This window comes from Prosthecobacter sp. (assembly GCF_049294395.1).
GTDB lineage: Bacteria > Verrucomicrobiota > Verrucomicrobiia > Verrucomicrobiales > Verrucomicrobiaceae > Prosthecobacter.
In genome coordinates, this window is the sequence record NZ_JBAQCR010000395.1 from 1 (window position 1) to 57,671 (window position 57,671).

Here is a 57,671-nt window from a genome sequence, read left to right on the forward strand (position 1 = left end):
CAATACGCCCTGGAAAACACCCAGGTGCTCCATGAGCCGGACCGCCGCATCGACACCTTTGGCAGCACCCATTTCGAGTTTCAGATCGTCACCGAACTCATGGATACCGTCGGTGCCGTGCGCGTGCGTGAAGGCCGCATCGAGGCAGAGAAGCCTCTCATCCTGCGCCCGGAACTGCCCGGCCAGTTTGACTTTGAAGGCTTTGGCCCCGAAGTGGCCGGGTTTGGCGAATTCCTGCGGGACAACCTGCACAAGCTGGCGATCCTCAAATACGGCTTCAAATTTCGCAAAGGCGACATCAGCGAGCAGATCATCCATGAATCCATGGAAGAAGTCACGGGCAAGCTGCTCGCGAACATTCGCTCATCGGGCAATCCGATGCGTGCGGTCATTCAAGGCGTGGACGACACCTGGGAAATCTGCCTGCTGAAGTTCACTGTCGAGATGATCGAGAAGTCCCAGAACATCAACCTCTTCGATTTCAAACGCCGCGGCCTGCTGGGCTGAGTGGTAGTTTGCAGGTTCACGCAATGGCCAAGACCCAGATCAAACTGCTGATTTTCCTCATCACCGTGGGCTTGGTGGCAGGCACTCTGGCGATGGGGTACTGGGTTTACATGAACATCCTGCTCAAAGAGAGCCAGGTGGAGCATGACATCGCCTCCATGAAGGCGAAGGACCGCCCGCGTGTGGACCCCGGCATCCGCCGCTTCGAAGCCGCGGTGGAGCTCATTCACCAGGGCAAAATCGACGACGGCCGGGATGCGCTCTACAAGCTCTGCCAGCAGTTTCCCGATTCCAAGACCTGCGCCGAGGCCATGCGCATCATTGGTGAAATCAACATGGACCAGCTCTACTCGGCAAACTCCACCGCCGGGAAGAAAGACTACATCGTGCAGCCGGGCAATTCGCTGAACTCCATCGCCACCAAGTTCGACACCACCGTGGACTCCATCATCCGCTCCAGCGGTTTGATGAGCTTCAATCTGCACCCCGGCGACCACCTCACCATCATCCCGATGGACTTCCATCTCGGTGTCAGCATCTCCAAAAAGCAGGTCATGCTGCTGCGCAAAGTGGGTGAAAAAGAATACCTCTTTAAAGTTTACAATGCGAAAGACATCCGCCTGCCCCCCGGCATGCGCCTGCCGGTGGAAATGACGATCGCGGGAAAAAACTCCATCTTTGACGGCAAGCCCGTGGTCTCCACCGACCCCAACTACGTCGATGCAGAGAAATGGTTTGCCGGCACAAAATCCGGCATCAGCCTCCGCACTCCCCCGGTGGCCCGAGCCCTAACTGTTGAGGAACCGAAAGTTCCGGCACCTGCTCCAAAAAAATCTGGCGCTCCTGCCGCCATGCCCGCTCCAGCACCCGCCCCAACGGCGGAAACCGGCATCTTCCTCGCCCGTGAAGACATCGAAGAACTCTTTGCGCTCGTTCGCAAAGGGTCAAAGTTGAGCCTCGTGAGATAATCCCTCCCACCCCTTTCCCAACCAGACCGCCATGAAACAAGTTTTGGAATTCGAAAAGCCCATCGTCAAAATCCGCGAAGAAATCGAGGAGGCCAAAAAGAAGCTGGCCGCCAAGCCCAGCGACAAGCTGGCCCAGCAGATCGCCGATCTCGAAACGAAGGCCGAAAACTTGCAGCGTGACATTCACGCCAATCTCTCCCCCTGGCAGCGCGTGCAGATCTCCCGCCACATTGGCCGGCCCTTCATGCTCGACTATGTGAAGCACATCACGGATGAATTCGTGGAGCTGCATGGTGACCGCCACATCGGCGATGACAACGCGATGCCCGCCGGATTTGCCACCATCGGTGGTCAGCGTGTGGCGATCCTCGGCCACCAGAAAGGCCGCGACACCAAGGAAAACCTGCTGCGCAACTTCGGCAGCGCCCATCCCGAAGGCTACCGCAAAGCCCTCCGCCTCATGCGCATGGCTGAAAAATTCAGCCTGCCAATCATCACTCTCATCGACACCCCTGGAGCCTTCCCTGGCATCGGCGCGGAAGAGCGCAACATCGCCGAAGCCATCGCTTTCAACCTGCGTGAGATGATGACCCTGCGCACGCCGGTCATCGCCATCGTCATCGGTGAAGGTGGCAGCGGTGGTGCTCTCGGGATTGGCATCGCGGACCGCGTGCTCATGATGGAGAACGCTTATTACTCCGTCATCAGCCCTGAAGGCTGCGCCGCCATCCTGTGGAAACACCGCGAGCACGCCCCTGAGGCCGCCTCCGCGCTGAAACTCAGCGCCCAGGATCTCTCCAAGCTCGGCATCATCGACGGCATCATCCCCGAGCCTCTCGGTGGTGCGCACAACGACCACTTCGCTGCCGCGAACTCACTCAAAGACGCAGTGCTGGCCACACTCAAGGAGCTCAACACCCTTCCGACCGCCCAGTTGCTGGAGCAGCGCTATCAGAAATTCCGCGCCCTGGGTCAGTTCACGGAAGGCTGATCTCCGGCCGCACCCCGCCACTGCGGAAGAAGCCCGTTTTGATGCTTTACAGCGCCTGCTCCCCCGGGAAAGCTCGCGGCTTATGAAGTGGCTTATCCGCATTGTCGTTGTTCTCGTTTTAATCATTGGCGCCGGTCTTTGGTTTGGCTGGTCACAGCTTGGCAATCTGGTCAAGTTTGGCATTGAGCAGGGCACGCCGCCGGTGGTGCAGACCAGCGTGTCTGTGCGGCATGTGAATGTCTCTCCCTTCTCCGGCACCGGTCTTATCGAAGACTTCCAGATCGGCAATCCCAAGGGCTTCACGGGTCCTTATGCCGTGCGCATTGGCCGTGCGGAGGTGGGTTTGGACCTCAACAGCGTCAGCGCGGACAAGGTGGTCATTCAGCACATCCGCATCACGGATCCAGAGATCAATCTCGAAGCGGGTCTTGGTGGCACTAATCTCAAGCACATCGCCGACAACGCGATGAACTTTGTCTCCCAGCAAACCGCGCGTGCTGGCAGCGCCACCCCGAGTGCAGCCGCGCTTCCCGCTGACGGCAAGCCGAAGAAGTCCGTCAAACTTCAGGTGAATGAACTGCTCATCACTGGGGCCAAACTCAGCGCCAGCGCAGCGGGTGTTGTTCCAGGTGCAGACGCCCGAATGACACTGCCTGAGATCCGTCTCACCAATCTCGGCACTGGTGCCGCCGGCATCAGTCCTGCGGAGCTGACGGCACTGATTCTCCGCCAGCTCAATACCGAGGCCGTCAAAGCCAGCGCCAGTGGTGCTCTCAAAAACATGCTCCAAGGTGGCACCGACAAACTCAAGACCGATGGCATCAAGGGCCTGTTTGGGAAATAGGAGCCATTGAGTCATGGGCGGCGGGTGAAACTTGCTCAGCCTCCAGCGTGGACTTCCTTTCGGACGAGTGTGCACCTTCGTGCCTTCCGATTCCGGGCGCTTGGGCGCTTTTGCCAAGTGTTGCGATGTCGAATGGGACAATATTTGCCCATTCATCAAGCGTCCCGATGTCGAATGGAGCAACATTTGTTCATTCATCGATTCATCGGCAGCCAGTGAGTGACAAAGAATGAGCCGATGTTTGGTTGGTCTTCCGCCTATACCAACCTATGCGCCGATTCTCCCTCCCACTTCTGCTCGTCTTCTCCACTGCCAGCTTCGCCGCCGAGGTAGCGGAAGATAAAAAGAAAAAGCCCACCAAGACCGCTGACCTGCCCGAGGTGGTGATCACGGCCACGCGCAGCGCGACTCCGCTATCCCAGGTGCCTGCTGCTGTGAAGACACTGGATAAAAAGCAGATGGAGGAGCGCCTGACACGCACCTTCCCCGAGGCACTGCGGGAAACTCCCGGCGTTTCGATTCAGAAGACCTCCAACGGACAAGGTTCCCCTTTCATCCGCGGCTTCACCGGTTTCCGCAACCTGATGATGGTCGACGGCATTCGCTTCAACAACTCCACCTTCCGTGACGGACCGAACCAGTACTGGAACACGATTGATCAGTATGGCATTGACCGCGTGGAAGTGCTGCCTTCGCAAGGGTCTGTGCTGTATGGCAGCGATGCCATCGGCGGTACTGTGAACGCCTTCACCAAGGGATCGGGCTTTCTCAGCGAAGCCGAAGGCAGCTTCTTCTCCCACGGCCGGGCGGATTATCGTTACTCCACGGCGGAGCACAGCAATGTGGAGCACCTCGAAACCAGCATCGGTGAAGGGCAGAAGTGGGGGCTGCATGCCGGTGTCACTTTAAGCCAGTTTGGTGATGTCACCGACGGCAGCGGACGGCGGCAGCGGCACACCGGTTACGATCAGTGGGCCTTCGATGTGAGGCTGGACATAGCGCTGGACGATCAGTGGACCTTCACCGCCGCGCATCAGCAGGTGCGCCAGAACGATGTGTGGCGCACGCACTCCACCAACTCAGGCGTTTCCTTTGAAGGCACCGCCGTTGGCACAGACCGCGTGCGACTCTTCGATCAGGAGCGCAGCCTGACGTATGCCCGCCTCGCCGGGAAGGATCTGAACAGCTTCATCGACAACGCCAGCCTCACCGTCTCCGTGCAAACCGCAGGCGAAAACCAGTTCCGTGTCACCGGAGGCGGCACGAGATCCTATAACATTGTGGATGTGGACACCCTCGGCGCAGATCTCCAGTTCACCAGCGAGTCACCCATCGGCACCTTGGTCTATGGCGTCGATTTTTATGAGGACTTTGTGCAATCACACGCCTCGGACAATCCTTTTCAGGGAGCCGTCGCGGACAACTCGACCTACAGCCTGCTGGGGGTTCACATTCAGGACGCCATCGACTTCGGCGAACGCGTGCATCTCTTCCTCGGAGAGCGTTACACGCATGCCACGGCCAGGCTCGGCAGCTTCCAGAACCCCACCACCCTCGCTCAGCAGTCTTTTACCAACAGCTGGGACAACTTCTCCGGCAGCGTGCGCTTTGTGATCGATCTCGATGAGAGGGACCGCTATTCTCTGTATGGCGGCGTGTCGCAGGCCTTCCGTGCGCCCAACCTCTCCGACCTTTCCCGTTTTGATGTGGCTCTGTCCGGTCGCAAAGAAACACCGGCCACCGACCTGTCCCCGGAAAAATACCTGACCTATGAGATCGGTCTCAAAGCAAACACCGAAAGCCTCACCGCCAGCCTGGCCTACTTCTACACCAAGCTGGACAATCTGATCATCCGGCGCTCCACCTCCGTGCCACTGCAGGACACCAAGGCGAATGGCGGCGACGGTTACATGCAGGGCTTCGAGTTCGCCGCACGCTGGCGGATCGACAAGCACTGGAGCCTCTTCGGCCATCTGGCATGGGTGGAAGGTGAGGCGGATCAGTTCATCGGCACCACCACGCAGAAACGCCGCGAGCCGCTGGGCAAAATCTCCCCTCTCGTGGGCTACGGTGGCGTGCGCTGGCAGACCACGGATCAACGGTTTTGGACAGAGTTCGTCTGTCTCACCTATGGCGAGGCCGGGCGCTTGAACACCTCTGACCAACTCGACACCCAGCGAGTCCCGCCCAACGGCACGCCTTCTTTCTGGCTGCTCACGCTGCGCGGTGGCTACTCCGTCACCGAGAACCTCATCCTAACCGCCTCTCTCGACAATCTGCTGAACAAAACCTACCGCTACCACGGCTCCGGCTCCAACGAGCCCGGTTTCGGTGCGAACCTTGGTGTGACGGTGAAGTTTTAGCAGTGACGCGTTGATTTGCAAAGACGCCGGAATTCACGCATCCACCACCCGCAGCGCGGACTCGCTTGAGGCATCGCTCATGATGCGGCTCGTGATTCCGGCGATGCTGAACTTTCCGGCGTAGGGCACATGCAGATGCGAATCACGCGCCGCCATGTCCCATTCCAGCCGCAGGTATTCGGCGATGACATTGGTGAGGCTGAGCTGGAAAAAATGCCCGACCGCCGCCCACACGATGGCGATGTGGCTGTCGCATCTCCCCTGCTCCACCGCCTCACGCAGCCGACCCAGCACACCTTGATAACGCGCATGTTTCGTGGATTTGAGCAGCACCGCGCCCGCCTGAAGGCTGCGCTGGCAGGCAGCGGGTGAAAGCTGGGAAGAGAGTCTGGAAGAAGCCGCGATGAGACCAGCCAGATCATTCGCATGCGCGCTCTGCCATGCGGACTTGAGCGCCGGGCCAATGGCTTCACGCAGCACACTTTCAGCCGCGGCATTCCAGTCGCCCACATCTTCCACCAGCAGGACCTCCACGCGGGCGCGCACGCTGCCCAGCAGCCACTTCACCCAGTCCAGTCCACGGGACCAGTCCTCGATGACCCGCTGATCATCCGCCGTGTCTTGCGGCGCGGGCAGCAGAGTGATGGTGGGAAGCAGATGCAGTTTCATCGCGACAGCCACTGACGCCGCAGCCATGGGCGGCGATTTTCAAACCTTCGTTGCATAGACCCGTTCATCGCACGAACTATGCCTCCAGCGCAGCAATGCGCGAACAGAATACTTTTCATGAGCGAAGCCTCCCCACTTGACACCTCCACGCCGTGGTATGCCTGCCAGCGCTGCGGCAACTGCTGCCGCTGGCCCGGAGATGTGCGCGTCACGGACGATGAGATCACGCGCATCGCCGCGTATCTGGACATGCCGCGCATCGAGTTCGTGGAGCAATGCACGCGGCTGAATGCCAACCGCACCGGCCTGAGCATCATCGACAAGGCCAATGGCGAGTGCCTCTTCCTTGAAGGCGTGAATGTGTGCCGCATCCAGCCGGTGAAGCCGGTGCAGTGCGAAGGCTTTCCCAACACCTGGAATTTTCCCGGCTGGCGCGAGAAGTGCGAGGCGGTGGAGGCACCGCGCCCTGCATCCCACTAGGCTGCTTCCGGCACCGATTTGTCCCAAAGCACGGACTTCGTGTAGGCGTAGGGTTTGCACAGCACGACCTTGCTCACATCCGTGCGGATGACGGCAAATTTGTGATAGTCCTCCGTCTCGCAGTACTTGCGGTAGTAGGCCTTGGATTTGCCGGGCATCTGATCCCAGTAGCGCTTTGCTGCATCTCCCTCGATCAGCCGCGTGTGTCCGGAAAGATACACGATGGTCTCCATCGAGGGTGAGGCAAACATCCACTCCGCCTGCGGATTGGCACGTAGGATGTCGGCCTTCAGCGAGTTCGGCGCGGTGATGGAAATGATCTCCTCCATGTCCGTGGTGACCTGCGTGGTCATCCAGGCCGAATGCGGATGCCCCTCGGCGTCTGACGTGGCCAGTACGGCATTGCGGCAGTTCGTCACCAGCTGGGCGGCGTTTCGAGTGGCTTCGTTTTCGATTTTCATGTTCAAACAAACGCCAAATTTACCGCAGCGTCTCCGCGTGGCTTGCCCGCATGTGCGCCTTTTTTGAAGATCGCTGCTTTACTGGAGGAGCGGCCCGTGCATGACATCTCCCCACATGAAGCAGCAGACCATCGTCACCCTGGACCTCGAAGGCGTTCTCGTCCCCGAAATCTGGATCGCCTTTGCCGAGAAGACCGGCATCCCCGAACTGCGCCGCACCACGCGGGATGAACCTGACTACGATGTGCTCATGAAGGGCCGCCTCAAAATCCTCGATGAGCACGGCCTGAAGCTGCCGGACATCCAGCAGGTCATCGGCACGCTTTCCCCCATGGAAGGTGCCAAGGCTTTCCTCGATGAACTGCGCTCCATCACCCAGGTGATCATCCTGAGCGACACCTTCGCCGAATTTGCCCAGCCGCTGATGCGCCAGCTCGCATGGCCGACGATTTTCTGCCACCAGCTCGATGTCGCCCCAGACGGTCGCATCGTGGACTACAAGCTGCGCCAGCCGAACCAGAAGCAGAAGTCCGTGGCTGCGTTCAAGGCGCTGAACTACCGCGTCATCGCCGCAGGTGATTCGTTCAACGACACCACGATGCTCGGCGAGGCCGACGTCGGTTTCTTCTTCCACGCCCCGGCCAGCATTCAGGCGCAGTTTCCGCAGTTCAAGCCCTTCGACGACTACGGCGAGCTCCTGGCCGCCATGCGCGCGGTGCTTTGAAGCATCATTGCCACAACGCGATTCCGCGTCCAGAATGCGCGCTCGTTTCACGACCCGCATGCCACAGCTCCATCTTCAGCCCGACTTCGCCACCTTTCAGACGCTCGCGCAGCAGGGCAATCTCGTACCAGTGATGGCGGAACTCGCCGCCGACTACGAAACCCCGCTCTCTGCATTCCAAAAGATCCACGATGGCCGCTGCGCCTTCCTGCTGGAATCTGCAGAGCTCACCCAGCACTCCGGGCGCTATTCCCTGCTCGGCAGTTCACCGCGCATCATCTTCACCGCACGCGGTCGTGAGATCGAAATCGAGGAGCGAGGCAAAAAGCGCAGCTACACCACCACCGGCGATCCATTGACGGAGTTGCAGGAGCTGATGAAGCCCTTCACCCCACTTGAAACGCAGCCGCTGCCGGTTTTCCACGGCGGTGCGGTCGGTTACCTGGCCTATGACATGGTGCGCTTCTTTGAGCCGACACTCTCACCACCGCCGAAGGATGAACTGGGCCTGCCGGACATGGTGTTCATGGTCACCGACACCGTGCTGGTGTTTGATCACCGCACCCGCCGCCTGTCCATCGTGGCCAATGTGCACACTAATGAGCATGCCACGCTGGAGGCTGCCTACGACTGGGCGCGCGAGCAGATCGCGGATGTCATTGCCAAACTGGAGAAGCCGCTGGCTGCCAGACCGCTGCAAACCTTTGCCCCCGTGGGTCAGCTACCACCTCCGGTGAGCAACACCACGCAGGAAGAATACGAGGCGATGGTGCTCAAGATGAAGGAGTACATCGGCGCCGGTGACATCTTCCAGGGCGTGCCCTCCCAGCGTTTTGAAACGGACTACCAAGGCACCACGCTGGACCTCTTTCGTGCACTGCGGCACGTGAATCCGAGCCCGTATATGTTCTGCATCGACTTCCCGCAGGGCTTCGCACTGGTCGGCAGTTCGCCGGAGGTTCATGTGAAGTGCATGAACGGCCGCATCGACATCCGCCCCATTGCCGGCACACGTTGGAGGGGCAAGACCCCCGCTGAAGACGATGCCCTGGCTCAGGAACTGCTGGAGGATCCCAAGGAACGCGCCGAGCACATCATGCTCGTCGATCTCGCACGCAATGATGTCGGACGTGTGGCCGACTATGGTACCGTCCGCGTCAGTGATCTGATGATCATCGAGCGCTACTCGCACGTCATGCACATCGTTTCGAACGTGGACGGCCATCTGCGTGACGACAAGACCGCCTATGACGTCATGCGCGCCACCTTCCCTGCAGGCACCGTCAGCGGCTCGCCCAAGGTGCGCGCCATGGAGATCATCAACGAGTGCGAGAAGAGCAAGCGCTGCGCGTATGCCGGCGCCGTGGGTTACTTCGGCTTTGATGGCAACCTTGATTCATGCATCGCGCTGCGCACCTGCGTGGTGAAGGATGGCAAAGCCTATGTGCAGGCTGGCGCTGGTGTTGTGGCTGACTCTGTTCCTGCCGCCGAGTATCAAGAAACGATCAACAAGGCCACCGGCATGCTGCGTGCGATTCAATGGGCGCGTCAGTTGAGTGCACCGTGAGCTGATTGAGTTGCTCACACACTAATCACAGCGAGCTAACAAGCTAATCACACAGTTGCTCACAATGCGCGAATGCATCACCCAGAAACAGAGAACCCCCCGGCATGCGAAGCCGGGGGGTTCCATTGGCGATCCAGCAACCAACAACGATAGAGGACCGATTGGCACGAAATGCTTTAGCTGAGGAAGCTTGCAAACGTGGCCCGCGAGTTGCCCCACGGACGACGACATGTTAAAAAGTTTTGCCCCTCCCGTCAACCTGCCCACCCTTCTTTTGCAAAAAGAAACCGCTGAGTCGCAATCCTGAGAGCCTAAAACGCCCAATTGTTATCAAAATTTTAGCAAAACGAGTCTTGACACCTGATCTGTCACTTTCGACCAACCACTACTCAACCGAACACACGCCCTCATGCCCACCTCCCAAGACCTCGGCCAGCTCCTCCTCATGGGTGTCCCCGGTGCCGAACTCACTCCCGAAACGGCCGCACGACTCAAAAAACTTCAGCCAGGTGGCTTCATTTTATTCGGGCGCAACATTCAGACCCCGGAACAGGTCCGCAAACTCATCGATGACCTGCGCGATATTTCCAACATCGAGCCATTCATCACGATTGATCAGGAGGGCGGTCGCGTCTCGCGTCTCCGCCTGATTGGTGAAGAACCACCGAATGCCCAAGCGCTGCGTGACAAGGGTGATCCCGCGCTGATCAAACGTCATGGCAAGCTCACCGGGCAGATTTTGCGCCTCTTCGGTTTCAATCTCGATCTCTGCCCAGTGCTGGACATCTCGTATGATGATGCGGCGGACAATTCTCTCAAAGGCCGCACCTATGGCAAAGATCCACAGCAGGTGATCGACAACGCGGGTGTGTTCAATCGTGCCATGCGCGCCGAAGGCATCCTGAGCTGCGGCAAACACTTCCCTGGCTATGGGCCAGCGGAATGTGATCCGCATGAGTTCCTGCCTGTCATCACCAAAAGCCGTGAAGAAATGGAACGCAGCGAACTGCTGCCCTACTCTGCGCTGCTGCCGGAACTCGACAGCGTGATGACCTGCCACAGCAACTACACCGCTTACGATCCGGACCGTGGCCGCTGGCCTGCCAGCCTGAGCCATAACATCGTGACGAAGCTGCTGCGCCATCAATATGCCTTCGATGGCCTGGCCATGACCGATGACCTCGACATGGGAGCGATCCTGAATGAAGTCACCTTTGAGCAGGCCATTCAGGAAGCCGTGCGCGCCGGCAATGACCTTGTCATGATCTGCCACCGCGTGGAAATGGTGGAGCTGGCCCGTCAGCACCTTGAGGGTGTCGAAGCCCCGGCCCTGCATGATGCCTTGATGCGGATCGAGAAAACCAAGAAACGCCTGGTGAAGCCGGACTCGTTCAATCTCGACCGCTTCGCCGCCATCAATCGCGATATCTGGCAGCTCCGCGTCGATACGCTCGGCGAAGAGGCGGCCAAAAATCTCAGCGTCGAAGACGGCAAACGTTCCCCTGTGGAGCTGTACTGAAACCCAAACTTCGCATCAAGCCCAGGGTTCGCAGAACCCTGGGTGCTCAAAGGCGAACGAAATTATGGTTCCGTCCATCGCAGCCAACCCTGCCGGCCGCCATCTACAAGCTCTTGTCGATCAGCAGCGAGGCTGAGCGCCGGGGATTCGGGTGGTAGCCGTTCATGGCGGCGCGGATGCGCTTGGCGCGATCCACACAGGCCTCGGCCTTTTGGAAATCTCCTGACGCCTTGTACACCGCCCCCAGATTGATGAAAGTCTGGGAGAGGTCGGCAGGGTCCATCTGCCCTTCATTGAGATTCTGCCGGATGGCGAGCGCCCGTTCATGCATGGCCTGCGCACGATCCACATCCATGCTGCTGTAGTAGAGCACCCCGAGATTGTTGTACACGGAAGCCACGCGTGAGCTCTGCTCGCCATCGATGCGCTGAAAAGTTTCCAGCGCTTCGCAGTAATAGCCCTCGGCTTTTTCAAACTGCCGCAGCTGTTTGAAAATCATGGCCAGGTTGTTTTTGATCGTGGCCACCTTGTCGCTGTCCTCCAGCCCGTTGTTAGCGCTGATGGTCAACGCCTGCTCATAGAACTCAGCCGCCTTGTCCATGCGCCCCCAGCGATCATACAGATGTGCCAGGAGCGAGTAGATGCCAGTCAGCAGGTCTGGGTCCTGCTTGCGCAGCTCCTGGGCACGAAAGAGCGCCTCACGATAAAGCGACTCGGCCTTGCGGAAATCCCCCTCCTTCTGCCGCAGATCCGCAAGAACACTGATCTGCTCAACCAGCGCACCAACACGGACCGGATCATGGTACGCAAGCCTCCGCGCCTCCTCGACGCTGCGGGAGGCGGAGGCTATTTGGCGCTCCAATGCGGTATCCACGTTGGGTTGAAGAATGTTTCACGAAACCGGCTGAACTCCGGCTAGCTGGCGTCGCGATAGGACTGGGCGAGATTGACGATGGTGTTGCGTGCATGGGCCATCATTTCGCGGGAGACGCCGTTGTTCTCATACCAGTGCGTGTAGGCATGGTTGTCGAACATGATGTCAAAGTTGGTGATGAGGCGCTCAAACACGGCGGCGATGCCGGTGTGATTGACCAATGCGAGGCCGCTGGAGGCAAAGCCTTCGGGGGCGGTTTCAGCCACACCCATTTTGATGCCAGTCGGTACGTAGCTGGCGAAGTTCAGGCTCTTGCGGATGGCCGCCATGTTTTCCTCCACTTCCTTGGCTTTCACATCCCCACGGAACAGGGCGCAGGCGGAAAGGTACACGCCGTTGGTCCAGTCGATGGCCGCGGTGAAATTGTCCTGGGAGAACGTCTCACGTGCAACGTCGGGGAAGTTGATTCGGACCTGTCCTTCCTGACCGGGACCACGCATGGGAGCAAACGAGGCCGTGAGGAAATGATTGCCGGGGAACGGCACCAGATTGGTGACGTATTCGCTGAGATCGGTGTTGAGTTTTCCAGGAAAGCGCAGGGATGCGGTCACCGAACTCATGATGAGAGCGATGATGTGGTTGAGGTCCATGTAGTTCGGGCTGCGGTGCAGCTTCGATTTCGCAATGCGGAAGAGCGCCTCGTTGTCCAGCAGCACGGCGGCATCCGCGTTGTCGAGGATGCGCTGCAGCGTGAGGATGGCGTTGTAGGGCTCGACGGCAGAGTCGGAGATCAGCGGGGAAGGAACCACGGAGAACGTGAAGATGCGCTTCTTGGGATAGGCCTGGCGCAGACGCTCCAGAATGAGCGAACCCAAGCCCGAGCCGGAACCACCACCGATGGAGTGGGTCATCATGAAGCCCTGCAGAGACTTGGTCTTTTCGACGGCGGCGTCGATCACATTCATGATCTGGTCGATAATGCGCTCACCTTCGACGTTGTAACCACGCGCCCAGTTGTTGGCGGCACCGGGGATTTTTCGAATAATGCAGCTCTCGTCAAACAGCTGCGCCATGTCACCGCCTTCGATTCGGGCGATCACCCCGGGCTCAAGGTCCACCAGAATGGCGCGCGGGATGTATTTTCCGTCACGGACCTTGTGAAAGAACACCTCCATGTTCGTGTTGGCGGCGGCAGTCGTGTTGCCATCCTTCAACGTACCCGCCTCGGTCAGGCCATGTTCACGCAGCAGGAGCCGCCAGTAACGGTCGGCGATTTGATTGCCACATTGTCCGACATGAATGCTCAGAATCTCTCTCACGGTTATTCCTCCAAACGGTTGTTTTATCGATTGCCTGATTTGCTGTTCTTAACGACGACGGTCCACGAGGTCACGCAGACTCATGCCACCGCCGCGGCTGTCATCCACGCTGGCGCTGCTGCGCGGGAAGTCAGATGCGCTGTCCTGCACCTTGGCTTTAGCACCGCTTTCCTCGGCCACCTGATAGCTCTGAATGAGTTCCTGAGCGGAAGCACGGAGCGCATTGATCTGCTCTTCGGACATGCCTTCATTGAGGTACCAGTTGGCGAAGGCCTTGCGCTGCCAGAGCTTGTCAAAGTTGTGGCAGATCCGGTCCAGCACACGGGCGATTTCGGTGTTGTTGGCCAGCAGCACCATGCTCTTGCGATGGGAGATGCCGGGCTGCTCGACGTAGCCGATCTTGAACGCGGTGGGAATCCAGTAGGTCAGCGGCAGCTGCTCACGCATCGCGGCGAGGGCGGCGTCTGCCAGCGGCTTGTCGTCCATGATGCCACGGTAGAGCACCGCAGTGCTCAGGAAGCGGCCTTCCATGGGGGAGCAGGCGGCAAAAACGGAGGCGTTGTCAAACAGGCTGCGAATCATTTCCTCGACGCCCATTTCTTCAAACTTGCTGCGGTCAGGCGGTGTCAGCGGAGCAAAAGCGCACATGAGGAAGTGCAGCGAAGGCTGCGGCACCAGATTCGTGAGCAGCTCACGCAGGCTGATTTCCACGGTCAGGAAGCCGCTGAAACGCATGGAAGCAGTCAGACCGGCAAGCGCCTCGGTGATGAGCAGGTTGAGGTCATCCACCGTCGGGCTCTCGATGTTCCATTTGCGATGGGCGAGTTCGAACAGCGCTTCATTGTCGAAGATGAGGCAGGCGTCGGCAGAACGGCGCAGCGTGTTGAGCGTAAACACCGTGTTGTAGGGCTCGGTCACCACCGAGGAAACCTGCGGGGATGGCAGCACCGCGCAGCTCAGCACGGGGAATTCGGGATACTTTTCTTTGACGGATTCAATGAGCAGAGCACCAAAGCCGGAACCGGAACCACCGCCCGTGGCGTGCAGAACAAGAATGCCGCCGACGTTGTCGCACTTGTCGATTTCGGCATCGAGCCGACCCATGACTTCTGGCAGAACTTCACGCCCTGCACCGAGATAACCCACGGCAAAATTACCACCGGCACCTTCCGTGCGGCTGATGAGGTTGCCAGGGTTGAAGAGCGAACCGGAGGTGGCCTTGATGTTGTCGATCACGCTTGGCTCCAGATCGACCATCACCGCACGAGGCACATAGCTGCCGGAAGAGGATTCGCCGAGCTTGCTGAAAAACGCGCTCCAGTTTCCGCGAGGAGTCTGGCCCTGGGCGGTCTGACCTGTCATCGGATCAATGCCGTGCTCCTGACAGATGGTTTTCCAGAAAGACGCGGCAATCTGATTGCCTGCCTGACCGATTGAAATAACGATAGTGTTGTTGACCTTCATCAGTCTCTCCTAATTTTCGCGGTTTCTAATGTGATGTGTACTGCCTGCAATGGGGGGGAAAGGCCACCAGCCTCAGCGTGCCGGTGATTCTCATCCGGCGTGCTCCGGACTTCGCAATCAAAGCGGCATTGTTTGCGGCGCTCATCTCCACTAAGGATAGTTTTACCTGTGAGTGCGCCGTGAGTCCAAGCAAATTCGGTGCTTTCGTGAGGAATCCCACGCCAAAATGGCTGCAATATTGAAATGCGGGCAATGGCTGGGATCACGGTGTTTCTTTGCGTTTCAGCGGCAAAGGTGCGGCGGTGGATATGGCCGGCATCTGCCCTGTACTGCTTTCCACCTGTCCCTGTTTCATGCGATCGATCTCCTCTTTGGAAGGAAGGATGGCACGACGAATGGTGATGGGCGCTTTCTCTGGCTGCTTCGCAACAGCTGCAGAAGGGACAGCGGCATTTGCGGTTTGTGGCGGGTTGCTCGCAGCGGGCGTCACCACAGCGGGCGTCACTGCATCTGCCGTCATGGGCTTCACTTCATTCACCGGGGCCTGCACGATGGGCGACGGAGCGGGAACCTCTGTCACTGAGGCCACCACTGCCGGCACCGGTTTGACGGATGGATTCGGCACAGCCTCCTTCATCACCGCCACAGGCTTGACGGCGGCGGCGGCAACGACCGGAGTGACAACAACGGGAGCAGGTTGCGGTTTGACAGGTGCAGCTTGAGCCGGAACCGGCTTGCTCTGGACAGCCTTCACGACCAGAGGTGGCGCGTCCTTTTGACTGACCGCAGGTCCTTCAGCTTCCGCCGAGGAAACCACAGGCTGCGCTGCAGCATACGGTTCCTTTTTACCGCCCATGAAAATCCATGCGCCAATGCCCAGTATCACTGCAGCAGCAGCCGCGATGGCCCCCACTGGCAGGCTGCGCTTTGGCTGGACCAACGAATTGAAGTCATGCGTCTTGATCCCGCGCTTGATGGGGGAAATGGGCTCGTCCTCAAAACTTCCAGCGGATGCCTCATTCGCATTCCAGTCATCGTCAAAATCAGACACGGAACCGACGCTTTCCATCTCCTCCAGCGCCACTGTGCTGCTGCCACGCAGGCGTGTGGCGAGATCAACCGTTGGAGCTGTCAGGAGCGCCTCAAACTTGTCGATGAAATCACCCGGACTTGGGGTCTTGCCTGCACGGCGGATCAGTTCAAGACACTCACGCACATAAGCGGCGGCGGCCTCAGGGATGGATTCAGGAAACTGCGGCACGCCTCCGGTCTGGCGCTCACCCGTGAGCAAATAACCTGCAAGCGCCACAAAGGAGCGGTGCCGGAAATCACGATTCTGCAAATGCTCCTCCTGCTGCTGTCCTTCGGTGAGGTCCATGTCCACCAGCAGAGGCTCGTACAGGCTGCGCATGGTCATGTGCGGGCGCAGCTTCACGACAAACGAAGGCCAGGCATCCAGACGCTTCTGCATCAGCCGTTCCAGCTCACGTGAAAGCAGCGGACCATTTTTACCCACACGCAGCAGGATGTTGGAAGGGTGCAAATCCACGCGCTGCACGCCACACTCCACAGCCTGATCAAGCCCGGCCCGGATCTGGCGCATCAGAACGGTCACTTCAGCAGGATTCAGCGTGATGCGCTCCGCCATGAGACGGCTGAGCGCAAAGCCAGGCTCCCGCTCTTCCGTCAGGAAGGTCCAGTCAGGACTTTCCCAGAGACTCAAGGAGCGCAGGATGTTTGGGTGCCGCTCAGGATTGAAACGCCACATCTGCAGGGGCACCGCCTCGTAGCGGGATTTGTCCACGATACGCGAAGGCGGCAGCAGGTGCACCGTGACAGCCTGACTGAGCTTCGTGTTGATCGCCGGAATGGAGAAGGGATAGCGGCGTGCGTGATCCGCATCCTCCACACGAAACCGTGTTCCAAGAATGGTTTCGACCGGCACATCCTCCAGCAGGAGTTCCTGAAGCTGTGACTGTGGCAGCAGCGAAGAATTCACCACCAAGTGTTTGCGGAAATTGCGCGCTTTGATGTTGCTCGAAAGCGCGCTGAACGCCTCGCGCACATCGTCACGCAGTTTTTCGATCGATGCCGGAGCATTGTCGGGGTCGGTGAGCGCAGCTCTGACCGCTGTGCGCAATCCCATCGGCAGCTGTGTCAATGCAGGGAACCGGTCCGGATTTTCGCCAGCATAGGGCTGACCGGTCAGAAGAAGGAAAATAAGCCGGCAGGCCTCCACCACCAGCCGTGCACCGCTTTGCCCCTCGGTCCCTGCATCCAGCTGCGACAGACCGTAATCAAACACGCGGAGCTGCAGGAAGGTGTCTTCCAAGGTGGTGACCAGCACGCGGTCCAGATGCATGCGCGAGACAAGACGCTGAAATCCTTGCAACTGGAGCAGGTCATCCAGCAATTGATAAACGAGCGCCAGAGCCGTCGCGGGCGCCACTGCGCCGCGCCTTTGGGTGTAATGCTCGACAAACTCACCATCGTTGAGATTGCTGGTGTAATAGACCAGCCCCTGATCCTCACCCACTTCCAAAATGCGCATGAAGGCATGCCCGCGGATTTCTGAAGCCTGGCGGGCGCGATCAAACGCGGATCTCTTCATCGCCGCATCCAGGGTGCTGCCCCCGCGCAGCACATGCAGCTCCACCAGGCGGTGAATGCGGTTGTCGAAGGCTAGAAAAACCACCTCGTCTTTAGAACGCACCAGCTCGACCGGTGCACCACCGGTTCGATGAGCCACGGAAAGGCTGCCAAATTGCTGAAGCTCTTCAATCATAACAAGTTAATGACCATACAGTGAAACAATACCGACTTGAGAGTTTGGGGCAATGCTTCACCTATGCACTCTAATTTATAAGGGTTGTGGCTCAAAATTGCAAAGTTTATTCTAAAAAATCTGGTAATTTTACATTGTTAATAAACCACCCTTTAGAGCTTAAACCATAAAAGGCATAGTCCGTCGTGGCTATTCTAATAAAGCTCAAAGGATACCAACTGAGCTCACAAAAATGCAAGATTTGCATCCCTGAAACTCAGATTTGAGCCAGAGCACGTCCTTCGTTTTATTTCTTATCCCCACCTGCCGGCGTGGATCTGCTGGCAGGAACGCTGCCAGCAATAGCGCCTAGGCGCTGTTTCTCGGCATCGCTCCATTGATAGGCTGCGTCAGAGAGCACGTTGCGTGCCGCAGTTTTAATCTCTGCCGCATTCGGGGACCCCGGATAGTTCAACATCTCCCAAAGTGTGATGGCATTCCCCTTCACTCGATCCAGCAGCAGTTTGCACACACGCAGGCGGACGTCTTGATCTTTGGGCGGGTCTAGATGAAGCCAGACCAGCAGATTCAGGTACTGCGGACTCTCGAAGGGCAGTTCCTGGCTTTTTCCTGAGAGCACCTTTTCGTTCTCCTGCCAGCCGCCTGTTTTTGCCAAAGCATGCTGCGATTCAAAAGGCTTCATCTCAGCGGCCTTCTTTTGCAGTTCGTTTTTCCGCCATGCCTCCATCTCGGCAGGGGTCGAGATCGTCGCAGCGGGCTTTAAAGCATCCAAAATACCCAAGACAAATTCCCGTGGCAGCACCAGCACAGGCACCATCACGGTGAGCAGCATCGCCAGGCAACCGCAGAACCAGGGCAGAAAAAACCGCGCCAATGGCCCCGCCTGAGGATGCGGTGGAATTTCTCGGGTAACTCTCCCGGCTGCCGGAACCAAGTCAGGCATGGCCTTGGGTCCTCCCCCATTTTCTGTTTTCGCGGTCGCCAGCTTTTGGGTCACATCCACCAGCTTTTCCTGCTGCTGCGCAAATTTCACCGCCAACTCCCACCAGCATTCGGGCAGCACCGCCTTGAACAAGTCAGCGCCTTCCATGTCAGTCGTCAAACAATCCGACAAATGGTCCAGGGCATCGCGCTCCGCCTTGCTCTTCCATGTCCAGGCCGTCTTGGGTTTGCGCAGCCGCACGTCCCAGAAATCACGTTCGTCCTGCACTGCGCTGCACACGACGCGTCCGGCCGCCAGCCAGCGCTTGGCATCTGCCAGCGCCTCCTTGTGCTCCTCCCCTGCCAGTGGCAGAGCGGCATTGTACAACTGCTCTGCGCGTGAAAAGCGCGTCACCGCAAGTGTGGCGGCCAGCGCCAGCATCACATCAACGGCACAGGCGTTTCTGGAGGCATGGGACGCCACGATCGCATCGGCGAGTCTGGAAAGGCGGTGCGTCTCCCCGCGTGCAGCCCAGCGGGACGCGACCATGCACGTCACATTCACCTCTCCGCTGCCCATTTCGATGACAAGATCCGGGATGCGCGCGAGTTCTGCGAGCTGATCCTCGTCCTGCTCAAACATCTCGGCAATCAGCAGACTGCCCGCCGCCGCCCACTCCGGCTTTGAAAACGCCTGGCAGCAGAACGCATCAAAGTGCCCGGGAACGGCGACTTTGGCGGCCACCGCACGCAGCAGGCCTTTGGCACTGGCGCGCAGTTCCTCCGGCAGCCCATTGTCGATCATCACCTCGATGCGAAGCATCGTTTCGGGATCGATCGCACTGCTGGAAGAAGCATCCAGCACCTGGCTGGAGGACATCTTCAAGGCGGATGCTGAGGCGCTGTTTCCCATTTTCAGCGCCATTGATAAGGCGAATCACGCCAGATGCAACGCGTGCGTCACACAGGAGGCCAATTCGCTCAGGCGATGATCTCCTTCGCCACCGTACCGTAAACATCCGTAAGACGGAAATCACGGCCTGCATAGCGGAAGGTAAGCCGTTCGTGATCAAGGCCCAGCAGGGCCAGCACCGTGGCGTGCCAGTCATGGATGTGCATCTTGTTCAGTACGGCCTCGTAGCCGTAGTCGTCGGTCAGGCCATAATTCATGCCACCCTTCACCCCGCCACCGGCCATCCACATGGAGAAGCCTTTGTTGTTGTGATCACGCCCATCATCCCCCTGGCTGTGGGGTGTACGGCCAAATTCCCCGCCCCAGATGACCAGTGTGTCCTTGAGCAGTCCGCGCTGCTTCAGATCGGTGAGCAGACCGGCGATGGGCTTGTCGATCGCCCCGGTGTTGCGCTCTAGTGAGGCTTTCAGATTGAAGTGCTGATCCCAGTTGCCGTTGGTAAGTTCGATGAATCGGACGCCTGCTTCAATGAACTTGCGCGCCATCAGGCACTGCTTGCCAAAGGCATCTGTCTCCTGCTCATCAATGCCATACAGCGCCTTCGTGGCCGCTGTTTCCTTGCTCAGGTCCATCACCTTCGGCACCTCGGCCTGCATGCGAAACGCCAGTTCATACGATTCGATCACTCCTTCCACCTCGGCGCTGACACCGCCGTCCTGCTGCATGCGCGCTTTGTTGAGCGCCTGCACCAGATCCAGCTGCGTGCGCTGCTCCTCGGTGGTGTAGCGGTTGTTTTTGATGTTCGCCACCGTGGCCTGTTCTGTGCCGCCGAACCGCCGGCCTGCGGCACCACCGCCGGGAAGAGCGTTGCCGCCGATCTTGGTGCCCTGATAAATGGCAGGCAGGAATGCGCTGCCGTAGGTGCGTGTCGCATTGCCGGGCGGATTGACCGTGATGAAACCGGGCAGGTTTTCATTCATGGTGCCAAGACCATACAGAGCCCAGGATCCCAGCGACGGCCGCACAAACTGAGTCGTGCCGGTATGGAGCTGGGAAAACGCCTGCGGATGTGCCGGCAGATCCGTGGCCATCGAATTCAAGATGCACATCTCATCCGCATGCTTGCCCAGATTAGGAAACAGCTCTGAGATGTACAGGCCGCTCTTGCCCTGCCGGTTGAACTTCCAGGGCGAGGCCATGAGCTTCGCGGTGCCATAGCGTCCGGCGGCTGAGGGCGCGCCCTTCCCATTGTCGGCGATCAGTTTGGGCTTGTAGTCAAACGTGTCCACATGCGAGGGCGCGCCTTGCATGCAGAGAAAGATCACATGCTTTGCACGAGGCGCGAAATGCGGTGTTTTCGGTGCCAGCGGTCCCGTGGCGGCCTGCGGATTGGCGCGCAACGCCTGCTGCTGTGCCAGCGCGGCAAAGGCCAGGTAGCCGAAGCCGTTGGAACTGGTCTTCAAAAACCCGCGCCGGGAGAAGGGTGTCGTGTTCATGATGTGGGAGGTGCTTTAATTGAGGTAACGAAACTCGGCGCTCGCGATCAGGCTCTGGCAGAAGGCGGACAACGCGGCAAAATCCGCCTGTGCCTTCGCCTCTTTGCCGGTGCCTTTGTCCTTCGCGATCTGCTGGGGGAAGCGCATCCAGAAATTGCTTATCGCAGCTTTCTCCTGCGGGGTCGGTTCACGGCCAAACGCCAGTTCATAGGCGTAGCTCAGGCGTTCGGCGGAGCTTCCCGGGTATTTGGCAATTCGTACTGCAAACGCATCCGCCGCGCTCTGCGCCTGCGGATTGTTCATCAGGTACAAGCTCTGCGAAGGCACGTTCGTGGTATCGCGATCCCCATTCACCAGACTCGCATCCGGATAATCAAAGACCGAGAGCATTTCAGGAATCTGATCCCGAATGATCGGAATGTAGATCGAGCGATAGGTGTAGGCCTTGCCCGACAGCTCTCCACGAAAGATCGAGAGCAATCCCTGACGGCCTTCACCCGCACGAGCCACCGGAGAACCATCCACCGGGTACAAATTCAGCGATCCGCTCACCGCGAGCATCGCATCGCGGATCGCTTCCGCCTCCAGCCTGCGCTGGTTCATGCGCCAGTGCCACTTGTTGTCAGGATCGACGGCATAGTTGGCCACATCGTAGCCTGATCCCATCTGGTAGGCGCGGCTCATCATGATCTCCCGGATCAGCTTCTTCACCGACCAGCCGTTCTCCATGAACGACACCGCCAGATAGTCCAGCAATTCGGGGTGGGAAGGCTTCTGGCCCATCGTGCCAAAGTTGTCCGGCGTCGGCACGATGCCGCTGCCCATGAGCTTTAACCACACGCGGTTCGCCATCACACGTGCCGTGAGTGGGTTGTCCTTCGAGGCGATCCAGTAGGCCAGATCGAGCCTGCCGCTGCCGCTTTGCGGGCTGATGTTCAGCGGCTCACCTTTCGCGCACAGCACCTCCACGAGTCCACGTGGCACCACATCGCCGGGCTGCTTGATGTCGCCACGGATGAGGATCGGGCTGTTGAACGGCACCGAGCGATCCATCACCCCCATGGCCAGCGTGCGCGGCGTGCCATCCTCATAAAAGAGATCCACGTCCGCCTTCACCTCTTCCGCACGATCACGCGCACCACGGATGCGCAGGAAGCTAGCAGCACCCGCCTTCTCGCGATCCTGCTGACGCATGGCGAAAACCTCCTTTTGCACCTCGGCGGCGGCGGTTTTCGCCCGCTCATAGTTGGCTTTAAGCTCTGCCACTTCAGACGGTGAAATCTTCGCCAGGGAGGCCGTCTGCCCGGCGGTACGATCCAGTTCGATCAATCCTGCGGTGTTGTTGTTCTGCAGCTGCTCATACGTGCCAAACAGCGTCTCGCTGCTGAGGAAGATGCCCGCCAGCGCGTAGTAGTCACGCTGCGTCACCGGATCAAACTTGTGATCATGGCAGCGTGCGCAGGCCAGTGTCAGACCCAGCATCGACTGCGACACGGCATCGATCTGCTCATCGACCACATCCATCGCAAACTGGCGGCGGTCGCGGTTGTTGTGCCCCTTGGAACCGATCGCCAGAAAGCCCGTGGCCACGATCTTGTTCGCCTGATCGCGCTTGCTGTCAAATTTCAGCAAGTCGCCTGCGATCTGCTCCTTGAGGAACTGGTCATAGGGCTTGTCCTTCTTGAACGACTCAATGACGTAGTCGCGGTAGCGCCACGCATGCGGGTAGAGCACATTCACCTCCTTGCCGCTGCTTTCTGCATAGCGCGCCACGTCCAGCCAGTGCCGCGCCCAGCGTTCGCCATAGCGTTCGGAGTCGAGATACATGTCGATAACACGCTTCACGGCTTCCGGCGACTGATCAGCGACAAACGCCTTCACTTCATCCGGCGTCGGCGGCAGTCCTGTCAGATCAAACGCAATGCGGCGGATCAGGGTGGGCCGGTCCGCGTCTCGCATGGGGCGCAGCCCGTTGGCTTCGATGCCTGCCAGCACAAAGGAGTCGATCTCCGTCTTCGCCCAGCCTTCTGTTTTCACCGCAGGAGGCGCAGGCTTCACCGGCTTTTGAAAGGCCCAGTGCTTGCGCCCTTCATCCATGTCGATCACGCGCTTGCCACCGCCCGCATTCACCACCTTGTTTTCACGCGGGTCAGGCGCGCCCATCTCGATCCACTTCTTGAAGTTCGCGATCACATCGTCCGGCAGCTTCTGCTTCGGCGGCATCTGCATGTCCTCGTTCTTCCAAGTCATCGCCTCGTACACGCTGCTCTGCGCGATGTTACCCGGAGTCACCCCCGGGTGCCCCGACTCCCCGCCCAGCAGAGTCGCCTGCTTGGTGTCCAGCGTGAGTCCGCCTTTGACCTTGGAGGATTCGGCGGAGTGGCACTTGTAGCAGGACTGCACCAGCACCGGCCGGATGTTCTTCTCAAAGAACTGCAGCTGATCCGCTGGAATGCCAGCATGCGCCGCCTCGGTGGCGTCAGCGGCACGCAGAGCCAAGGGAGCAAGCAGAAGGATGGAGCAGGTCAGAGTCTTCATGGGAGGTTGAAGCGGAAGACAGCGTGTAACACCCTGGTACTAAAAAGGTTTCTCCAAAGCTGCACCTGCCTGCCATCAACGCTGAAACTCCCCGCCGACGGGAGCCGTTTGCTCCATCCCCCGTTTCTTCCCGCCCTTCACACCTCATGCGCCATCTCATCACCTCCCTGCTGCTTGCTTCCACCCTTCACGCTGCGGAACTCGTCGTTCCAGATAACGTCACATTCACCCGCGACATCGAATTCGCCAACCCCGACAACCAGCATCTGCAGGTGAATCTGGCGCAGCCGAAAGACGGCAAGGGTCCCTTCCCCGCCGTGGTCTGCATCCATGGTGGCGGCTTCCGCGCTGGCAAGCGGGAGGGGTATGACAAGCTGCTGCTCACACTCGCCCAGCATGGCTACGTGGCCATCACCGTCACCTACCGGCTGGCCCCGGCCTACAAGTTCCCCGCCGCCGTGCATGACTGCAAAGCCGCCGTGCGCTGGCTGCGGGCGAATGCTGCCAAGTATCACGTGGACCCCACACGCATCGGTGCCATGGGCGGCTCTGCGGGCGGTCATTTGGCGCAGTTCCTCGGCGTGACCGCAGGCATCCCTCAGTTTGAAGGCGAAGGCAATCCGGAACAAAGCAGCGCAGTGAACTGCGTGGTCAATTTTTATGGGCCCAGCGATTTCACCAAGAGCTACGACAAGAGCGTGGATGCCAAGGACGTGCTGCCGCTCTTTTTCGGCGGCGACCTCAGCACCAAGCGCAAGGAGCACATCATCGGCAGTCCTCTCTATTGGGTGACTCCCAATGCCGCTCCCACCCTCTGCCTGCATGGCACGGCGGATGAATACGTCGCCTATGAGCAGGCCACCTGGCTCGTGGACAAACTCAAGGCCGCCACGGTGGAAGCCGAGCTCGTTGGTTTTGAAGGCGCGGGCCACGGTCTGAAAGGTGTGCCTCCTGAAAAGACCGAGCAGCTCATGCTGGCCTTTTTTGACCGTCATCTCAAGACTGCCAAGGCCCCATAACTGCTTGTTGATTGAGTTTGCTATGATTTATCAACCATGAAAACTCGTGCTTTTCTAAGCAAAAAGCCAAGTTAAGATCGACCTTAACGGGTTTATTTTTTAATTATCCCCTACCCATGACGCAACAGGCAAGAATGAACGGCAACCACAACTCACTCTGCATTTTAAACTGCATCACTGGAGAACGCTCCCGATTTGACGGCGGAACCTTTGTGATTGGCGCCGGGCCGCATTCCGACCTGAAAATGAACTCGCCGCAGTGCCCCCAGATGCTTTGCAAGGTGACAAAAACCGGCGACGCCATGGAATTTCAGTTCAGCTGCCCGGTGCTGGTGAATGGCTCTGAAACAACTTTTTTCAGAGCCCTGCCCGGAGAGGAGCACACCATGACTGGCGCCGGGCAATTGCTGGCCTTCAAATACAGCCCCCAGCCGGGCAACTGGATGGCCCTTGGGAACGACAACTCATGGTTCGTTTACAACAGTGAACAGCATGACTGGAATGGCCCCTTTGGCCCGGAGTTTTTGAAAACCTGGCTGGGCCAGTTTTCAACCAACGCCCGCAAGCGGCTGGTGTTGATTCCCAACGGAATGGAGCAAATGGGGTTTCATGTTCACGACTCCGTGGAGATCCTCAAAATACCGCCGCCCATGACCCCGCCGGCCGAAAAAACCGCTTGGTATGACCGGTACAGCTCCATGTCGGATGAAACCGCCGAACCGGCTCCTACTCGCAATCGTTCCCATGAACCTGCGATGGAGGCCGCGGAGGTGAACAGCGAATACGGCGAATTCACCTGCCCGATCTGCTGGTTCAAATTCGACCGGGGCGATGCGATGAACATCGCCGTGCACAACAGCCTGCGGGGTGATCCCATGCTTGGCGATGAAGCCATGCAGCGCTTCCATGCCACGCGTTTCAATGATCGTGGCCAGGCGCTGGATGCCATGGGCCTGGCCACCTCCGACCTCGCCTGCCCGCACTGCCGCCGCAAGCTGCCGCCGGGATTTCTCGACCTGCCCCATCACATCTTCTCCATCGTCGGCGCGCCTTCTTCAGGCAAATCGTACTACCTCAGCGTGCTGGTCAAAATTCTGCAGAGCGCCCTGTTCCAAAACTTTGGCATCACCTTCCGAGATGCTGATCCCTCCGAGAACGTCATCCTCACGCAGATGAAGACGCAGTTGTTTTCCTCTTCGTCACCGGAGGATGCCTTCCTCGCCAAGACCGATCTGGAAGGAGCGCTATATGAGACCCTGCCCCGCCAGGGACGCAAGGTGCGCCTGCCCAAGCCTTTCATCTTCAAGCTGTCCCATCCCGACACCCCGGACAACGGCTTCTCCGTCGTCTTTTATGACAATGCGGGCGAGCATTTCGAGCCGACCCGCAACAGTGCGGACTCGCCCGGTGCCCAGCATATCGCGGTGGCCTCCGGCATTTTCTTTCTCTTCGATCCTCTGCACAACACCGAGTTCCGCGCCATGATGAAGGGCGTCACGGATCCGCAGATCAAGACCCACCGCATCGATCAGCAGGATGTCATCCTCGCTGAAACGGAAGTCCGCATCAAAAGCCTGCTCGGGCTGGACTCCCGCCAGCGCGTCTCCACACCGTTCGCGGTGATGGTGGGCAAGTATGACACGTGGGCCTCTCTGCTGGGGGATGAGCCCCTGCTGCCGGTCATTGAGGATGGCGTGGTCAGACTCGACCACATCAAGGCAAACTCCAAGCGGGTGCGCAATCTCATGGTGCGCATCTGCCCCTCCATCGTGGCCAATGCAGAGGCCATCTCCTCCAATGTGTGCTACTTCGCCGTCAGTCCGCTGGGCTCATCCCCGGTGGAGTTTCTCGACCGGGAAGGCACGCCTCGCATCGGCCCGGATCCGAAGCAGCTCAATCCCCGGCATGTGGAGGCGCCCACGCTCTGGGTGCTGTCACAGGCGACGCCTGAAATGATCCCCTCCACCTCCGCAAACTGACCTCATGGCCTGGCAGCTCATCTACACCAGCGCCCCACGCCTGATCGAAGCAGGCCGCACCGGATTCGGCACCGTGGCCAGACATCGTGCCGTCAGTGGCATGCTCGCGTCCGCTGTGGAACGCTTCAGCCAGTTTGCCCGTCTGCCGGGTCACGATCCCCGGCGCGTCGTACACGCCCACCGCATCCTGACCGTGGGTTCGGGCACCTATCATGTGCTGAGTTGTCTGCAGGACGCCGGTTCGGACTACACGGGCCGCACCAATCACATCGCCCATCACCTCATCGCCGAACCTCGGGAGATTCGCGCCCTCTCCGCCGCAGGGCTGACACCGGCGGATGTGCTGCTCTCCATGGCATGGCGCACGTCATGGAACGAAGGCCCGCGCTACCTGGATCCATCCGAGGAGGTGAACCTGTCGTCCTTCACCCCTGCGGCGTCCCACGCCTGGGCCTCCGTCACCGGCAATCCCGCCACCGCCGGCATCCTCTGGTCCCGTGAGGCACAGAGGGGATGCTATCTCATCACACCTTCTGGCATCAATGTGCTGGAGCTTTTCCGCGAGTCGCTGCAGGTGGAGTCCGCACATGCCTGGCAGACCCGCTTCACCACCTGCCTGGAGCCCAATGACGATGTGACGGACTTCCGCTGGATCGCGCTCTCATCTTCCTCCCCCATGCGCGGACAGGTGGAGACCACCAACCGCCTCGTTCTTGATCTCACCCGCCCTGACACCCTGCCGGCACCGCCGCCACCTGAGGTTGCCCAGCCTTCATCTGAACCCGCGATCACGGCAGCCCCTGAGCCTGCGCACTCCGCGCAGGCGCCGGTCCATGAGACCATGCGTTCGTCAGGTGCCGCGTCAGCCCCCGTCAGCCCCATGGGCGCCTGGTCGCCTGAGCCACGCCGCAAAGCTGCCAAATCAAACAGGAGCTTCATCGGCATCTCGCTCATCATTGCCGCCGTGATGACCGTTGTCGTGGTGGGGGCCTTGCTGCGGCAGAACAACCTGAAGGAGCAGGCCCGTGCGGACTATGAGCAAAAAATCGCCGCCACCTGGAAAAACCATCAGCTCGTCCTCAACGACACGCGCAAGCTGCTCGAAGAACAGCCCGACATTGAAGAAGGAACGGCTCTGCTGAAGTCACACGAAGACTTTTTCCGCAGCATGAAGCAGCTGCTGAAACAGCCGGGCACTTCCATCGAACTTCCCCTTCCCTCACATACTGCGGACGATCTCGAAGATCTCAAAAAGCTGCTGGAGGAATGGGCGGAACTGCATGTGAAACCCTGGGCGAAGCTGCAATCAGGCCAGACCACGGTGACGGCGTCGGACATTCTTGAGGCCTACCGCAAATGGCAGGACTCACGCAATGCCACGTGGAAACAGCTCTCCCATTCTCTCAGCCTGAAAGAGATTCCGCCACCCGGCGAAGAAGTGGTTCAATCACTGAAGGACGCAGCCAGGGAAGTACTGCGTCAATCGGAGCCTGCACGCGACAGCCGCGCTCAGTGGGAGGAAGTGTTTAAACTCCCCGGAGATCCGAAGAACAGCACCGTTCTCGAAGTGCAGCAATGGCTGAAGCTATGGTCGGCACTGAACGATGCAGGCCCCCAGTCCCACGCCACAGCGCAAACTGCCGCCTCCAACCATTCCCTGCCAGAATGGCTGCGTGAAAAGGCTGCAGGAATGAAGCAGCAGCCTGACAAGAAAAACGAACCCAAGATGGCGGTCAAGACTGACGAGCCACGCACTCAAGTGGCGCCACAACCGGTGGTCATCATCGATGATGCAGATGCGATCTCCGCCACCAATCCAATCTTTCTTTGCCTGCTTCAGCCCAACGAAGATCCGGCAGGCAAAATCGCCGGACTGAAGGTCTCTGACGACATGCAGTTGTTTGTCGGCAGCGCCTGGGCATCGCATTCGCCTCCTGATGGAAAAACCGAGCCCAAAGAGGGCGAATTGAAGAAGTGGTTGGGAGCCAGTTCAGATGGCAGAGAGAAGCTCAAGTTCGGTCCCTCAATCGTGCAAAAACTGACTGACCTGATCGTATTCTCCAAGGACGGTGTGCTGACCGCCATCCCTGAAGAACTTCGCAACTCACCCGACGGCATCAGGATCGTAGCACGCAGCGAGGACGGATTACAGGTGCTGTTTGATCTGCGACTGATCCCAATCAGCAGCGCCTCTTCCCGCCCGATGCTGACACAGGCTTTTGAAGCCACGGTGATCAATGCCGCCACCGTAACACTAACCCTGCCCGTAGGTTTCCTCAGCCGGTTGCACATCGTGGGGCAGCAGGAAGTGGGCTATGTCTTGAGGCATGACGGCCCCGCGAACCAGAAGAAGTTTTTCACACTGAAATCCATGGGAAATTCTGCATTCCAAGTCATCCCCCCCAACATTCAAACCGGCTCCATGCTGAATGTGAGAGAAATCGAGAAAGAGATCAAAGAACTCGAAGCTGGAATTGCAAAGGACGTTGCCGACCTGGCGGAGAATGAGAAGAGCACGGTGTCGCCTGCTCAAAAGGCAGAGAGGAAAGAGCGCTCTGAAAAGGGCAAAGCTGCCAAGGAACTCAAACTGCAAGAATTACAGACAAAGTTGCAAAACCTCAATGGGAATGCTCCCCCGCCTTTTGATCTCCTGCCGGGGAATTTCATCCTGGCGCTGGAACAGCCGAACAAGATCGAGCTTTGTAAACTAAAAGTGGTTCTGCCCTCTGGTCATTCCCAATCCAAGCCAATCAACCCGTGAAACCTCTCACTCAAGCCATCGAGGCCATCCGCGCCGCCCTCAAAGAGGAGGTGCCACCATCCGCCGTCGAAGATGCCGCCATCATCTACGCGCAGTTTTGCTCGGACGTGGAGCGGCGGCTGGACCTTGTGGCAGCCATGCTGCAAAAAGGCAGTGACTACCAGGCCCTGCAGGTGGCCGAGGAAGATCCTCCCCTGCTGGATCTCGCCGCAGCCGTGAGTTTCGGCGAAGAAAAGAACTGGCAGATCTATTGTGAAGCACGCGGGCTGAAGGTGGCCGCGCGCGTGGACCTCCGCATCATTCAGGATCTTGAGTCACTTTATTCCCGGGGCATCTCCGCCAATCATCCGCTTTACAAAGACTTTCGCGCGGCGGTGCTCTCACGCGATGACGCGAGGTCGCTGCGTATCGTCAAAACCATCCTCAAGCTCAACCCGCAGGACGACAACGCCCGCAAGGAACTCCAGCGGCTGGAGAACAAGGCCCTGCAGGAAAAAATCGATCTGCTGCGCGAGGCGCTGAAGACAGATGACGAAGAACACATCGCCACGCTCACGGAGGACATCAAGGCCGCCGCTCCACCATCCAAGCTGGAACGCCTGGATGTCTATGAGCAGGGGGAGAGCATCCGCCAGGCGCTCCGCCGCAGGCAGGCCGAGGCCCGCGTGCCCGACATGCTCAGCACCATGCAGCGGCTCAAGGCCGAAGGCAGATGGCAGCAGGTGGGGCAGATGCTGAGCGTCGTCAACGCCATGTTCAAGGAGCACGGCTTCACGCCCGCCGATGCGGTGCAAAAAGCCACCCTGGTGGACCTGACGCAATTCCATCAAAAGGAAAGGGCTGCCGATGAAAAGCAGCGCAACTTTGACCGCACTCTCAAAAGCTTTCTCTCCTTTGTGGAGGAGGTGGAAACCCGCCTGCTCACGGGGGCGGGCGTGACGTTTGAAGAGATTGCCGGCAAGGATGAAAGCTTCATCAAACGCTGGAAGGAGCTGGAAGGCTATCAGCTCCCGGTGGCCGCTGACTCGTTGCAGCGCCTGCGCACCGCAGGCCAGGAACTGCGGCACAAGCTGGAGCGCATGCAGCGCACCAAACGTGTGGGCAACATCGCGCTGGCCGCTGCTGCATTGGTGCTGCTCTGCGGCGTGTCCGCCATCAGCCTGCATGCCTGGAAGGCCTGGACGCTCACGCAGGAGCTCGCCTCGTATCAGGCCAAAGAAAACTACAGCGCCGCAGAAAATCTGATCAAGAAACTGCGCGGCGAAGAGGAGCTGCTGCTGCGCTGGCCCTACCTGCAGGCCCGGATTGAAGAAGTCAGTGCATGGGCCGCCAAATCCCGCGTCACCGGCAAGCAGGCCGCCGAAGCGCTGCTGGCACTGGAAAATTCATTCCAGGGTGAGCAGAGCAAACTGACCGCCACGCAACTCGTCAGGCAGCTCAGCGATGCCGAGGCCTTGGTGAAACAACTGGGGGGCGATGTGGCTGCCGAGCCGAAAAACCGCCTCGCAGTATTGAAGACCAAGGCGGATCTTCACCTCGCGACGGTCCTGAAAAAATTTGTCGCCAGCACCTCCACCACCCTGGCCAAGCTGGAAAAGCGCAGCACCGCCGAGCTTTCGCACGAGAAGCTCGCAGCCAATGTCAGCACCAGTTGCACGGCCATCGACAAGGAGCTGCTGCCCCTCGAAGCCCTCCTCAAGCCCGAGGTGCCGGCGCTGGCCTTCCCGGCGGATCTGGAGACGCGGATTCGCGCCCTGCGCCAGCGGCTGACCACCTACCAGGATGATCTGCGCACCTTCGCCGCCATCCGCAAAGAAACCGCCGGCGCGGCTTCACTGGACGACTACCGCAAGGCCATCACCAAGTGGCAGACCGTCAAGTTTGCCGAGGCTGCGCCCTCCCTCAAAATGCTGGACACCCTGCCGACCGAAAAAGCCTTTCAGGCCGCCCTCTTCACCGGTGGAGACAAGGACCTGCTCCAGGCTGTTCTCGATGACAAGTCCAGGTACTACATGGCGCCCGACACACTGCTCGAAGCGGAGCTGAAAATGATCCTCTCCCTTCTGCACAACGAATATTTAAACAACATTTTCGAGAGCAGCGTGATCCATTATTCCAGCAAAAAAAGCGGCGGCACCATCTGGTCCATGGGCAAACCTGAAGCGACGATCATTGGTGGCTCCAGCCGCTGGAGCGCCAAATTCTACGAGCCCGACCCGACACAAACGTCGGTGATGTTTATCCAGCACAGCTTCACCCGCGCAGGAGAGGTGGGTGAATACCAGGGGGATGCCATCGCCACCACCCGCCTGAGTCAGACCAGCGAGTTCATGAACTCCTTGGATATCGGACGCATCAGTGACGAAAAAGGAGAGCACGTGCTCAAGCCGCTGCTGGAAGTCTGTGACAAGCTGGTGCTGGACACCCGTGGCAGCCCCATCGCCAAAGCCTACGTCCTGCTCAAGCTTGAAGACATGATGCACCTGAGGCCGCGTGAATGGGGATTGGTGCACTGCCCGTCCTTGCAGCAGGATCTGCAGGTATTGCATCGAACGCTCGGCACCACGCCACTGCGCAGCGAAGACTGGCTCGTGCCGGAAATGCAGGAAAAATGGCTGGCCCCGCTCACCGCCTTTTTCAAACCTTTGAAATCTCGCGCCTATCTGCGGGAGGCGCTCGCCCACCGGAACTACCTGCGCGCAGCCACCAGCGCCGGATTGAAGTTTGCCGGTTATGTGGAGACCGACCTGTCACTTGTCCTCAACTCACAGGGACGCAGCGCAGGAGAGCTGTGGATGATCAGCAGGGAGAACGGCAAGCCGCTCCTCGTGCCCAATCCTGCTGCTGGAAAAGCCGCGTCAGATGCGCCCAAAGTGATCGTGGCCTCCGCCTCCGTTCCTCTCAGCCCCGTGTTCTTCGTGACCGCAGACCGGCGGGCTCTGCTGCAGCAGTATCAACAAGCTCTTTCCTCCACCGGAGTCGATCTCAAGCCGCTCCCTGCTGAATCCCTCTTCCTAACCAACCCCTGATATGAGCAACACAACCTATTCTCTGGAATGGCGCGGCACTGTGAAGTCCGGCCTCACCTATGAAGACATTGAGGCCGGACTCGTCTCGGGTGATTTGCACACCTTGTACAAGATCCAGGTGAACGGCAGACGGCTCGTGCTGCGGGACTTCGTGGAGCAGCGGCGCCCCCTGCTTGCTCCGCCCCCTGTGAGGAATCTCCCGCCGCCTCCAGTGCCGCAGCTCGCCGGCGATCCCCTGCCACGGCCGGATTTGCACTCAGCCGCACCTCCACCGCCGCCCATGGGCAAGGCCGTCCCTTCATCTCTGCCGCTGCCCGCAGGCCACAAGGCGGCAAAGCCCGTCTGGTTCTGGCCAGCCATCATCCTCTCTTCCACCACCTGCCTGCTGCTCGGCGTCGTGTTCGTGTATTTCATCGCCAGCAGTTTTTCCGGCAACCGCAGTTCCAAGACCACAACGAACACCTCCTCAACAAGCACCAGTGCTGGCAGCGAGGGCAAGGGAGAGGCCAAAGCGAGGGTCTTGAAAATCCTCCCCTACTCCCGCGCCGGGAAAGAGTTCTTCCCCAGTGCGCTCGTCTCCACCTATGACGTGCAATGGAACAACCAAGAGCTGAACAGTTTCGACCCGGCCATCTTCGGCAATGAGGGCAGCTGGCTGGGCCTGGTACTGGAAGGGGTGAAAAAGGACGCCCATGTCAGCGTGGCGATCACCGTGGACGGCTTCACAAAACCCTCCAAATGGGAGGGGGAGATCACATCGGTAAGCGAGGACGGCGCGGCCATGATCATGCCCAAGCTCATCTGGGATTACGCGGCACTGCAGAAGGTCCGCCAGCAGCGGCCCGTCAATGTCAGCTTCACCGCCTCAGTCGATGGCAAGCCGCTGCCGGAAGTGACAGAAACCTACACGATGAGATCTATCAACGACTGTCCCCTGGCGCTGCTGAATGCGGATGGCAAAGGAGAAACAAACCTCTCCATCCTCTTCGCCGCTTACGTCAATGAGGGCCACCCGCAGATTCAGAAAATCCTCAAAGAGGCGCAAGACACCGGCCTGGTGAAGAGTTTCAACGGTTATCAGGGCGATTCCGAGAAGCCAGAAGAGATCAGGATTCAGGTTAAGAGGCAAGTGTTTGCGATCTGGAACGCCCTCCAGCGCCGTGGGATCAAATACAGCAACGTTACCAACACGCCGCCCGGAGACCGCATGTTCTGCCAAAGCGTGCGTTTCTTGGATGAGTCCATTGATAACCGCTCGGCCAACTGTGTGGACGGCACGGTTCTCATGGCCTCTGTGCTGCAAAAGATCGGCATTCAGTCCTACCTCGTGCTAGTCCCCGGCCACTGCTTTCTCGCCTTCAATGAGATAGAGGACAGCGCGGCCCTTCCCACCGGCCTGGAGACCACGATGCTGGGCCGCGACAACATCACCAATGTAGAGAAGCTGGAGTTTCTCTCCGATGCGGAACAGTCCAAAGAAATCCAGGCCTCCGTCAGCACCTTCGTGGAGGCTATGAACGAGGGCAGTGGCAGGATTCAGGGCTGCGTCCTCAATTTGCAGGGGGGGGGCAGTTCAAAATACCGGCTCATCTCCATCAAAGAGGCCCGCAACCTCGGCATCAAACCGATCGCGTCGGAGCAATGAACTCTCCAGCCACGTCCTACCACAAATTCACAGATCCATGAGCCCCCCCCAGGTTCCGCCCTCCAGCCCGGCCCCCATCTCCGGCAATCCCTTCCAAGACCCGAAAAAAGTCCTCGACTGGTCGCGCTCAGACATTGAGCGCAGGCTCGGTTTTCGTGGCGGGCGCTTCACCAGTCCGGGCAATACCTTGTCTTTGATCATCGCCCTGCTGCTGACCGCCGCCTTCTACACCGCCATCATTCTGGTGCAGCAGAAGTGGCCGCAGACGCGGTGGTTCGCCGCCATGTTTCTGGAGCGCGGCCCCTGCCCCTACCCCACCATGCTGCTCTTCTTCTGGGCGCTGGCTTTGCTGCTGCTCAAATGGCGCAAGCTGGTCTTCCAGCGCAGGGTCTTCGGTCTACCCCTCATGCCGCAGGAGCCTGAATTTGTGCTGACCTCCGCCACCGCCCGCGATGTGCGCGAGCGCATGAGCACGCTGGTGGACAACCCGCACAACTTCGTCCTCTTCAACCGCATCGATCTCGCACTCGCCAATCTTCACAACATCGGCCACACCGCCGATGTGGCCGCCATCCTCAAGGTGCAGGCGGAAAACGACGAAGCCCAGATCGCCTCCAGCTATGGGATCATTCAGGGCTTCATGTGGGGCATTCCGGTCCTTGGTTTCATCGGCACCGTCCTCGGCCTGAGCCAGGCCATCGGTGCCTTCACGGACACCCTTCAGGCAGGCGGTGATCTCACGGCCATTCGCGCCTCTTTGAAGACGGTTACCGGCGGACTCGCCACCGCCTTTGAAACGACCCTCGTCGCGCTGGTCTGCGCATTCATCCTTCAGCTCATCGTCAGTTTCATGCAGTCCCTGGAATCTCAATTCTTGGACAACTGCAATGACGTCTGTAGCAGGCAGGTCGCTGGAAAACTCCGTCTGCAGGAAACCTGACCACCCTTGCGATGAGAGGCCGGTTCCAAAAATCCCATGGCAGCGCGGTGAGTTTCTTCGCGTTCCAGGACGTCATCACGGGCACCACCGGCTTTCTCGTCATCATCACCATTTTTCTCGCGCTCAATCTCGACGAGGTCATCAGTGTCAGCAGCGATGAAGATCCCCATGCGGCTCTGGCTGTCACCCTCAAAGACACGCTCGCTGAAATCATGAAGCTCAAGCAGAAGGGCGTCATGGCCGAACTGAGCCCGAACGAAACGGAGGAAACCATCAGACGCATGATCGAGGAATTGAAGCGCTCCATTGAGCGGCTCACTCCCTCTACGCAGACGGATGCCACCCAAAAGACCACCGAGGAGACTCCCCTTCAAAGGGAGGTGCGCATTGAAAAGCAGAAGCTGCTGACCCTCATCGAATCACTCAAAAAACTCCTTCCTGAAACCACCGAGAAGGCTGCGAAGGCGGAGTCTGAGCTGGCCGCGCTGGAGAGCGAGGTCAAAAGAATCCAGAGCCTTCTGCAGATGAGCTTTGATCAGCAGAACGTCCTGCGCCTGATTCCTGAAAAGAGCACCACCAACAAAGATCCCGTGCTCGTCGTGGTCGATAAGACCGGCTTTCGCATCCAGCTTTTTGACGGCTCAAAATCGAAGTCCGCCAATTCGCTCGAGGAGCTGATGCAGACTTTGACCGCCTTTCCATCAGCTCAGAACTACATCGTGCTTTACTTCAAACCTTCAGGTGCGCTGCAATTCGACGAAGTCACCCGGCGGACTCGGGGCGCAGGTTATGAAATCGGCTACGATCTCATCCCCGAACATATCCAGCTGGAGCCTGCTGGACCCACCAAGTAACCGGCCATGAGAAAACTGCGCCCCAACTCCGAAGAGAGCCTCGACCTGCTGCTCGACACCCTGTGCAATGTCTTTGGCGGCATCATCCTCATCTCCTGCCTGCTGGCGCTTCTGACCAACCAGAAGGCTCCCGTGCCGGGCGACCCCAGCGGCATCTCAGGCGCTCAAGGCCGGCTGCTGGCGGAGCGGATCGAAGCCGCCAAAAGCGAACTCGCTGGACTCCTAAAGATCAGCGAAAAAAAGAAGACCAAGGGGCAGGACGAACTGCAGACCCTGGTCAGCGAGCGCAACGAACTCCAGGCCACCCTGGACCGGCTGAGAAAACTGCAGCCCACGAACTCCGACACCCCTGTCTCCAAAGATCCGGTGGGAGACCTCACGGTACTCCGCTCCGAGGTCAAGGCCCTCGAACAGCGCCTCGCGGATGCCAAGGCCAGAAAGGATGCGGCGGACAAAAAGGCGCGCGACCTCGCCGCCCAAATCCAAAGCCTCCGCAGCAAGATCACCGCCGAGGATGAAAAACGCATCGAGCATGTGCGCTTCCCCAAAGAGCGGCAGATCACCAAATCGGCCACGAACATCATCTTGAAGTACGGTGCGGTGTATCCGCTGCAGGACTCCTCGGGCGCCAATTATTCCGGCATCACACGTGTCATGAAGGGCCCGGAAGACTACGAAGCCATCCCCAAGAAATCCGAAGGCATCCCCATGACGGACCTTGCAACGTTGCGCAGACTCCTGGCCAGCTACAAGCGCGGGGGTGTTTACGTCAGCCTGTGCGTCTATCCAGATTCATTTGAAACCTTCCGCGCCATCAAAGTGCTGGTCCTTGAGGCAGGCCTTGAATACGGCTTCGACGTGTATCCCGAGCACTACATCATCACCTTCAGTCCCAAAGGCACCTCCCCCGCTCCGCTTTGATGGAGGAGGTTCGGGCGGCGGAGAAGACATCCCGCGCCACCTCAGCCAGCAAGTCGTCTCACTTCACCGGCCGCAGGTCAAAGCACACCAGCTTGTCTTTCTGCCGCACGATCAGCCTGCCATTCGCAATGGCGGGTGAAGAGCAGCCCATGGCATCTGTTTTGGCACGGCCCAGTTGTTCGTAGGAGGCGTTGGTGGCCTTCACCATGCGCACATGTGTGCCGTTGTTTTCATAAACCAGCAGCTTGCCATCGGCGAGCAGCGGGGAGGTGATGGTGCTGTTGATCTCATTCACCACCCACTTCTCCACACCTGTTTCAAGGTCGATGCACTGATGCTTCTCACCGCAGCAGAGATAGACGCTGCCTTCGTAAATGATCGGACTGCCCGCGTAGCGACGCGTCACCCAGAAATGAGACCACGCAGTCTTCGGCGTGCCATCCGCCTGCATTTTGTACGCTCGCAGGCCCACGCCTTCCGTGCCGCTGTAAAGCACCAGCCAGTCGCCGCTGCTCACCGGGGTGCTCTGGCTGCCGCCTTCGGCCTTCCATTTCACGCTTCCTGTTTCCGGATCGAGACCGTAGAGCGCATTGTTGCCATTGATGACGAGCACAGGCTTGCCGCTGCTCGGCGCCCACCACGTGGGGCTGGCGATCAATCCTTTCGCCTCCTTCTGCTCCCACAGCAGCTTTCCATCCGCTTTCGAAAAGGCGCAAGTCGCACCCGTGGCCATGTAAACGCGATCCCCCATCACGAGCGGTGATGCCGCCGGCCCTTTGACAGAAAGCGGCGCCGACCACACGAGTTTGCCATCGGCCTCGTTCACACAGAGCAATTCCGAACTGCACGCCGCATAGACCTTGCCATCCACCACCGCGCACGTGCTGGAGGACTGGCGGCCACTTGGCTTGCCGGGCTGCGCGTATTTCCAGATCTGCTTTCCGGTGGCCAGATCCAGGCAGAGGATCACATCCTGTGCGGTCTTCACCGTGTTGGGCACCAGTGCGATCATCTTCTCCTTCACCTCCGGAGGGAAGCCTTCATCATCCAGCCATTTGCTGAACGCTGCCGCATTGGCAAACGGCTTGCCCTGGCGGCTGTTCATCTTGTCCAGCCACTCCAGAGCGATTGCATTTTTACCCGCCTTGAACCGGCTGGCCACCCAGGTGCCGATGTTGATCTCCTCTTTCTCACTCAGGTTGTCCTTGCGCCACTGCATCACCCATTCATCAAACTTCGCGCCGCGCAGCGCAGGCAGGTTGAGGCGGGTTTCCTCCAGCTTCTTCGCGAGTTCCGGTGACGTGCCGCGATAGTTCAGCGACTGCATCACCTCTGTATCGATCTCACGCGTTTCAGAAGGCACGCGCTCATGCCACACCACGCTGAGAAACACCTTCTCCCCGCTGACCACCGGGCTGCCGTGGCCACCATACTCATTGCTGGGGATAAACTCGCTCTCCCAGACCTTTTTCAGCCCTTCCGTTGGAAAGGCATCCGCAATCGGGCTCGTGTCCTGTGAAACTCCGTTGCGATCCGGCCCGCGCCATTGATTCCAGTCACCCGCCCATGCAGTGGTGGCGAAGAGCAGGACGTGCGCAGCAGCAAAAGCGTTTTTCATGAGCAGCCGTAAACGGCTTCGCGACGCCTTAAGTTTCACCAGTCATCACAGCTTGATGCATTGTGATGAATGGTACGCAGGGAGGGGATCGAACCCTCGACCAATTGGTTAAAAGCCAACTGCTCTACCGCTGAGCTACCTGCGCATTCCCGAATCGGGGGCGGGTATGTATTCATAAGACAGCTCAGTGCAAGCCTGAATATGCCCCGGCGCGGACTTTCTTCACCAGCACGCCGAGTCCTCTTTCAGGTCGATTCACGTGAAAAGCATGAATTCCGCGGCTCTGCGCCCCGCCCAGATCACACTTTTTGTCATCGCCGATGTGCAACGCTTCCTGGGAATGGCAGCCTGCGGCGGCCAGCGCGGCCTCAAACATCCGCGCATGCGGCTTGGCGGCACCGACCTCGCTGGAGATGATGACCTGCTCAAAAAAGCGCAGCAGCTCATGCCCGGCCAGAATGCTGCGCAGCCGGCGGTCGAAATTCGACAGCACCAGCAGCCGGTGATCACGCGAGAGATCCTCCAGCGCCGGCACCACGTCCTCAAACACGCTCCAGGCCTGCGGCAGAGCGTAGTGCAGGTAAAGCTCATCAAACAGGCCATCCAGCACGTTTTCCGCCAGCGGTGCCCCCAGTACCCGGCCAAACACATTTTTCACCAAGGCATGCCACCAGCCACGGTCATCATCTGCGGGCGGCTGCCCCACTGCATGCAGCGGTGGTGCGGTATCCTTCCAGGCCAAGCGGAAGGCCTGCATGATGGCCTCCGGCTCCGCCACGATGCCATGCCGCAACGCATGCTGCGCATACGTCAGCCCTACCGGCTCGGCAGGCCGGATCAGCGTGCCTGCCGCATCAAAAAACAAGGTTTGCAGCGGCATGAGGCTGAAAAACAAAAACGGGAGCGACCTTGCAGTCGCTCCCGTGGAGAAATCAGATGAAATTACTTGGAAGCCGTGACCGGATTCTTCGGATTCTTGCCGTAGGTCTGCTCCTGCTCAGGCTCCATGGGGAGCTGCGGCAGGCGGCAATGGTGGCCAGAACCGGGGAGGAGGTAGCCACCGTTGAGATCGTTCAGGCTGCCCACCATGTAGGACTTGGGCTCAGGGGGAGTGATGACGTCCACAGCACCAAAGAGGCCACGGCTGACGGTTTCACCGTAGGTGTAGAGCGCGCTCTGGTACACTTTCTTGGTGGAAACAAAGCCACGTTGCATCACGCCGGTGACAACCCCGGGCCAGCGGCGGATCGCGCGGGCACCAAAGCTGGCTCCGTCATCGACGGTGTCCATGCCGTAGTCGGCGTAGCGGTTGGTTTCACGGAAAGCGATGTCGTCAGTGCGATACACGGCATCCACGCCGATGTTGGTATAGTCACGGGCCTGGCGATCGCTCACCTTGCCGACGAAATTGCTGCCGTCATCGACGATGTCCATCGTGCTGGTTTCAACCTGACCGACGCCCTGACTTGCATAGCCGAGGCCTCTGTTCACGATGCCTGCATCACGGCAAGGCAGCACTGAAGAAGGACGCGGGTTGTTCACGAGGTTCCGCGTAGCAGTGCAGGAAGCGAGTGTGGAGAGTAGAACAAGGGGCAGGAGCAATTTCATAGATTAATGCGTGATTCTGTCGGAAAGGACCATGGATTGTCAAAGCTAAAATCCGCCAATCTCCGACAAATGCACGCGGGAATGTCGCAGAATGTGAAAGACCCCTGCCAGCAGGGCGTTATCGCGCCATCCCCCCTCTGTATGTTCATGAAGCTGAATCCTCTCTGCGCCATTCTTGCATCGCTCGCCACGTCGGCCCTGGTGGCCCATGCCGCCCCCGATCTGAAGGCCACTGCCGCCAAAATTGACGAACTCGTCAACGCCAAGCTCGCGAAGGAGAAGATCCAGCCCAACAAACCCGCCAGCGATGAAATCTTCGTCCGCCGCGTCTATCTCGATGTCGCAGGCCGCATCCCCACCCTGCAGGAGACCAGTGAGTTCCTCAAAAACAGCGACGCAGACAAACGGGCGAAATTGATCGACAAGCTCCTCGCTGGCGACGGCTACGTGCAGAACTTCTACAACTACTGGGCCGACATCCTGCGCATGAAAAGCCAGATGGTCGGCGGCGGCCAGAGCCTGCCCGCCTTCTACGGCTACTCCAAGTGGCTCAAGGACAGCCTGCGCGACAACAAGCCCTACGATGAAATGGTGCGCGAAGTCGTCACCGCCGATGGCAAGAGCTACGAAAACGGTGCCATCGGTTTCTACATTCGCGACTTCAACATGCCGCTGGATAACATGGCCGTGACCACCCAGATCTTTCTGGGCACCAGCATGGTCTGCGCCCAGTGCCACAACCATCCGTTCGATAAGTGGACGCAGATGGACTACTACCAGATGGCGGCCCACACCTACGGCATGACCGGCAGCAATGGCCTCTCCAACCCGCTCCTCGCCCAGGCAATGTATGGCGGTGGCCCGGCCAAGAATAAGGCCAACCGTTACGGCGGCGCCGTTACTAAATTTAACCTTCCCCAAGGCATCGAGCGCAAGGACGTCGGCCGCGCCATGACCGAAATCCTCCGCCCGCTGCGCTACAACACCGTGCTGGATCAGACGGACAAAAAGCCCCTCCTGCTGCCGCACGACTACCAGTACCCCGACGCCAAGCCCAAGCAGAAGATCGAGCCCGTTATCCCCGCCGCCTTCAGCAAGGACGGCAAGATCGTGAAGGAAGGGGTGAAACCCGACGCCTCTTACGCCTCATGGATGACGAGCAAGGACAACCCGCGCTTCACCACCGTCATCGCCAACCGCCTGTGGAAAAAGCTCATGGGCCAGGGCATCATCGAACCCGTCGACGAGATCACCGACAGCACCGTTCCGAGCAATCCGCAGCTCATGACCTTCCTCGAAGAAACGATGAAGGCCGCCAATTACGACATGCAGGTCGTCCTGCGCGCCATCCTGAATTCGCAAGCCTACCAGCGTGAAGCCTACACCAAGGACGTCGAACTCGGTGAGGTGTACAACTTCCCCGGCCCCCTCCTCCGCCGTATGAGCGCCGAGCAGATCTGGGACAGCATGGTCGCCCTTTACAAGCCCTCTGCTGACAATCCCAGCATCGCCACCAAGGTGGATGCCGAGATCGCCCTGCGCCGCATCGAGTGGCTGGACCGTGCGCTGAACAGCCTCACTCCTCAGCAGCTCCAGGCCTGCACCATCGCAGTCGCTCAAAAGCAGAAGGAGCTGGCCGCCGAAGTGCGCGCCGCCCAGGAAACGATGGATGCCGCCGCCAAGGCCAAGGACGAAGCCGCCATCCGCGCCGCCCGCAAGGCCATCCAGAGCCAGCGCAAGCGCATCGACGAAGCCGTGGACGCCGTGGTCTATGACGTCGGGTTCAAGCGCTTTGCCGAACTCGCCCGCGAAGGCAAGCTGGATGAATTCTCCAAGGACGAAGATTTTGCCAAGGAAGTGGCCGCAGTCATCAAGCTCAAAAAAGACGGCGAAGACCTCAGCATGGATGAGGCCCTGGACATTCTGGCCAGGCAGCGCCGCGCCAAGCTGAACCAGCAGGCCAAAGCCCGCCTCGAGGCAGACGCCGGACGCTTTGCCGTAGACGAAAAAAATGAAAAGACCTCCCTCGTCGCTTGGGAAAACTTCCGCGACACCTACATGCTGCGCGCCGCCGATCTGCGCAGCCCTGCACCCAACGGCCACTTCCTGCGCGAGTTCGGCCAGAGCGACCGCGAACTCGTCGAAAACGCCAACGACGATGCCAGCGTGAGCCAGGCGCTCATGCTGCTGAACGGCAAGATCTTCAGCCAGCTCATGAACCGCTACACCGTCATCGCCCGTGCGATGGACAAGGCCAGAAAAGAAGGCTCCGAAGCCGTCATCGACACCGTCTATCTCAGCCTCCTCAGCCGCAAGGCCACCCCCGAGGAAAAGGAGCTGCTCAAGCCCATCGCCGACAACGTCGACACCACCGACCGCGGCGACGTCCTCTGGACCGTCCTGAACACCCGCCAGTTCTTCTTCATTCAGTAAAAAGTACGACAGACACTCCTGTCTGTCGATCAGCGCAACCGCCATCCCCTTGGCGTGCCCAAGTTCCAAACCGACCGAGGAAAGCGCCAGCCCGCTGGAGCGGCATGGAAGGTCGGCTTGCATGCGATTGGTCTTGGCAGAACGCTGGGCCGACAGACAAGAGAGCCGAGGCTTCGCGAACCGGAGCGAAGCGGAGATAGACGAAGTCAAACAGGCGAAGCCAATCTGTCGTACTTCCAGCAGCCCCCACCCTACGCCATCACGCCCTTCACCACCTCGCCCGCAATGTCCGTGAGCCGGAAATCACGTCCGGCGTAACGGTAGGTCAGTTTCAAATGATCCAGCCCCAGCAGATGCAGGATCGTGGCATGCAGGTCGTGAATGTGCACTTTATCCACAGCGGCGTAGTAGCCGTAGTCGTCCGTCGCGCCGTAGGCCGTGCCGGGTTTGCAGCCGCCACCAGCCAGCCACACGGTGAAGCCGTGCGGATTGTGGTCTCGGCCATCGCTGCCCTGCGCCACCGGGGTGCGGCCAAACTCGCCGCCCCAGACCACCAGCGTGTCGTCCAGCAGGCCGCGTGATTTGAGATCTGCCAGCAGTCCCGCGATGGGCTTGTCGACTTCGGCCGCGTTTTTCGTGTGGCCTTTAAGGAGATCGCTGTGCTGATCCCATTGCACAAAGCTGTCGCTGTGCGTCACCTGCACAAAACGCACGCCGCTTTCGGCAAAACGCCGCGCCATGAGGCACTGGCGGCCAAAGTTTGCCGTCACCGGATCGTCGAGGCCATACATCTTGCGCGTGGCCTCCGTCTCACCGGAGATGTCCTGCAGCTCCGGCAGCGTCGATTGCATGCGGTAGGCCAGCTCAAAGGAATTGATGCGCGCCTCCAGCGCCGCATTCGCCCCTGCCGTGGCCAGATGCGACTGATTCATCTGCGACACCAGATCCAGCTGCGCGCGCTGCATTTCGGGTGTGAGCATCTTGTTGTGGATGTGCTTCACCACCGCCTGCTCCGCCGGGATGCTGGCATTGCCCAGCGGCGTTCCCTGGCAGTAGGCCGGCAGGAAGGCGGAGCTCCAGTTGCTCACACCGCCATGCGCCAGCGTCGGGCAGATCGTCACAAAGGACGGCAGGTCCGAATTCTCCGTCCCCAGGCCGTAGCTGACCCATGAGCCAAGGCTCGGCCGCACAAAGGTGTCGCTGCCCGTGTGCAGCTTCAGCAAAGCCCCGCCGTGCGCCGGATTCGTGCCGTGCATGGAGCGGATGATGCACAGGTCATCCACATGCTTCGCCACATGCGGAAAGAGATCGCTCACCGGCAGGCCGCTCTGGCCATACTGGCGGAATTTCCAGGGAGACTTCAGAAGATTGCCCGTCTCAGCAAATTTCACGCGCGGCAGCGCAAAAGGCGGTGGCTTGCCGTGATCGCGGTCCAGCATCGGCTTCGGATCAAACGTGTCCACCTGCGAGGGACCGCCCTTCATCAGCAGGAAAATCACCCGCTTGGCCTTGGCCGGAAAATGCGGCTGCTTCGGCGCCAACGGATCAATCACCGCCGCCTTGGCAGATTCCAGCCCCAGCACGCCCTGCAGCGCCAGATAGCCAAATCCCGCGCAGGAATTGCGCAACATCTCGCGACGGCTGAAAGGCATCATGGGGGGCATGGTTTTCACATAGCAACATACGGGCCGAGTTGGCCGACTCTTGCTGCCCAAGTACGCTGGATCGGCTTCGCCCGTACCATTCCGGCTTCTACCGATCTGCCACCATCAATGACGAGCGGAAAGATTGGGCAGTGTCACCCCAAAGGATGCCCCCTTCCCCACCTCGGATTCAAACGTGATTTCGCCACCCAGAAGATGCGCCAGATGCCGTGTGGCGAGCAGCCCCAGCCTCAGCCCGGGAAAATGGGAAGCAGGAGCGTGATGCATCACACAAAACATCTGTCGTGCCTCCACCACGCTGATTCCATTCCCGTTGTCCGAGACCTTCAGCAGAACACCCTCCGCCCCATCTCCTGAAACTTCGACTTGGACTACTCCCGTCTGGGCAGCGCGAATGGCATTGGTCACTAAATTGTCGGCAATGGCATTGAGCTTCTTCAGATCGGTTGTGATCGTCGCCGGCCCGCTGGTCCTTTGGCACGTCAGCCGCGTTTGCGTGGTTCTTGCCAGAGCGCGATGCCTCTGTTCCAGCGCTTCCAAAAAAGCATCCAAATTCACGCGATCACTCTGGGCCGGAGATTCGCCCGCCAGCAGGGGTGCATAGCTTTGCAGCCGGTCGAGAAGCCTCTGCAAGTGAGTGCCGTTCATTGCCAGCCTGTCCATGACCTCATTCACTCCAGGGTCTCTGGGCCCCTCCACCAGAGATGTTGCATTGAGCAAGACGGACTGCAGGGAGTTGCGCAGTTCATGGGTCACCCCCTGCAAAAGCTGCACTCTGGAATGAGCGGCCGCCCTGGAGATTTCTGATGCCGCCATCAGTCTCTCGTTCGCGTCTTTGAGCTGGCTGGCGTGCAAGGCAATCTCCGCCTCTTGCGCCGCCACGAAGTGCAGGCAGTAGTTCGCGACCTTGACATCAAAAAAAAGCCGCGCCTCTCGACAGGCCTCGGCCAGAGACGCGTCTGCAACGCATCCCTTCAACCGTAAAATCTCCAGCACCACCACCTCTCTGATGCCTCCCAGCGCCTTGATGACCACATCAAGCCGATGCCCCGTGTGGCACTCCATTCCTGCCGCAGGGCTTGGCGGCATTGGTGCCTCCCCGGTCATCACGTGAGGAAGCACCAAAATCAATTCGTCCAGCAGCAGCGGCAGATTCGTTTGAATCGAATCCAAGATGGATTGATGCCCCTGCCCCCTTGCTTCAAAAGCCACGGCGCATTCGGCCATGATCCGGGCGCTGTTTTCTTTCAGGCACTGCCCCAACACTCCGACATCTGAAGGTTGGTTTGGGTGGGGCGTGATCATTTGGCATGACTCTTCGCATCTGCTGGCATCATCAGATGCGTCTAAATGCGCCCGTGATTAGCGGAGGCCTCCACGATCGCTCTGAAGTCGTCCCGGGAAGGCAGCAACCGGGTTTTTATGATCATTGAATGCATGGTCGAAATCTACGCTTCAAAGCACATCATTGCGCCAAAATTTCCCTCTGAAATATGCACGCGACTTTGGGGGTGCACGCGATTTCACGGGGAATCCACTTAAAAGCCATGTCATCTCACATCACCGTCGAACGCGTTGAGACAAAGCAGACCCTCATTGAAGTTGCCGCCAAGACTGCAGAAGAGGCCTTTAAAGAAGTAAAAGCCGGTCAAGGACACGAATTGGGGACAGTCAAAAACTCCGAGCTCCTGATCCGTGAGAAAGACCTGCCCAAGCGGTCGCGCAAATAAGCTGCCGAAGAAGCCAGGTGACAAAATAAAGACATCACCTCATCAAAGCAGGACGATTCTTTAGCTGAGCATCAGGCCAGTACGATGGACACTCCTGTCGGTCGACCAGCGCTCACGCAGCGCCGTATCATAACCGCGCCGGTGGAAGCCCTTCTGAGCCGGTTCCATCGCTGCGCAAAAGCACAAAGTTTGCAGCTGGCAAACCGGCGATCATGACTATTGAAGGCCGGTTTGGAGTGAAGCGTGAGCGAGACAGCCTGCACCGCCGCTGATCGACAGGCAGGAATGCCTGTCGTACTTTACGCCCGCCCAGTCGCCGGGGTCCCGCGCTTGGCATCATCGTGGAAGAACCTCTCCATGCGCTCGCGCAGGTCGGCGTAGAAATTACGCGACATCTCCTCGATCGCTTCGGCCGTGTGGCTGACACCGCTCTTGGCGGCCAGTTCGCGCGCAATGCGGCTCCGCTCTTCAAAGTCGCGCTCCAGGTCCATGAGGTACACCAGGAACTCCTTCGCGGAACGCGCACCATCCACGCTGGTGATCAAAGAACGCTCCAGCGTCTTGTTGCGCGTCAGATTCAGCATTTTGCTCCCCGCCAGCTCCTTCATCTGCAGACTGAAGCCTTCCATGAAGGCTTTGCGCTCGCCTTCAAAACCCATTTCCTCTCGGTCCAGCAGCGTGTCATACGGGCCGGGCTTGGAGAAGAATTTCATGATCAGCGGAATCGTGTCCACCAGCATGAAGAGCAGCGTCAGCACCAGGTAGGCGACGAGAGCAAACGTGCCGCCCTGAGCCCCCTGCTCAAACAGCTCATGCAGCGCCAGCGTCTGCGTGAGAATGTCACGGCGCGGCTCTGCGCGGATGCCGGAGATGCGTGTGTCCTCGTCCTTAATGAGCTGGGTGATCTCCGTGTGCAGATTCTTCTGCTGCAGCAGCAGCGCGTCGATCTGCGTTTTGAGCGTCTCGCGGATGGCGTTCTGCTGGCCCACAAACTGGTCCGCCTGCTCCGTCTGCACCTTCTGCTTCAGCATCGCGACGCGATCCCGCTCCGCCTTGTCGAGCGCTGCCTTCTCGGCCGCCTGGGCATCCAGCGCGGTGTTCACACCGTCTTCAGCCGCTTTGATCTCAGCCACCACCGCGACGCGGGTCTTCGTCATCGTGTCCAGCACGCCGCTCAGACGCGCGGACTCCGCACGCCGCCAGGTGAGCTGGTCTTCCTGAATGCTCTTGGCACGTGGCCCCAGGCCGATGATGCCGCTGCGCTGGCCATTGACCTCGCGCTCAAATTCCGTCTGCCAGTGGTTCAGCTCCTCGGCGATCTTTTGGTACTCCTTGCTCAGCGTGGCCATCTCCGTGTCCAGCTTCGTCAGGCGCTCTTTGCCCGGAGCCACCGCATCGGCGATCTTCGCCTCGCGCTCCGCCTTGGCCGCCTTCTCATCTTCCGTCAGCGGCTTCTCGATCGGCTTGCCGCTCTCATCCAGAAACTTCGCCTGAAAGGTCGCGTTCCAGTTCTCGCGCTGTTTGGCGATCTCTTCCTCCAGCGGCACCAGCCGCGCCTCCACGGCGACCTTCTGCTGCTTCGAAACTTCACGCGCCGCCTCGATCTCGCTCTGCCGGTGTTTCTCGATGACCGAGGAAATCGTGTCCTTGAACAGCAGCAGCGTCAGCGGATGCGAAATCGTCACCCCCATCAGCGCGGCCACCACCAGGCGCAGCGAGAACTGCGAGATCTTGCGGAAGAAGCCCTGGTAGGCGCGATACGTGGCCAGCAGCGCACGGTCCACCGTCAGGATGATGAACGACCACACCAGCGACACCGGCGCGATGATGTACCAGTTGTCCGTCAGCGTGCTCAGCGCATACGCGCAGGCGATGATGGCAAACGTGGAGGGCACCAGCACCGTGGCGCCAAAGGCCACGTACTTGCGCCGCTCCCACGCCGGACAGGCATCGAGGTTGTCGGAGGAGGCTGCGGAGAGCCAGAAAAAGACGCGTTCGATGCGTTGCAGGAGGTTCATGGGCGTGTGGGGCTGCCGGATTCGGAGTGTGCGGGCGGGCGCGGGATTGTCAATCTGCGGGACTGGATTAATAAGGCCCACCCTATGACGCCAGTGTTCGACGAAGCATTCATCTGTGATTCCGTGCCTGCGGAAATCATGGATCATGCCTGGGCGTTAGGCTGGCGGCATTTTGGCAGGCATTTCTTCCGCTACAGCACCCAGCGTGCCCAGGACGGCGGCCTGCAGACCATCACCCCGCTGCGCATTGATCTCGACTGCTGCACCTTCTCCAAAAGCCAGCGCCGCGTGCTGAACAAGAACGCCGACCTGCGCACCGAGATCGCCCCCGCCGCCATCGATGACGAACTGCGCGCCCTCTTCCAGCGCCACAAGCAGCGCTTCACCCACAACATCCCCGAAACCCTGGAAACCTTCCTCGGCCCCGATCCCACCCAGGGCCCCTGCGAATGCCGCATGATCCGCGTGTTTGACGGCCCCCGCCTCATCGCCGCCAGTTTCCTTGATGTCGGCCAGCACGCCGCCTCCAGCGTCTACGGCCTCTTTGAGCCGGAGCACTCCCGGCGCAGCCTCGGCATCCTCACCCTGCTGCTGGAGATCCAGCACTGCCGCACCGCCGGCCTCCGCCATCTCTACTCCGGCTACGCCACCCGCGAGCCCAGCGTCTACGACTACAAAAAGCAGTTCCGCAGCACCGAATACCTCGACTGGACCCAAGGTGAGTGGCGGCCATTGCTGCCTTGACGCCCCATGTCGGGTGGATGCCCACTACTGCCAAGATAGCAAATGATCTCTTGGCGGCGGAGAAGCAGCCTACTTGCCGTCCAAGAGCGGCTGCAAGACGGGACCATCCATGTTTTTCACCTTCAAGCCGAGCAAGGCGCCAATCGTCGGTGCCACGGAGGTGTTGCTGACCGTGCCGCACCGGGCACCCGCCTGGATGCCCGCGCCCCAGGCGACAAACGTCGCGTGCATGTCCGGCTCTGCGGCGTCAGATCCGTGTGAGCCCTTGGTCACCCCATCCGGAGGCGTCACCACCACGTCGCCGATCGGCGAGTCCACGAAATTGAAACCGCTCGCCGCCGACAGCACGAGGTCAGCCATCTGCGGATTCTTCGCTGGATCAGGCAGCCCGTGGGCGGCGAAGTCACCCTGAGAGATCACGGCTCCCACGCCTTCCAGCTGGCGGAACTGCTCGGCGAGCTTCGCCACCTGCGCCGCACGGTCTTCATCCCGCAGCACATAAACAAAACAGGCTCCGCCCTGCGCCACGGCGCGGACACTGCCGCCCGTGATGCGCGTCCCGAGCGCGGTGAGCAATCCCTCCTGCCGCAGCAGCACATTCGGCAGAACTCGCCGGCGGTAGGACACGAAACCATGATCAGACACCACCACCAGCGTCGCGCGCCCGCCATGAGTGCGCTGCAGCTCCTGCCAGAGCTCGGCCACGCACGCGTCCTGATTTTTCAATGCGGCATAGGCCTGCGGTGAGCGGGGACCAAACCGGTGCTGTGCGTGATCGAGCTCCACAAAATGCATGAGCAGCAGATGCGGGCGATGAAGGCCCAGCAGATGCTTCCCCATCTGCGCAAACATGCGGTCCCTCTCCGCGATGCGCCCGGTGTTCCACCACTCCTCCTGCATGCCCCAAGGGATGCCTTTCGCGGTGAACTCCTCCAGCAGCGAGGGTGTGGCGAACTGCTTCACCAACGCGATCGAGCCCACATCCGGGATGGTCCAGTCCAGCGTACGCGCACCTCGAGTCGCAGGCCAGATCAACGCTGCCGTCTTGAGTCCCGCCTGTTTCGCGAGGTCGTAGATCGTCGGCACCTTCACAAGCTCGTCCTTGTTGAAAATGGGATCGACCACCAGCGGCACGATCTCGTTCTTCACGCGATCAAGCACGCTGTTGCCAAGAACCCCATGTTTTCCGGGATGGACGCCCGTGACCAGCGTGGTGTGGTTGGGCCAGGTGACCGTGGGCATCGAGGCGATCATGCCCTGCGCACGCGCCCCCTCGGCGGCCAGCCGGCGCAGCGTCGGGATCTCCGCCACGGGATCGTCGAGGTAGAAGTTCGCCAGGCCATCCACGCTCACCATCAAGACCATGCGCTCGGGAGTTTCCGCATCCACGCGGGCGGCACCAAGCAGCATGAAGAGAGCAAGCGGGAGAATGGAAAGACGGAACATCCCTGCGATGTAGCCTGCCTGCTCCGCGTTTCAAGCGATGCTGCACAACGCTGAAACCTCCAGCCTGACGCCGTGCCGGTGCTGTCCTCCCGTCAAGGCCGCGCCACAAACGGCCAGAACAGCGGGATGAAATACACGGACAAGCCCCAGAAGAGCAGGTTCAAGGGCACCCCCACACGGACGAAGTCACTGAAGCGATAACCGCCCGCATTGTACACCATCGTATTGGTCTGGTAGCCCACGGGGGTGGCAAAGCTGGTGGAGGCGGCGAAGGTCACGGCCACAAGGAAGGGCTTGGGATCAAGGCCGATGCTATGCGCCGTGGCGATGGCAATGGGAGCGATCAGCACGGCAGCGCCGGTGTTGCTCATGAACTCCGTGAGGATGGCCGTGACGAGATAGATGGCGGCAAGCAGGGCCACGGGATCATCCCTCCCGGCAAGGCGGAGCACCACATCCGTGATGGTCTGCGCGGCGCCGGTCTTCTGCATGGCGATGCCCAGCGGCAGGATGCCCGCCAGCATCACGAGCACGCGCCAGTCCACCGCACCATAAGCCTGCTCCGGGCGCAGGCAGCGCAGAATGATGAGCACCAGCACTCCCGCGAGGGCACCGACGAGAATGGGTAAAATTTTCAGTGCGGCGAGCACGACGACAAGAACGAACACCCCCAATGCCAGCAATGTCTTGCCACGCTGGCGCACCGGTGCCTCCAGCTCATTGAGGACGAGCAGGCCGTCCTCCGCACGCACGCGGTCGATGCCCGCCTGCTCTCCCAGCAGCAGCAGGGCATCTCCAATGCGCAGCCTCACGCTGGAGAGCTTTTCACGCAGCACCTGGCCGGTGCGCTGCACGGCCAGGGCGATGACGCCGGTTTTCTGGCCAAAGCGGATTTCCGCCAGCGTGCGCCCGATGAAGGGCGAACCTGGAGGGACGATGGTTTCACAGAGCTTCACCTCCTTGGAGCGGATGGTTTCATCCCGCAGCTTGAACTCGGGCTCGATTTCAAGCTTCAGCTTGGTGGTGACTGCCAGCAGCTTGTCCGGCCTTGCGCGAACGAGCAGAAGATCCTGCTCCTGCACGCTCTCACCCACGGCGGCCATGATGGTGTGGGTGGCACGACGGATCTCCAGCACGGTGACGTCATGCTCACGTGACAGCGGAGTCTGGCCAATGCGCTGGCCGATGAGCGGCGAGCCCGCCATGACGCGCAGCTCCGTGACATACTCGCCAAGCTGATAAACATCCGTGAGCTGCTCCGCGCGGCGCGCCGGCAGCAGCCAGCCGCCGAAAAACACCAGGTAGGCGACCCCGGCCAGCGTCAGCAACAGGCCCAGCGGAGCAAATTCAAACAGGCTGAAGCTGCCGAGACCTGACTTCTCGTAGATGGAGTTCACGAGGAGACTGGTGGAGGTGCCGATGAGCGTGCACACGCCGCCGAACTGGGAGGCAAAGCTCAGCGGGATTAGCACGCGTGAGGCGGGGATCTTTCTAGCGGCGGCAGCGGCGATGACCAGCGGCAGAAAGACGGCAACGGCCGCCGTGTTGTTGACGAAGGCGGAGACGGGCACCACGCAGAGCATGACGAGCATGCAGAACATGCCCGGGCTGCTGCCGCCGCTTTTGGCAAGCAGCCTGCCCAGGGCATCCAGCGCACCCGTCTTCTGCAAGGCTGAACTGAGCACGAACATGCAGCCCACGATGATGACGGCGGGATTGGAAAAGCCCGCGATTCCCTCCTCCACCGTGACCACCCCTGTGATGAGCAGAACGGCCGCGGCCAGCAGCGCGACGATGTCCACCGGCAGCTTTTCCGTGGCAAAGAGCATGACGGCTCCCAGGAGCGTGATGAGGGTCACCCAGAGATCAAAACTCATGCGGGCAAATGATCATGGAAGGATGCGCCCGCGCGGCGGGACCTTCGGATGAGGTGAGGATGTTTCATAGGGGGGCGTAAAGAGAAACGCAGCAATGGAGCCAAGGCAAGATCAGGCTACGAGCGCCCCCCGGTTCATGAGAGAAATTTCGGATGATTTCTGCTCCAGTGTCCATGAATGCAGCCAGAGTCTCGACAACGACACGGCCGATGAATGCACTTCATGCGTTTGCCGGGGTAAATGGGCGGCTGATTCAAGCCGCAGAAGCGCACGACAAAGCCAGTTTCGCTGGTTAATTCACCCATCCTCCGCCAGGCTGCCAAACAAATATCTGCCATTGCCTGACACCTCCAAAGCATGACCGCCTCCCCCATCGAAATCCTCGCGACCACGCTCTTCGCACTCGCCGTGCTGCACACCTTTGCGGTCAAGCGCTTCGCCCACTGGGCCCATCGCTATCCCGAAGGCTCCATCATGGAGAACATCCTGCATTTCCTGGCCGAAACCGAAGTCGTCTTTGGCCTTTGGGGGGCGGCGCTGTTCGCGGGAATCGCCGCGCTGAAACACTCGCTCCATGACGCGGTGGTTTACATCGACGGGCTGAACTTCACCGAGCCCAAGTTTGTCTTCGTCGTCATGGTCGTGGCGGCGACCCGCCCCGTGGTGCAGCTCGCGGAGACCTGCATCTCAGGCCTCGCACGCGTGCTGCCGTTTCAGGCCAGCGTGGCCTACTACTTTGCCGCCCTGTCCTTCGGCACCCTGCTGGGCTCGCTCATCACCGAGCCAGCGGCGATGACCCTGATCGCAATCCTTCTCAAACGCCGTTACTTCGACTGCGGCATCGGCACAGGCCTCGCCTACGCCACGCTCGGGCTGCTGTTTGTGAACATCTCCATTGGCGGCACGCTCACGCATTTTGCCGCGCCGCCCGTGCTCATGGTCGCCTCCAAGTGGCAGTGGGACTCCTGGTTCATGCTCACCCACTTTGGCTGGCGTGCCGTCGCCAGTTGCATCGTCGCCACCGCTATTGTGACCTTTTTCTACCGGGCCGAGCTGAGCCGGGTGGAAGTGGTGGAGCAGCCCGCGCGGCCCCTGCCCGCATGGCTCACGCTGCTGCATGTTGTCTTCCTGGCGCTGGTCGTGTTGTTCGCGCATCACCCGGATGTCTTCTTCGGCGTTTTCATGCTCTTCCTCGGCATGGTCAGCGCCACGCAGGAATTCCAGGATGATCTGCGCCTGCGTGAAGGCCTGCTCGTCGGCTACTTCCTCGCCGGTCTCGTCACCCTCGGATCGCTGCAGTCCTGGTGGCTGCAGCCGCTCATCGCCGGGCTGGATGGTTCCAGCATGTTCTTCGGCGCCACCGGCCTCACCGCCCTCACCGACAATGCCGCCCTGACCTATCTCGGCTCCTTGGTCGAAGGCATCTCCCCCAAGCTCCAGTACGCCCTCGTCGCCGGTGCCGTCACCGGCGGCGGCCTCACCGTCATCGCCAATGCCCCTAATCCAGCCGGCATCGGCATCCTGCAAAGCTCCAAGGCCTTCTCCAACGAAGGCATCAGCCCCCTGCGCCTCTTCCTCGGAGCCCTGCTGCCGACCAGCATCGCCATCCTGTTCTTCTGGCTGGTCTGACGCCGGCAGATGGCTCCCAGCCGGATTTGATGCCAGATGCCACGCCTAAGCACGGCATCACGGCATCTTTTTCAGGCCACCACCGCAAATGTGTGCACGTCATGGCATGGAATGGCATTTGATGGCAACCGTTGGCATCCTGCGACCGCCAAAGAGCGCATCTGCGGCATCTTTTTTGCCCGCATTTGATGCAGTGGATGTCAAAGAGCTCGCTCACCACCACGGCGCCTGCCCGCCGCAGCAGAGCGGAAAGCCCTCCCCCCTCTTTCGGTTCTGCGTCGCACAGCACCAGCCAAGGATGCTCAGTCCTGCCTGATGCAATCCGGCCGGCGCATCCCCCTCGGTGGCCTTCAATTCCCACGCCCCAAAAAAGATGCCCAGATGCCGCACTTAGGCGTGGCATCTGGCATCTTTTGTTCAGAGCACCTGCCCAATCGTGGCAACCCATGGCAAAACACAGACACTTAAGCGCATCGAGGCGCGGCCTTTGGAAGTGGGCGCAGAAGATGGCGGCATCTTTTTCGCATGAATTTGATGCCGTGGTTTCCTGCTGCAGCCGCGTGGATCAGCCCCCGCTTCACTTCTCCCCTTGCCATCCGGCTGCCGCCGGGTATTCGCGCAATAGATGGCCTACCACCAAACCTCCGAGCATGATCACGATGACCATGTCGAGCACCATGGCTACATCGCCATCGGCGAAGCTCGGTCCGAGGAGGACGGGCAGCTCGCATGCCTGACCTTGTTTGAACTCGGCATCCCCTGCGAACTGGCCCACGGCGAATCGGAGGTGGACGAGTTGCGCCGCTTTCTCGAGGGCTGGTCCGCAGGTCAGCGGCTTTTCGTCAAACCGCAGGATGCCGCACGAGCTCTCGCTGCCGTTGGTCCCAGGCTCGCCCCCACGCAGATCTGGACGAATGAAACTCTGTATCTCGAGCAGTGCCCCACAGAGCATCTCTTCAAGATCTTGGACTTCCGCGAGATTTGGACAAAACCCTGGGAGGAAGCCGCCCTCGGCACCGCCACGCGGGTGCTGGCGGCTCGCGGCATTCAGTATCCGCCTGACGGCGTTTCTTCCTGGGTCCTCCCGGCCACTTGTTTGATCTTCGGAATCTGGGGCGGCCCCTTGGCTGGCCTCATGATGCGATGGCGCATCGACAAAATGAGGCCCACAAAAGAAGGAGGCCAGCGTCCCCACTATGATGACAAAACACGCCAAAGGTCAGACCGCTGTCTGCTTACAGTTTTCATCATTTGGTGTGCCGTCGTCTTTGCGGCCATGGTTTTCAGAGGGCTGCATCCCGACTAGCCTGGTCCGCCCCCCTACCGCCGGATGTGCAAAAACAGATTCACGCCCTCAGGCTCCCACATCACCTCGATCGAATCCGCCGGCGCTCCCGCCTCCAGCGCCAGGGCGCGCAGATGATCCCGCGTGCGGTGCTGCAGCACCCAGTCGCCCAGCAGCTCCATGTAGTCTCGGCTCGGATTGTGGTCGGAGAAATTTCCCACCACCACCTCTCCGCCCCGCTTCGTCACGGCCATCAGTGCCTTGAGCAGAAAGACAAACGTCCGGTCCGTGAGGTAGTCAAACAGCCCCGCCGACCACACCAGCTCGTAGCCCTTGGCCGGCAGAAAGCGCAGCACATTGCGGTGGTAAAACTCCACCCGCTTGGCAAACGGCACGCACAGCTTCTTCGCCCGCTCGATGGCGTGGATCTCGGCGTCCACGCAGTCAAAAAACACATCGCAGTCCGGGTTGTCCAGCACCCACTCACGCACGTCACGCGCCGGGCCGCTGGCCACGTTCAGCACGCTCAGCGGCGCCTTGGTGCGCCCGGCGGCGTGTGAATTCAGCAGCTGGTGAAAGTAGGCCTTCCGGTTTCGCACCGCATTCGGCGCCGCCTGGGAGTGAAAGTAGAGATCCCAGCGCCGCAGGTGCGGCTCTTGGGCGATCTGCATCGTGTAGATGGCCTCAATGATCTCAAAATCACCGCTGTAGCCGTATTTCTTCCCCAGCGCCCGCGCCTGCATCGTCCCTTCCAGATGCCTATTTGTAACGTCTTGAGCGTAAGCAAGCACATCATCCCGGGCGATCACCTTGGCGCGTACAGCATCTCCCAGCAGCCGCAGCGTACGGTTCATCTGCGCATAGTCATTCGGCATCGGACCGCCCTGCGCCATGAGTTCCCGCAGCAGCTCGTCACACTCAATCAAAGGCGCAAATTCGTTCTTACGAACTGAATGGCGTTCTTGGAGGACAGGGGGCGGCATGCGCAGGGGGTGGCAGATTGAAGCCTCGATAGGCGTAATGGGTTGATAATAAGCGTTTATTTACATTTCGGGAAGCAAAAAATAACAGATCCCGCCTGCAAACCTCTGTTTTGGGTCAATTCACATTCATCCGTAAAATCAGCACTTCTGGCGGAGATAAGAACATAAGCCCACTCATGTCTCCCTCCGAAAACGAACGCCACCACCGCTTCCTGCGCAGCTTCACCGCTCATGAGCCCGCCATCCGCGCCCATGTGCGGAGGCTGGTGCCCGCACGCGCAGACGCGGATGATGTGATGCAGGAGATCAGCGTCGTGCTCTGGGAAAAATTCGACACCCTGCGCGAGGGCGCAGACTTCAAAGCCTGGGCCTTCGGCGTGGCACGCTATGAGGTCCTCGCCTGGCTGCGGGATCGCGGTCGCGACCGCCTCGTGCTGGATGAAGAAGTCATCACCAAGATCGCCGAGGAGACCACCACCATGGAACCCCTGCTGGAGCGCCAGCGCGAGGCCCTGGAGCTCTGCATGCAAAAGGTGCCCGAAGAGCAGCGCGGCCTCCTCATGCAGGCCTATCAGCCCGACTCCAGCATCCAAACCGTCGCACAGGACAGCGGCCGCAGCGTCCCCGGCTTTTACCAGTGGCTGCACCGCATGCGCAAGCTCCTGCTCGACTGCATCCGCCGCGCCATGACTCAGGAGGTGGCCTCATGAAAGCCGAGCTGGAAGTCCTCACCACCGCCTATCTCGACGGCACCATCACGCCGCCGCAGCTGCAGCAGCTCAATGCCCTGCTGCTGGCCGATGCCGCAGCACGTCGTGAATTCGCCGAACTGCTCAATGTGGACTCCGCCCTCGCTGCTCTGGCCGCAGACTGGACACCACCTCAAGTCACCGCGAAGCCTGCGAAGCCCACCCGCTGGCTCACCGCTTCGCCACGCTGGCTCGCCGCCGCCGCCTGCCTCTCCCTGTTCCTCGGTGCCTGGTTTTGGCAGGACACCCATCGCGCCTTTGCCACCGTGGGCAAAGCCGCCGGTGTGGTGGAGCTTGCCGATGGCACAAAACTGCGTGGCGAAACCTACCACATCGATGCGGGCAGCATCTCCCTCACCACCGCACGCGGCGCACGCATCGTCATCGAGGCACCCGCAGAGTTTCGCTTTGAGTCCGCGCAGCGTCTGCACATGAAGCGCGGCCGCCTTGCTGCCGATGTACCACCTTCAGCCAAGGGCTTCACCGTCATCACTCCCACCGGAGACGCCGTGGATCTCGGCACACGCTTTGGAGTGGATGTGCCCTCCAGCGGCTCCGCGGAGGTCCACGTGTTTCAGGGCGAAGTCATCACCAAGGCCTCCGGCGCTCAGGCCAATCAAAGCCTGCGTGGTGGCGACGCCGTGTCGTTTGCTCAAGGCGCCAGCACCTCCCGCGAACTGCGCTCCTCCGCCTTCATCCAGCCGGATGAACTCCCCGGCCTCACCGCCGGACTCGCCGCTGGTCAGCGCGCGCTCTCCGCCACAGCCGTCGCCGCATTGAAGCAGGACCCCGCGCTCATTGCCTTGCTCGACTTTGAATCCGCCGAGGAACTCCCCGGCGTGTACCGCCGCGTGCAGGGCCGCTGGCCGGGCTCGCACGCGCCGGAGGTTGTGAATGTGGGCGATCACTTGAAGCTTGATGTCGGCGGTGGCCGCGACTGGCCGCAGCTCACACTCGCCGCCTGGGTGCGCATTGACCGCCTCGGCGCGCCCTACCAGTCCCTGCTACATACGGATGGCTGGAGCGGCAACAATCCCGGCCAGGTGCACTGGATCGTCAACCGCGACACCACCATGCGCCTCGCCCTCATCGGCAACACCCTTGCCCCCGGGTCGACCGAGCGCCAGGGCCACCCCGATTCCCGCACCCCCGTGCTGCCAGAGCAAGGCCGCTGGGTTCACCTCGCCACCGTCTATGATTCCACACGCGGCACCGTGCGCTTTTATCTCAATGGTCAGCTAGACAGTGAAACTCACCTGCAGACCGCACATCCCGCACGCCTCGGTCCCGCGCAGATCGGCAACTGGAACCAGCAGGACCGCAAGCTCAGCGGTCG

42 protein-coding genes and 1 tRNA gene (1 of these 43 running past the window's edge) are annotated in these 57,671 nt (G+C 60.0%); 24 read left to right on the forward strand and 19 right to left on the reverse strand.

Annotated elements, in window-relative coordinates; translation table 11 throughout:
* The 5 genes from WAW39_RS27040 to WAW39_RS27060 form a co-directional block, all read left to right on the forward strand.
* A partial coding sequence (locus tag WAW39_RS27040) for a hypothetical protein (protein ID WP_422322305.1) occupies positions 1–507 on the forward strand: 507 nt, incomplete at its 5' end.
* A 23-nt stretch (positions 508–530) separates the two neighbouring features.
* Positions 531–1,475, forward strand: coding sequence for a LysM peptidoglycan-binding domain-containing protein (locus WAW39_RS27045; protein WP_422322307.1), 945 nt, complete (start codon positions 531–533; stop codon positions 1,473–1,475).
* A gap of 31 nt (positions 1,476–1,506) precedes the next feature.
* Positions 1,507–2,466, forward strand: coding sequence for an acetyl-CoA carboxylase carboxyltransferase subunit alpha (locus tag WAW39_RS27050; RefSeq protein WP_422322309.1), 960 nt, complete (start codon positions 1,507–1,509; stop codon positions 2,464–2,466).
* An 82-nt stretch (positions 2,467–2,548) separates the two neighbouring features.
* Entirely contained in the window at positions 2,549–3,310 is a 762-nt protein-coding gene (locus tag WAW39_RS27055; RefSeq protein WP_422322311.1) for a hypothetical protein, read from the forward strand.
* Positions 3,311–3,579: 269 nt separating this feature from the next.
* Positions 3,580–5,673 (forward strand): TonB-dependent receptor plug domain-containing protein, encoded by a 2,094-nt coding sequence (locus WAW39_RS27060; RefSeq protein ID WP_422322313.1) that lies wholly within the window; start codon positions 3,580–3,582, stop codon positions 5,671–5,673.
* A gap of 33 nt (positions 5,674–5,706) precedes the next feature.
* On the opposite strand, the gene WAW39_RS27065 is transcribed toward WAW39_RS27060, so the two are convergent.
* Positions 5,707–6,369, reverse strand: coding sequence for an urease accessory UreF family protein (locus tag WAW39_RS27065; RefSeq protein WP_422322315.1), 663 nt, complete (start codon positions 6,367–6,369; stop codon positions 5,707–5,709).
* Between the two features lie 90 nt (positions 6,370–6,459).
* Between WAW39_RS27065 and WAW39_RS27070 the strand changes: the two genes are divergently transcribed.
* Positions 6,460–6,822: a YkgJ family cysteine cluster protein gene (locus WAW39_RS27070; RefSeq protein WP_422322317.1), complete on the forward strand. Its 363-nt coding sequence runs from the start codon at positions 6,460–6,462 to the stop codon at positions 6,820–6,822.
* Here the strand turns inward: WAW39_RS27070 and WAW39_RS27075 are convergent.
* Positions 6,819–7,283 (reverse strand): pyridoxamine 5'-phosphate oxidase family protein, encoded by a 465-nt coding sequence (locus WAW39_RS27075; RefSeq protein WP_422322319.1) that lies wholly within the window; start codon positions 7,281–7,283, stop codon positions 6,819–6,821. The two genes, WAW39_RS27070 and WAW39_RS27075, sit on opposite strands and share 4 nt — an antisense overlap.
* A gap of 115 nt (positions 7,284–7,398) precedes the next feature.
* On the opposite strand from WAW39_RS27075, the gene thrH reads away from it, so the two are divergent.
* The 3 genes from thrH to WAW39_RS27090 all read left to right on the forward strand — a co-directional run bounded on the left by thrH (position 7,399) and on the right by WAW39_RS27090 (position 11,093).
* Positions 7,399–8,007: a bifunctional phosphoserine phosphatase/homoserine phosphotransferase ThrH gene (gene thrH / locus WAW39_RS27080; RefSeq protein ID WP_422322321.1), complete on the forward strand. Its 609-nt coding sequence runs from the start codon at positions 7,399–7,401 to the stop codon at positions 8,005–8,007.
* A gap of 58 nt (positions 8,008–8,065) precedes the next feature.
* Positions 8,066–9,574 carry an anthranilate synthase component I gene (gene trpE / locus WAW39_RS27085; RefSeq protein ID WP_422322323.1) on the forward strand — a complete coding sequence of 503 codons (1,509 nt, stop codon included), beginning with the start codon at positions 8,066–8,068 and terminating at the stop codon, positions 9,572–9,574.
* Between the two features lie 409 nt (positions 9,575–9,983).
* On the forward strand, positions 9,984–11,093 hold the full coding sequence (locus WAW39_RS27090) for a glycoside hydrolase family 3 N-terminal domain-containing protein (RefSeq protein ID WP_422322325.1): 1,110 nt from the start codon (positions 9,984–9,986) through the stop codon (positions 11,091–11,093).
* A 103-nt stretch (positions 11,094–11,196) separates the two neighbouring features.
* On the opposite strand, the gene WAW39_RS27095 is transcribed toward WAW39_RS27090, so the two are convergent.
* The 7 genes from WAW39_RS27095 to WAW39_RS27125 all read right to left on the reverse strand — a co-directional run bounded on the left by WAW39_RS27095 (position 11,197) and on the right by WAW39_RS27125 (position 23,403).
* Positions 11,197–11,967 carry a tetratricopeptide repeat protein gene (locus WAW39_RS27095; protein WP_422322327.1) on the reverse strand — a complete coding sequence of 257 codons (771 nt, stop codon included), beginning with the start codon at positions 11,965–11,967 and terminating at the stop codon, positions 11,197–11,199.
* Between the two features lie 41 nt (positions 11,968–12,008).
* Positions 12,009–13,286 (reverse strand): tubulin beta chain, encoded by a 1,278-nt coding sequence (locus WAW39_RS27100; RefSeq protein WP_422322329.1) that lies wholly within the window; start codon positions 13,284–13,286, stop codon positions 12,009–12,011.
* Positions 13,287–13,334: 48 nt separating this feature from the next.
* Entirely contained in the window at positions 13,335–14,750 is a 1,416-nt protein-coding gene (locus WAW39_RS27105) for a tubulin beta chain (protein ID WP_422322331.1), read from the reverse strand.
* A 262-nt stretch (positions 14,751–15,012) separates the two neighbouring features.
* Positions 15,013–17,535 (reverse strand): hypothetical protein, encoded by a 2,523-nt coding sequence (locus WAW39_RS27110; protein WP_422322333.1) that lies wholly within the window; start codon positions 17,533–17,535, stop codon positions 15,013–15,015.
* Between the two features lie 286 nt (positions 17,536–17,821).
* Complete coding sequence (locus WAW39_RS27115; protein ID WP_422322334.1) at positions 17,822–19,336, reverse strand: hypothetical protein; 1,515 nt, start codon at positions 19,334–19,336, stop codon at positions 17,822–17,824.
* 101 nt (positions 19,337–19,437) lie between these two features.
* A complete protein-coding gene (locus WAW39_RS27120) occupies positions 19,438–20,865 on the reverse strand; it encodes a DUF1501 domain-containing protein (protein ID WP_422322336.1) in 1,428 nt (475 codons plus the stop codon).
* A 15-nt stretch (positions 20,866–20,880) separates the two neighbouring features.
* Positions 20,881–23,403, reverse strand: coding sequence for a PSD1 and planctomycete cytochrome C domain-containing protein (locus WAW39_RS27125; RefSeq protein WP_422322339.1), 2,523 nt, complete (start codon positions 23,401–23,403; stop codon positions 20,881–20,883).
* 146 nt (positions 23,404–23,549) lie between these two features.
* On the opposite strand from WAW39_RS27125, the gene WAW39_RS27130 reads away from it, so the two are divergent.
* The 8 genes from WAW39_RS27130 to WAW39_RS27165 all read left to right on the forward strand — a co-directional run bounded on the left by WAW39_RS27130 (position 23,550) and on the right by WAW39_RS27165 (position 36,551).
* Positions 23,550–24,422 carry an alpha/beta hydrolase fold domain-containing protein gene (locus WAW39_RS27130; RefSeq protein ID WP_422322341.1) on the forward strand — a complete coding sequence of 291 codons (873 nt, stop codon included), beginning with the start codon at positions 23,550–23,552 and terminating at the stop codon, positions 24,420–24,422.
* A gap of 302 nt (positions 24,423–24,724) precedes the next feature.
* Entirely contained in the window at positions 24,725–26,401 is a 1,677-nt protein-coding gene (locus tag WAW39_RS27135; RefSeq protein ID WP_422322343.1) for a hypothetical protein, read from the forward strand.
* Positions 26,402–26,405: 4 nt separating this feature from the next.
* Complete coding sequence (locus WAW39_RS27140; protein WP_422322344.1) at positions 26,406–29,162, forward strand: hypothetical protein; 2,757 nt, start codon at positions 26,406–26,408, stop codon at positions 29,160–29,162.
* Entirely contained in the window at positions 29,159–32,191 is a 3,033-nt protein-coding gene (locus WAW39_RS27145; protein ID WP_422322346.1) for a hypothetical protein, read from the forward strand. Before WAW39_RS27140 ends, WAW39_RS27145 begins: the two co-directional genes overlap by 4 nt.
* 1 nt (position 32,192) lies before the next feature.
* On the forward strand, positions 32,193–33,836 hold the full coding sequence (locus WAW39_RS27150; RefSeq protein ID WP_422322348.1) for a hypothetical protein: 1,644 nt from the start codon (positions 32,193–32,195) through the stop codon (positions 33,834–33,836).
* A 37-nt stretch (positions 33,837–33,873) separates the two neighbouring features.
* Positions 33,874–34,776, forward strand: a complete 903-nt coding sequence (locus tag WAW39_RS27155) for a MotA/TolQ/ExbB proton channel family protein (RefSeq protein WP_422322350.1) — start codon at positions 33,874–33,876, stop codon at positions 34,774–34,776.
* An 11-nt stretch (positions 34,777–34,787) separates the two neighbouring features.
* Entirely contained in the window at positions 34,788–35,630 is an 843-nt protein-coding gene (locus tag WAW39_RS27160) for a hypothetical protein (protein WP_422322352.1), read from the forward strand.
* Between the two features lie 6 nt (positions 35,631–35,636).
* On the forward strand, positions 35,637–36,551 hold the full coding sequence (locus WAW39_RS27165) for a hypothetical protein (RefSeq protein ID WP_422322354.1): 915 nt from the start codon (positions 35,637–35,639) through the stop codon (positions 36,549–36,551).
* A 58-nt stretch (positions 36,552–36,609) separates the two neighbouring features.
* On the opposite strand, the gene WAW39_RS27170 is transcribed toward WAW39_RS27165, so the two are convergent.
* The 4 genes from WAW39_RS27170 to WAW39_RS27185 all read right to left on the reverse strand — a co-directional run bounded on the left by WAW39_RS27170 (position 36,610) and on the right by WAW39_RS27185 (position 39,777).
* A complete protein-coding gene (locus WAW39_RS27170; protein WP_422322356.1) occupies positions 36,610–38,169 on the reverse strand; it encodes a PQQ-binding-like beta-propeller repeat protein in 1,560 nt (519 codons plus the stop codon).
* 70 nt (positions 38,170–38,239) lie between these two features.
* Positions 38,240–38,314: transfer RNA gene (locus tag WAW39_RS27175), tRNA-Lys, on the reverse strand.
* A gap of 39 nt (positions 38,315–38,353) precedes the next feature.
* Complete coding sequence (locus tag WAW39_RS27180; protein WP_422322358.1) at positions 38,354–39,049, reverse strand: HAD-IA family hydrolase; 696 nt, start codon at positions 39,047–39,049, stop codon at positions 38,354–38,356.
* 62 nt (positions 39,050–39,111) lie between these two features.
* The gene (locus tag WAW39_RS27185) at positions 39,112–39,777 is read right to left on the reverse strand and encodes a hypothetical protein (protein ID WP_422322360.1); all 666 of its coding nucleotides are present in this window, start codon (positions 39,775–39,777) and stop codon (positions 39,112–39,114) included.
* 147 nt (positions 39,778–39,924) lie between these two features.
* Between WAW39_RS27185 and WAW39_RS27190 the strand changes: the two genes are divergently transcribed.
* The gene (locus tag WAW39_RS27190; RefSeq protein WP_422322362.1) at positions 39,925–42,210 is read left to right on the forward strand and encodes a DUF1549 domain-containing protein; all 2,286 of its coding nucleotides are present in this window, start codon (positions 39,925–39,927) and stop codon (positions 42,208–42,210) included.
* 251 nt (positions 42,211–42,461) lie between these two features.
* On the opposite strand, the gene WAW39_RS27195 is transcribed toward WAW39_RS27190, so the two are convergent.
* Together WAW39_RS27195 and WAW39_RS27200 are read right to left on the reverse strand one after the other, a co-directional pair.
* Positions 42,462–43,862, reverse strand: a complete 1,401-nt coding sequence (locus WAW39_RS27195) for a DUF1501 domain-containing protein (RefSeq protein WP_422322388.1) — start codon at positions 43,860–43,862, stop codon at positions 42,462–42,464.
* Between the two features lie 117 nt (positions 43,863–43,979).
* Positions 43,980–45,047 carry a sensor histidine kinase gene (locus WAW39_RS27200; RefSeq protein WP_422322364.1) on the reverse strand — a complete coding sequence of 356 codons (1,068 nt, stop codon included), beginning with the start codon at positions 45,045–45,047 and terminating at the stop codon, positions 43,980–43,982.
* 374 nt (positions 45,048–45,421) lie between these two features.
* On the opposite strand from WAW39_RS27200, the gene WAW39_RS27205 reads away from it, so the two are divergent.
* Positions 45,422–45,604 carry a hypothetical protein gene (locus tag WAW39_RS27205; RefSeq protein ID WP_422322366.1) on the forward strand — a complete coding sequence of 61 codons (183 nt, stop codon included), beginning with the start codon at positions 45,422–45,424 and terminating at the stop codon, positions 45,602–45,604.
* A 299-nt stretch (positions 45,605–45,903) separates the two neighbouring features.
* On the opposite strand, the gene WAW39_RS27210 is transcribed toward WAW39_RS27205, so the two are convergent.
* Complete coding sequence (locus WAW39_RS27210) at positions 45,904–47,622, reverse strand: DUF4407 domain-containing protein (protein ID WP_422322368.1); 1,719 nt, start codon at positions 47,620–47,622, stop codon at positions 45,904–45,906.
* A gap of 84 nt (positions 47,623–47,706) precedes the next feature.
* Between WAW39_RS27210 and WAW39_RS27215 the strand changes: the two genes are divergently transcribed.
* Complete coding sequence (locus WAW39_RS27215; RefSeq protein WP_422322370.1) at positions 47,707–48,366, forward strand: GNAT family N-acetyltransferase; 660 nt, start codon at positions 47,707–47,709, stop codon at positions 48,364–48,366.
* Positions 48,367–48,435: 69 nt separating this feature from the next.
* Here WAW39_RS27215 and WAW39_RS27220 read toward each other — a convergent pair whose 3' ends face one another.
* Both WAW39_RS27220 and WAW39_RS27225 read right to left on the reverse strand, forming a co-directional pair.
* On the reverse strand, positions 48,436–49,812 hold the full coding sequence (locus WAW39_RS27220) for an alkaline phosphatase family protein (protein ID WP_422322372.1): 1,377 nt from the start codon (positions 49,810–49,812) through the stop codon (positions 48,436–48,438).
* A gap of 92 nt (positions 49,813–49,904) precedes the next feature.
* A complete protein-coding gene (locus WAW39_RS27225; RefSeq protein WP_422322374.1) occupies positions 49,905–51,689 on the reverse strand; it encodes an SLC13 family permease in 1,785 nt (594 codons plus the stop codon).
* 357 nt (positions 51,690–52,046) lie between these two features.
* Here WAW39_RS27225 and WAW39_RS27230 point away from each other — a divergent pair, with 357 nt between their 5' ends.
* Together WAW39_RS27230 and WAW39_RS27235 are read left to right on the forward strand one after the other, a co-directional pair.
* Positions 52,047–53,318, forward strand: a complete 1,272-nt coding sequence (locus tag WAW39_RS27230; RefSeq protein WP_422322376.1) for a putative Na+/H+ antiporter — start codon at positions 52,047–52,049, stop codon at positions 53,316–53,318.
* A 625-nt stretch (positions 53,319–53,943) separates the two neighbouring features.
* Positions 53,944–54,624, forward strand: a complete 681-nt coding sequence (locus WAW39_RS27235) for a hypothetical protein (protein WP_422322378.1) — start codon at positions 53,944–53,946, stop codon at positions 54,622–54,624.
* Positions 54,625–54,638: 14 nt separating this feature from the next.
* Here the strand turns inward: WAW39_RS27235 and WAW39_RS27240 are convergent, their stop codons facing one another.
* Positions 54,639–55,586, reverse strand: coding sequence for a class I SAM-dependent methyltransferase (locus WAW39_RS27240; protein ID WP_422322380.1), 948 nt, complete (start codon positions 55,584–55,586; stop codon positions 54,639–54,641).
* 176 nt (positions 55,587–55,762) lie between these two features.
* Here WAW39_RS27240 and WAW39_RS27245 point away from each other — a divergent pair, with 176 nt between their 5' ends.
* On the forward strand, positions 55,763–56,296 hold the full coding sequence (locus WAW39_RS27245) for a sigma-70 family RNA polymerase sigma factor (RefSeq protein ID WP_422322382.1): 534 nt from the start codon (positions 55,763–55,765) through the stop codon (positions 56,294–56,296).
* Positions 56,293–57,671, forward strand: the 5' portion of a protein-coding gene (locus WAW39_RS27250; protein ID WP_422322384.1) for a LamG-like jellyroll fold domain-containing protein. Its footprint extends 85 nt past the window's final position; only the first 1,379 of its 1,464 coding nucleotides appear in the window; it begins with the start codon at positions 56,293–56,295; the stop codon falls past the right edge of the window. Before WAW39_RS27245 ends, WAW39_RS27250 begins: the two co-directional genes overlap by 4 nt.

Bases quoted from the DNA above. Each gene is read 5' to 3' on its own strand.
- WAW39_RS27180 (WP_422322358.1), bottom strand. From the start codon at position 39,049: ATGCCGCTGCAAACCTTGTTTTTTGATGCGGCAGGCACGCTGATCCGG.
- WAW39_RS27170 (WP_422322356.1), bottom strand. From the start codon at position 38,169: ATGAAAAACGCTTTTGCTGCTGCGCACGTCCTGCTCTTCGCCACCACT.
- WAW39_RS27120 (WP_422322336.1), bottom strand. From the start codon at position 20,865: ATGAACACGACACCCTTCTCCCGGCGCGGGTTTTTGAAGACCAGTTCC.
- WAW39_RS27135 (WP_422322343.1), top strand. From the start codon at position 24,725: ATGGAATTTCAGTTCAGCTGCCCGGTGCTGGTGAATGGCTCTGAAACA.
- WAW39_RS27160 (WP_422322352.1), top strand. From the start codon at position 34,788: ATGAGAGGCCGGTTCCAAAAATCCCATGGCAGCGCGGTGAGTTTCTTC.
- WAW39_RS27075 (WP_422322319.1), bottom strand. From the start codon at position 7,283: ATGAAAATCGAAAACGAAGCCACTCGAAACGCCGCCCAGCTGGTGACG.
- WAW39_RS27205 (WP_422322366.1), top strand. From the start codon at position 45,422: ATGTCATCTCACATCACCGTCGAACGCGTTGAGACAAAGCAGACCCTC.
- WAW39_RS27065 (WP_422322315.1), bottom strand. From the start codon at position 6,369: ATGGCTGCGGCGTCAGTGGCTGTCGCGATGAAACTGCATCTGCTTCCC.
- WAW39_RS27195 (WP_422322388.1), bottom strand. From the start codon at position 43,862: ATGCCTTTCAGCCGTCGCGAGATGTTGCGCAATTCCTGCGCGGGATTT.
- WAW39_RS27225 (WP_422322374.1), bottom strand. From the start codon at position 51,689: ATGAGTTTTGATCTCTGGGTGACCCTCATCACGCTCCTGGGAGCCGTC.
- WAW39_RS27045 (WP_422322307.1), top strand. From the start codon at position 531: ATGGCCAAGACCCAGATCAAACTGCTGATTTTCCTCATCACCGTGGGC.
- WAW39_RS27230 (WP_422322376.1), top strand. From the start codon at position 52,047: ATGACCGCCTCCCCCATCGAAATCCTCGCGACCACGCTCTTCGCACTC.
- WAW39_RS27140 (WP_422322344.1), top strand. From the start codon at position 26,406: ATGGCCTGGCAGCTCATCTACACCAGCGCCCCACGCCTGATCGAAGCA.
- thrH (WP_422322321.1), top strand. From the start codon at position 7,399: ATGAAGCAGCAGACCATCGTCACCCTGGACCTCGAAGGCGTTCTCGTC.
- WAW39_RS27070 (WP_422322317.1), top strand. From the start codon at position 6,460: ATGAGCGAAGCCTCCCCACTTGACACCTCCACGCCGTGGTATGCCTGC.
- WAW39_RS27190 (WP_422322362.1), top strand. From the start codon at position 39,925: ATGAAGCTGAATCCTCTCTGCGCCATTCTTGCATCGCTCGCCACGTCG.
- WAW39_RS27060 (WP_422322313.1), top strand. From the start codon at position 3,580: ATGCGCCGATTCTCCCTCCCACTTCTGCTCGTCTTCTCCACTGCCAGC.
- WAW39_RS27055 (WP_422322311.1), top strand. From the start codon at position 2,549: ATGAAGTGGCTTATCCGCATTGTCGTTGTTCTCGTTTTAATCATTGGC.
- WAW39_RS27130 (WP_422322341.1), top strand. From the start codon at position 23,550: ATGCGCCATCTCATCACCTCCCTGCTGCTTGCTTCCACCCTTCACGCT.
- WAW39_RS27245 (WP_422322382.1), top strand. From the start codon at position 55,763: ATGTCTCCCTCCGAAAACGAACGCCACCACCGCTTCCTGCGCAGCTTC.
- WAW39_RS27115 (WP_422322334.1), bottom strand. From the start codon at position 19,336: ATGTCCTCCAGCCAGGTGCTGGATGCTTCTTCCAGCAGTGCGATCGAT.
- WAW39_RS27090 (WP_422322325.1), top strand. From the start codon at position 9,984: ATGCCCACCTCCCAAGACCTCGGCCAGCTCCTCCTCATGGGTGTCCCC.
- WAW39_RS27240 (WP_422322380.1), bottom strand. From the start codon at position 55,586: ATGCCGCCCCCTGTCCTCCAAGAACGCCATTCAGTTCGTAAGAACGAA.
- WAW39_RS27235 (WP_422322378.1), top strand. From the start codon at position 53,944: ATGGCCTACCACCAAACCTCCGAGCATGATCACGATGACCATGTCGAG.
- WAW39_RS27050 (WP_422322309.1), top strand. From the start codon at position 1,507: ATGAAACAAGTTTTGGAATTCGAAAAGCCCATCGTCAAAATCCGCGAA.
- WAW39_RS27150 (WP_422322348.1), top strand. From the start codon at position 32,193: ATGAGCAACACAACCTATTCTCTGGAATGGCGCGGCACTGTGAAGTCC.
- WAW39_RS27220 (WP_422322372.1), bottom strand. From the start codon at position 49,812: ATGTTCCGTCTTTCCATTCTCCCGCTTGCTCTCTTCATGCTGCTTGGT.
- WAW39_RS27215 (WP_422322370.1), top strand. From the start codon at position 47,707: ATGACGCCAGTGTTCGACGAAGCATTCATCTGTGATTCCGTGCCTGCG.
- WAW39_RS27125 (WP_422322339.1), bottom strand. From the start codon at position 23,403: ATGAAGACTCTGACCTGCTCCATCCTTCTGCTTGCTCCCTTGGCTCTG.
- WAW39_RS27110 (WP_422322333.1), bottom strand. From the start codon at position 17,535: ATGATTGAAGAGCTTCAGCAATTTGGCAGCCTTTCCGTGGCTCATCGA.
- WAW39_RS27165 (WP_422322354.1), top strand. From the start codon at position 35,637: ATGAGAAAACTGCGCCCCAACTCCGAAGAGAGCCTCGACCTGCTGCTC.
- WAW39_RS27105 (WP_422322331.1), bottom strand. From the start codon at position 14,750: ATGAAGGTCAACAACACTATCGTTATTTCAATCGGTCAGGCAGGCAAT.
- WAW39_RS27155 (WP_422322350.1), top strand. From the start codon at position 33,874: ATGAGCCCCCCCCAGGTTCCGCCCTCCAGCCCGGCCCCCATCTCCGGC.
- WAW39_RS27210 (WP_422322368.1), bottom strand. From the start codon at position 47,622: ATGAACCTCCTGCAACGCATCGAACGCGTCTTTTTCTGGCTCTCCGCA.
- trpE (WP_422322323.1), top strand. From the start codon at position 8,066: ATGCCACAGCTCCATCTTCAGCCCGACTTCGCCACCTTTCAGACGCTC.
- WAW39_RS27185 (WP_422322360.1), bottom strand. From the start codon at position 39,777: ATGAAATTGCTCCTGCCCCTTGTTCTACTCTCCACACTCGCTTCCTGC.